The organism is Mucilaginibacter oryzae (genome assembly GCF_003148845.1).
Lineage (GTDB): Bacteria > Bacteroidota > Bacteroidia > Sphingobacteriales > Sphingobacteriaceae > Mucilaginibacter > Mucilaginibacter oryzae.
In genome coordinates, this window is record NZ_QGHA01000001.1 from 115,344 (window position 1) to 173,014 (window position 57,671).

The 57,671-nt window shown below is 43.4% G+C and carries 46 protein-coding genes (2 of these 46 cut by a window edge); 16 read left to right on the plus strand and 30 right to left on the minus strand.

The features are described 5' to 3' along the window. The 3 genes from LX99_RS00480 to LX99_RS00490 all read right to left on the minus strand — a co-directional run. Nucleotides 1-1,123: the start of an ABC transporter permease gene (locus tag LX99_RS00480; protein WP_109605427.1), read on the minus strand. It extends 1,298 nt beyond the left edge of the window; the window shows 1,123 of its 2,421 coding nt (coding positions 1-1,123); the start codon lies at nucleotides 1,121-1,123; the stop codon falls past the left edge of the window. A 72-nt stretch (nucleotides 1,124-1,195) separates the two neighbouring features. Then, on the minus strand, nucleotides 1,196-2,068 hold the full coding sequence (locus LX99_RS00485; RefSeq protein ID WP_109605429.1) for an AraC family transcriptional regulator: 873 nt from the start codon (nucleotides 2,066-2,068) through the stop codon (nucleotides 1,196-1,198). A 249-nt stretch (nucleotides 2,069-2,317) separates the two neighbouring features. Next, nucleotides 2,318-5,173: an outer membrane beta-barrel protein gene (locus LX99_RS00490; RefSeq protein ID WP_109605431.1), complete on the minus strand. Its 2,856-nt coding sequence runs from the start codon at nucleotides 5,171-5,173 to the stop codon at nucleotides 2,318-2,320. Nucleotides 5,174-5,441: 268 nt separating this feature from the next. On the opposite strand from LX99_RS00490, the gene LX99_RS00495 reads away from it, so the two are divergent. The 5 genes from LX99_RS00495 (at nucleotide 5,442) to LX99_RS00515 (ending at nucleotide 10,806) form a co-directional block, all read left to right on the plus strand. Beyond that, nucleotides 5,442-6,512: a sensor histidine kinase gene (locus tag LX99_RS00495; RefSeq protein ID WP_109605433.1), complete on the plus strand. Its 1,071-nt coding sequence runs from the start codon at nucleotides 5,442-5,444 to the stop codon at nucleotides 6,510-6,512. Beyond that, nucleotides 6,509-7,264: a LytR/AlgR family response regulator transcription factor gene (locus LX99_RS00500; RefSeq protein WP_109605435.1), complete on the plus strand. Its 756-nt coding sequence runs from the start codon at nucleotides 6,509-6,511 to the stop codon at nucleotides 7,262-7,264. Before LX99_RS00495 ends, LX99_RS00500 begins: the two co-directional genes overlap by 4 nt. A gap of 136 nt (nucleotides 7,265-7,400) precedes the next feature. Beyond that, a complete protein-coding gene (locus LX99_RS00505; RefSeq protein WP_022830583.1) occupies nucleotides 7,401-8,819 on the plus strand; it encodes an ATP-binding protein in 1,419 nt (472 codons plus the stop codon). Nucleotides 8,820-8,869: 50 nt separating this feature from the next. Continuing rightward, nucleotides 8,870-10,531, plus strand: coding sequence for a response regulator (locus tag LX99_RS00510; RefSeq protein WP_109605437.1), 1,662 nt, complete (start codon nucleotides 8,870-8,872; stop codon nucleotides 10,529-10,531). Between the two features lie 8 nt (nucleotides 10,532-10,539). Further along, nucleotides 10,540-10,806, plus strand: coding sequence for a UBP-type zinc finger domain-containing protein (locus LX99_RS00515; RefSeq protein WP_022833258.1), 267 nt, complete (start codon nucleotides 10,540-10,542; stop codon nucleotides 10,804-10,806). 88 nt (nucleotides 10,807-10,894) lie between these two features. On the opposite strand, the gene LX99_RS00520 is transcribed toward LX99_RS00515, so the two are convergent. The 3 genes from LX99_RS00520 to LX99_RS00530 all read right to left on the minus strand — a co-directional run bounded on the left by LX99_RS00520 (nucleotide 10,895) and on the right by LX99_RS00530 (nucleotide 13,082). After that, the gene (locus LX99_RS00520) at nucleotides 10,895-11,332 is read right to left on the minus strand and encodes a DoxX family protein (protein ID WP_109605439.1); all 438 of its coding nucleotides are present in this window, start codon (nucleotides 11,330-11,332) and stop codon (nucleotides 10,895-10,897) included. A gap of 194 nt (nucleotides 11,333-11,526) precedes the next feature. Then, nucleotides 11,527-12,507: a sugar phosphate isomerase/epimerase family protein gene (locus LX99_RS00525; RefSeq protein WP_022833256.1), complete on the minus strand. Its 981-nt coding sequence runs from the start codon at nucleotides 12,505-12,507 to the stop codon at nucleotides 11,527-11,529. Nucleotides 12,508-12,593: 86 nt separating this feature from the next. After that, entirely contained in the window at nucleotides 12,594-13,082 is a 489-nt protein-coding gene (locus LX99_RS00530) for a hypothetical protein (RefSeq protein WP_146203032.1), read from the minus strand. Nucleotides 13,083-13,189: 107 nt separating this feature from the next. Here LX99_RS00530 and LX99_RS25320 point away from each other — a divergent pair, with 107 nt between their 5' ends. Next, a complete protein-coding gene (locus LX99_RS25320; RefSeq protein WP_146203033.1) occupies nucleotides 13,190-13,369 on the plus strand; it encodes a hypothetical protein in 180 nt (59 codons plus the stop codon). A 688-nt stretch (nucleotides 13,370-14,057) separates the two neighbouring features. Here LX99_RS25320 and LX99_RS00535 read toward each other — a convergent pair. The 3 genes from LX99_RS00535 to LX99_RS00545 all read right to left on the minus strand — a co-directional run bounded on the left by LX99_RS00535 (nucleotide 14,058) and on the right by LX99_RS00545 (nucleotide 17,533). Beyond that, a complete protein-coding gene (locus LX99_RS00535) occupies nucleotides 14,058-15,164 on the minus strand; it encodes a DUF3810 domain-containing protein (RefSeq protein ID WP_109605443.1) in 1,107 nt (368 codons plus the stop codon). A 149-nt stretch (nucleotides 15,165-15,313) separates the two neighbouring features. Beyond that, on the minus strand, nucleotides 15,314-15,835 hold the full coding sequence (locus tag LX99_RS00540; RefSeq protein ID WP_109605445.1) for a DUF2911 domain-containing protein: 522 nt from the start codon (nucleotides 15,833-15,835) through the stop codon (nucleotides 15,314-15,316). Nucleotides 15,836-16,390: 555 nt separating this feature from the next. Next, nucleotides 16,391-17,533 carry a C1 family peptidase gene (locus LX99_RS00545; RefSeq protein WP_109605447.1) on the minus strand — a complete coding sequence of 381 codons (1,143 nt, stop codon included), beginning with the start codon at nucleotides 17,531-17,533 and terminating at the stop codon, nucleotides 16,391-16,393. A gap of 138 nt (nucleotides 17,534-17,671) precedes the next feature. Between LX99_RS00545 and LX99_RS00550 the strand changes: the two genes are divergently transcribed. After that, nucleotides 17,672-18,208 carry a hypothetical protein gene (locus tag LX99_RS00550; protein WP_146203034.1) on the plus strand — a complete coding sequence of 179 codons (537 nt, stop codon included), beginning with the start codon at nucleotides 17,672-17,674 and terminating at the stop codon, nucleotides 18,206-18,208. Here LX99_RS00550 and LX99_RS00555 read toward each other — a convergent pair. Continuing rightward, complete coding sequence (locus LX99_RS00555; protein WP_109605451.1) at nucleotides 18,195-18,728, minus strand: hypothetical protein; 534 nt, start codon at nucleotides 18,726-18,728, stop codon at nucleotides 18,195-18,197. The two genes, LX99_RS00550 and LX99_RS00555, sit on opposite strands and share 14 nt — an antisense overlap. Before the next feature lie 111 nt (nucleotides 18,729-18,839). Beyond that, on the minus strand, nucleotides 18,840-19,685 hold the full coding sequence (locus LX99_RS00560; protein ID WP_170122584.1) for an energy transducer TonB: 846 nt from the start codon (nucleotides 19,683-19,685) through the stop codon (nucleotides 18,840-18,842). A gap of 297 nt (nucleotides 19,686-19,982) precedes the next feature. On the opposite strand from LX99_RS00560, the gene LX99_RS00565 reads away from it, so the two are divergent. Together LX99_RS00565 and LX99_RS00570 are read left to right on the plus strand one after the other, a co-directional pair. Continuing rightward, nucleotides 19,983-20,339 (plus strand): hypothetical protein, encoded by a 357-nt coding sequence (locus LX99_RS00565; RefSeq protein WP_022829630.1) that lies wholly within the window; start codon nucleotides 19,983-19,985, stop codon nucleotides 20,337-20,339. 147 nt (nucleotides 20,340-20,486) lie between these two features. Then, the gene (locus LX99_RS00570; protein ID WP_022829629.1) at nucleotides 20,487-21,797 is read left to right on the plus strand and encodes an ammonium transporter; all 1,311 of its coding nucleotides are present in this window, start codon (nucleotides 20,487-20,489) and stop codon (nucleotides 21,795-21,797) included. Between the two features lie 333 nt (nucleotides 21,798-22,130). Here the strand turns inward: LX99_RS00570 and LX99_RS00575 are convergent, their stop codons facing one another. The 3 genes from LX99_RS00575 to LX99_RS00585 all read right to left on the minus strand — a co-directional run bounded on the left by LX99_RS00575 (nucleotide 22,131) and on the right by LX99_RS00585 (nucleotide 25,793). Beyond that, a complete protein-coding gene (locus tag LX99_RS00575) occupies nucleotides 22,131-22,730 on the minus strand; it encodes a DUF4468 domain-containing protein (RefSeq protein ID WP_109605455.1) in 600 nt (199 codons plus the stop codon). 78 nt (nucleotides 22,731-22,808) lie between these two features. Continuing rightward, complete coding sequence (locus LX99_RS00580) at nucleotides 22,809-23,900, minus strand: outer membrane beta-barrel protein (RefSeq protein ID WP_109605457.1); 1,092 nt, start codon at nucleotides 23,898-23,900, stop codon at nucleotides 22,809-22,811. 285 nt (nucleotides 23,901-24,185) lie between these two features. Next, the gene (locus LX99_RS00585; protein ID WP_109605459.1) at nucleotides 24,186-25,793 is read right to left on the minus strand and encodes an ammonium transporter; all 1,608 of its coding nucleotides are present in this window, start codon (nucleotides 25,791-25,793) and stop codon (nucleotides 24,186-24,188) included. 603 nt (nucleotides 25,794-26,396) lie between these two features. Between LX99_RS00585 and LX99_RS00590 the strand changes: the two genes are divergently transcribed. Next, complete coding sequence (locus LX99_RS00590; RefSeq protein WP_022829625.1) at nucleotides 26,397-28,571, plus strand: glutamine synthetase III family protein; 2,175 nt, start codon at nucleotides 26,397-26,399, stop codon at nucleotides 28,569-28,571. A gap of 114 nt (nucleotides 28,572-28,685) precedes the next feature. Here the strand turns inward: LX99_RS00590 and LX99_RS00595 are convergent, their stop codons facing one another. From LX99_RS00595 to LX99_RS00610, 4 genes are read right to left on the minus strand one after another with little or no spacing between them, the layout of a single operon-like run. Continuing rightward, a complete protein-coding gene (locus LX99_RS00595; protein WP_109605460.1) occupies nucleotides 28,686-30,233 on the minus strand; it encodes a S41 family peptidase in 1,548 nt (515 codons plus the stop codon). A gap of 57 nt (nucleotides 30,234-30,290) precedes the next feature. Then, complete coding sequence (locus LX99_RS00600) at nucleotides 30,291-30,899, minus strand: HAD family hydrolase (protein ID WP_109605462.1); 609 nt, start codon at nucleotides 30,897-30,899, stop codon at nucleotides 30,291-30,293. Then, nucleotides 30,899-31,198 (minus strand): hypothetical protein, encoded by a 300-nt coding sequence (locus LX99_RS00605; RefSeq protein ID WP_109605464.1) that lies wholly within the window; start codon nucleotides 31,196-31,198, stop codon nucleotides 30,899-30,901. Before LX99_RS00605 ends, LX99_RS00600 begins: the two co-directional genes overlap by 1 nt. Nucleotides 31,199-31,201: 3 nt before the next feature. Next, nucleotides 31,202-31,861 carry an ABC transporter ATP-binding protein gene (locus LX99_RS00610; protein WP_022829621.1) on the minus strand — a complete coding sequence of 220 codons (660 nt, stop codon included), beginning with the start codon at nucleotides 31,859-31,861 and terminating at the stop codon, nucleotides 31,202-31,204. Between the two features lie 257 nt (nucleotides 31,862-32,118). On the opposite strand from LX99_RS00610, the gene sucC reads away from it, so the two are divergent. After that, on the plus strand, nucleotides 32,119-33,312 hold the full coding sequence (gene sucC, locus LX99_RS00615; RefSeq protein ID WP_022829620.1) for an ADP-forming succinate--CoA ligase subunit beta: 1,194 nt from the start codon (nucleotides 32,119-32,121) through the stop codon (nucleotides 33,310-33,312). 187 nt (nucleotides 33,313-33,499) lie between these two features. On the opposite strand, the gene LX99_RS00620 is transcribed toward sucC, so the two are convergent. The 3 genes from LX99_RS00620 to lpdA form a co-directional block, all read right to left on the minus strand. Next, nucleotides 33,500-34,360: a sigma-70 family RNA polymerase sigma factor gene (locus LX99_RS00620; protein ID WP_090466905.1), complete on the minus strand. Its 861-nt coding sequence runs from the start codon at nucleotides 34,358-34,360 to the stop codon at nucleotides 33,500-33,502. A 232-nt stretch (nucleotides 34,361-34,592) separates the two neighbouring features. After that, nucleotides 34,593-35,432, minus strand: coding sequence for an MBL fold metallo-hydrolase (locus LX99_RS00625; RefSeq protein ID WP_109605466.1), 840 nt, complete (start codon nucleotides 35,430-35,432; stop codon nucleotides 34,593-34,595). A 245-nt stretch (nucleotides 35,433-35,677) separates the two neighbouring features. Then, nucleotides 35,678-37,069 (minus strand): dihydrolipoyl dehydrogenase, encoded by a 1,392-nt coding sequence (lpdA, locus tag LX99_RS00630; protein ID WP_022833449.1) that lies wholly within the window; start codon nucleotides 37,067-37,069, stop codon nucleotides 35,678-35,680. A 398-nt stretch (nucleotides 37,070-37,467) separates the two neighbouring features. Between lpdA and LX99_RS00640 the strand changes: the two genes are divergently transcribed. Together LX99_RS00640 and LX99_RS00645 are read left to right on the plus strand one after the other, a co-directional pair. Then, nucleotides 37,468-40,800 carry a TonB-dependent receptor gene (locus tag LX99_RS00640; protein ID WP_109605470.1) on the plus strand — a complete coding sequence of 1,111 codons (3,333 nt, stop codon included), beginning with the start codon at nucleotides 37,468-37,470 and terminating at the stop codon, nucleotides 40,798-40,800. 25 nt (nucleotides 40,801-40,825) lie between these two features. Further along, a complete protein-coding gene (locus LX99_RS00645) occupies nucleotides 40,826-41,923 on the plus strand; it encodes an NHL domain-containing protein (protein ID WP_109605472.1) in 1,098 nt (365 codons plus the stop codon). 139 nt (nucleotides 41,924-42,062) lie between these two features. Here the strand turns inward: LX99_RS00645 and LX99_RS00650 are convergent, their stop codons facing one another. Next, complete coding sequence (locus tag LX99_RS00650) at nucleotides 42,063-43,244, minus strand: AIR synthase related protein (protein WP_109605474.1); 1,182 nt, start codon at nucleotides 43,242-43,244, stop codon at nucleotides 42,063-42,065. A 468-nt stretch (nucleotides 43,245-43,712) separates the two neighbouring features. Here LX99_RS00650 and LX99_RS00655 point away from each other — a divergent pair, with 468 nt between their 5' ends. Further along, nucleotides 43,713-45,407, plus strand: a complete 1,695-nt coding sequence (locus LX99_RS00655; protein WP_170122585.1) for a chloride channel protein — start codon at nucleotides 43,713-43,715, stop codon at nucleotides 45,405-45,407. 109 nt (nucleotides 45,408-45,516) lie between these two features. Here the strand turns inward: LX99_RS00655 and smc are convergent, their stop codons facing one another. From smc to LX99_RS00695, 7 genes are all read right to left on the minus strand, one after another. After that, nucleotides 45,517-49,059 carry a chromosome segregation protein SMC gene (gene smc / locus LX99_RS00660; RefSeq protein WP_109605478.1) on the minus strand — a complete coding sequence of 1,181 codons (3,543 nt, stop codon included), beginning with the start codon at nucleotides 49,057-49,059 and terminating at the stop codon, nucleotides 45,517-45,519. 519 nt (nucleotides 49,060-49,578) lie between these two features. Beyond that, nucleotides 49,579-50,364, minus strand: a complete 786-nt coding sequence (locus LX99_RS00670) for a PhzF family phenazine biosynthesis protein (protein WP_109605482.1) — start codon at nucleotides 50,362-50,364, stop codon at nucleotides 49,579-49,581. 174 nt (nucleotides 50,365-50,538) lie between these two features. Continuing rightward, nucleotides 50,539-51,963, minus strand: a complete 1,425-nt coding sequence (locus tag LX99_RS00675) for a hypothetical protein (RefSeq protein WP_109605484.1) — start codon at nucleotides 51,961-51,963, stop codon at nucleotides 50,539-50,541. A 1-nt stretch (nucleotide 51,964) separates the two neighbouring features. Further along, the gene (locus LX99_RS00680) at nucleotides 51,965-52,942 is read right to left on the minus strand and encodes a pepsin/retropepsin-like aspartic protease family protein (protein ID WP_109605486.1); all 978 of its coding nucleotides are present in this window, start codon (nucleotides 52,940-52,942) and stop codon (nucleotides 51,965-51,967) included. Nucleotides 52,943-53,014: 72 nt separating this feature from the next. Beyond that, nucleotides 53,015-53,686 (minus strand): ATP-binding cassette domain-containing protein, encoded by a 672-nt coding sequence (locus LX99_RS00685; RefSeq protein WP_170122586.1) that lies wholly within the window; start codon nucleotides 53,684-53,686, stop codon nucleotides 53,015-53,017. Continuing rightward, on the minus strand, nucleotides 53,668-53,991 hold the full coding sequence (locus LX99_RS00690; protein ID WP_109605491.1) for a hypothetical protein: 324 nt from the start codon (nucleotides 53,989-53,991) through the stop codon (nucleotides 53,668-53,670). The genes LX99_RS00685 and LX99_RS00690 overlap by 19 nt, the downstream gene beginning before the upstream one ends. A 145-nt stretch (nucleotides 53,992-54,136) precedes the next feature. Further along, a complete protein-coding gene (locus LX99_RS00695) occupies nucleotides 54,137-55,771 on the minus strand; it encodes an FMN-binding glutamate synthase family protein (protein ID WP_109605493.1) in 1,635 nt (544 codons plus the stop codon). A 185-nt stretch (nucleotides 55,772-55,956) separates the two neighbouring features. On the opposite strand from LX99_RS00695, the gene LX99_RS00700 reads away from it, so the two are divergent. Then, nucleotides 55,957-56,499, plus strand: coding sequence for a YceI family protein (locus LX99_RS00700; protein ID WP_022832807.1), 543 nt, complete (start codon nucleotides 55,957-55,959; stop codon nucleotides 56,497-56,499). Nucleotides 56,500-56,667: 168 nt separating this feature from the next. On the opposite strand, the gene LX99_RS00705 is transcribed toward LX99_RS00700, so the two are convergent. Continuing rightward, complete coding sequence (locus LX99_RS00705; protein ID WP_109605495.1) at nucleotides 56,668-57,189, minus strand: AAA family ATPase; 522 nt, start codon at nucleotides 57,187-57,189, stop codon at nucleotides 56,668-56,670. A gap of 197 nt (nucleotides 57,190-57,386) precedes the next feature. Between LX99_RS00705 and LX99_RS00710 the strand changes: the two genes are divergently transcribed. After that, nucleotides 57,387-57,671 carry the beginning of an L-threonylcarbamoyladenylate synthase gene (locus LX99_RS00710; RefSeq protein WP_109605497.1) on the plus strand. It continues 336 nt past the right edge of the window, so the window shows 285 of its 621 coding nt (coding positions 1-285); its start codon is at nucleotides 57,387-57,389; the stop codon falls past the right edge of the window.

Here is a 57,671-nt window from a genome sequence, read left to right on the forward strand (position 1 = left end):
ACAAACTGTATGTGCCCTGCCCATATAAATAGTTCATGATGCCATACCTGCCTGTAAGTACCAGTACCAGCGCCACTATCAGCGCGGCCAGGTTGATGATCACCGACTCGGTAAGAAACTGCATAATTAATTGCGGGGCATGTGCGCCGCTAACCTTCCGGATACCAACTTCACGGGCACGATCAACTGATTTGGTGGTGGCCAGGTTAATGTAATTGATACAGGCAATGAGCAGGATGATATAGGCAATAATGTTCAGGAAGTTTACCGCAAAACGGTTGCCCTTTGTTTCTATTTCGTTGGCTTTGGCAGCGTTTAAATGAATATCGGTAAGCGGAACGAGCTTTATGGCCCATTTCAGGTCTTTTAACGAGGGACCGGTTTTATAGCGTTCTGCCAATTCCGGGAACCTCGCTTCAACCAAAGCCGGGCTGGCATGGGGTTTCAGTTTAACAAACGTGTAACTTTCATGCAGGTACCAAAAGTCCTTTTCAAACTTTGGTACGGTATTCCACGATACAAGGAAGTTGAACTGCATGGTTGAATTTGCAGGCACATCTTTAAACACACCGGTAACTACACAATGATAGCTGTTTTCCAGCGTAGCAATATCCAGGTACTTGCCCAAGGGTTCATCGCTGCCAAAATATTTTTTTGCGGCTGATTGCGAAATTACAATCGAGTTGACTTCATTAAGCGCGGTTAGCTTATCGCCCTTAAGCAACGGATAAGCGAAAAAGCTGAAGAAGTTGCTGTCTGCAAAGCAAACATGTTCTTCCCTGAATTTGATATTATTGTATTTTACTACCCGCTCGGAGTTATGCCAATCCATCCTGACAAATGATTCAATCTCGGGGAAGTTGGATTTCATGGCCGTAGCATAGCCGTTGGTACTGGTGGCCCAGCTATCGCTCAGGTTATTGCCGCGATAAAATTGGCTCTCAACCCGGTAAATATTCGCCGCGTCGGGGTGCATGCGGTCAAAGCTTTTTTCAAAATTTACATAAGCCGATATCAGGATAAAAGCGGCCATACCTAAAGCCAGCCCTGCTATATTGATAAGCGTATAAGTTTTGTTTCTGATTAGGGTGCGCCACGTTACAAGCAGAATATTACGGATCATATTACAAACACATTAAGGTTTACAATATAGCGATCAAAATTTCCAGAATTAAATGATTTCCATGATTTATTATCAGGTTTTTTTCGTGAACTCCTTTTGATACATCAGCGGGCTTTTACCGGTAACCTGCTTAAAGTGCTTATGAAAGGTAGAAAAATTATTAAACCCGCTATCGTAACATAACTGCTTGATATTGAGTTTATTTTCAATTAACAATTTACAGGCGTAACCCACCTTGATCTCAATTACAAACTGCGAGTAGGTTTTACGGGTTTTTGATTTAAAATAACGACAAAACGAGTTGGCGCTCACCCCTGCCACCTCGGCAATTTCTTCGAGGTAGATCTTTTTACGGAAGTTACGCATCGAGTACTCATAGATATTATTGAGCCGGTCGCTTTCCGAATCGTTATGATCATATTTAAAACCGATTGAAGTTAAAAAGCTCAGAGATGAACCTGCCAGGATATTGAGTGCGCTAAGCAACAGAATGATACGTTCTGCACCATCGGTTTTAAGCATAGTGCTCAGGATACCGGCAAGGGCTTCCTTGGTTTTGCCGGTAATCTGCAAACCGCGTTTAGATCGTTCAAGCAACACCTTAATGAGCTTATTTTCGGGTAACTGCAAAAACTGATCGCCCCAAAAATTTTCATTAAAATGCACAACAATTGTATCTGCCGACTGTGTTTCTACGCCATCACCAAAATAAACATCGTCAAAACGCCAGTAATGCGGCAGGTTTGACCCCACCAGCACCATATCGCCCGGCTGAAACTGCTTAATACTATCGCCGATAAATTGGGTGCCGCTACCTTTTATAAAATAAATAAGCTCCAGCTCCGGGTGGCAATGCCAGCGGTTATTGATATCGGGCTGCACGTCATGCCTTACGCTAAAAGAATGCGCTGGATCGGCAGATACTTTAAGTAAAAGCGGCTTCATTCAGTTTTATTTACAATTAAGTTGCTAAATATAAATATTAAGTGTAAAAAAAACTGAATCGTGATAATTAAAATACAATCAGTTTAAGCAGATACGCTATATGGTATAGACAAGCAAAGGCATTCCGGATCTCACCCCGGAACGCCTGTTGTTATCTGATGATAACTGCTCAACTAAATCTCAGATCGTCATGCTTCGAAGACCTGAACTCGCCATCTTTCTCAGGGACGGAAAGGTTTTAAATATTGTTTAGATACCGCCGCCGGGAGGAGGGCCGCCGGGGCCGCCACCCGGTGGAGGGCCACCCATGCCACCCGGCCCCATGGCCGGTCTTTTACCGGCAAACTTTTGGAGCTTTAATGTAAATGTTAACAGGTAATAGCGCCCTAAACGGTTGCTGTTGGTTTGCGTTACGTAGCTGCCGTTCTGGGTAGTGGTGTAACCCGTATTTTCATTAAATACATCCATTACCGAAAAACGGAGTGTGCCCGCGTTACCCTTTAAAAAGCGGCGCTCAACGTAGGTGTTTAAAATATTAGGATTAGTTGCTCCGGTGTAACCATAGTAAATCTGTTTAGAGTAATCGTAACTCAGTGTCCAGTCTTTAAAAAAGTAGCTTTTGCCGTTTATGCCCAGGTTAAGGGTTTGAAAATTGCTGTTAACATTGGCCTGTTTAATAGAGTTGCTGGAGGTATTTATGCTGTATGTAGTACTTGCCTCGGCGTCAATAACATCGGTAATACTCAGCCTGAAGCGTGCCCCCTGCGATAGCACCAGATTTTTGGCGATGTTTTTTTCGGTGGTCATCTTGTACGAAACGGAATCGACATTACTGATATACGACACGTTGTTATTGTACGCGATGTTACCGATCATGAACAAATTATATTTTCTTTTTTCCCAGGGTTTGGCAAACACATAAAAGCCCTGCGCCGAATAATAACCGTCGGCATTTAAATACTGCGTTAAAATGCTGCCCGCCAGCTTGCTGTTAGGGGTGTAATTGCGCGGGTAGGTAATGGTATTGGCTACAATTTTGTTATCGGTTTTGGTGAACGACAGGTTGCTGAAAAACACGTTGCCGCTTTCAAAATTAAACTTGTTGTATTTTAATGCCAACGTGTTGTTAAATTCAGGTTTCAGATCGGGGTTACCCTGTACCGGGTACGAGGCATTGCTGAAATCGGTAACGGGCTGCAGCTCGGTATAAGTTGGCTGCATGCTGCTGCCGTTATAGTTTACACTGAACGACTGGTTGCGCGAAAAGTTATAAATAAACCTTGCCGTAGGCGCCCAGTTAAACGTATTGTTATTGGTTTTAAATGGCTCACTATTAACAACTGATGAGCCGTTTAAAATAGTGGGCTGAGCAACCAGGCCTAATACATAGTTATATTTTTTATCGATGAAACGATAGTTCACCCCAAACCGATGGGTTATGAATGTTGAGGCGTAATTGTTGCTCAACAAATCATACCGGTTCCTTGCGCCGTCATAGGCCAGGGTATCAGTAGCTTTATCGGCAGTGGTATAAGCGTAATGATAAGCGTAGCTGGCTTCCAGATACCCTTTTTTGCTGATGGGCTCCATGTATGATATGGTGGTGCCCACACTATCGGTGCGGCTATCGGTATTGATAAATTGGCTGAGCGGAGCGTTCCTCGCACCCTCAATATAAGTATAAACCGGGTTTTGGTATTTGTTAATGCTGTAACTGCCGGCGCCTACATTTACACTAAAGTTACGGCCATGGGTGTTAAACTTATGATTAAACAGCACGTTTGCGCCGTAATTTGGCTCGGTTGATTTACTGAGCGTGGAGAAGGTATAGTTTGATAATGTTTGCTGTTTGCTGATTAACAGGCTACTGCCATCTGCTGTGGTATTGGTACTGGCATACGCAAATGTAGGAGTTACCTTTACGTAGTTTACCGTATCGGGCTTAATTTCTATATTAAAGTTAACGCGATGGTTTAACTTCTCATCCTGCTGGTTATTGGTTTGTGTATTGGTGCTGGGATTAAGGGCAGACAAGTTATTTTGTATAGTGCTGCTGATGGTATTTACAGAGTTATCGGCAAAGCTGTAACTACCATAAGCGGTAACTTTTTTACCCCAGCTATCGCGATAGTTGAAGCCGAACGATCGCGCCGTAGTAATACCGTTTGATGAATTGCTGTTAGCGCCCGGCGGAGGGCCGCCCGGACCGCCACCCCGCGGACCGCCGCCGCCAAAAGTAAACAGGTTGGTGTTGGTGTTGTTCAGGTTGCCCAAAAACGCCAGCTGCCTGTCTCCGCTGAAACTGAACACATTGGCCGAAGCCACATAACGGCTGCTCTCTTTGTCATTAGCGATGCCGGGTATAGCGTCACGACCGCCACCAACACTTGCCTGGCCAAAATAACCGTAGTTTTTACTTTGTTTAATGTTGATATTCAACACTTTTTCTGGTTCGCCGGTTTTGATGCCGGTTAAGTTGGCCTGGTCGCCGTAGTCATCAATAACCTGGATGCTCTGGATAATTTCGGCAGGCAGGTTTTTGGTAGCTGTTTTAACATCGCCGCCAAAAAAATCTTTCCCGTTTACACGTACTTTGGTAACGCTTTTGCCCTGCGCGGTAATGTTGCCGTCTTTATCAACATCCATACCGGGCAATTTTCTAATCACATCTTCAACCGGCGACCCATCACGCACTTTATAGGCATCGGCGTTAAATTCGATAGTGTCCTCTTTCATTTTAACCGGGTTTACATCGGCAATAACTACCGTGTTCAACATCCGGATTTCGGTTTTCAGGATCACCGCCGGCAGCAAGGCTGGCTTATTATCTGCCTGCAAAATAAAGCGGCGTTTCAGCGCCTGGTAACCTATTGATGTAAAAACAAGGCTAAACTGGTTCACTTTTACATTGTTAAAAGTAAAGGCTCCGTCGGCACCGGTAATTACGGTGGTACTATCGGTACCGGTAAGCATTTTTACGTTGGTACCGGCCAGCAGGTAGCCGGTGCTGTCTTTAACAATACCTTTAACCTGCCTGCCCGTCTGGGCGCCGCTTTTAAGCGGGGTTAAAAAAATAAGAGCAATAATGCTGTAATAAAGTTTCATGTCGCGGTTTGTTTATAGCGACAAATCAATAGCATTAATTTAAGTGTAAAAAACAGAATAGACCGGCATGGCTGATGTATCGACGGGATACCCGTTTTTACCTATCAATGCATATAAATTATAAAGCTAATCCGTGTTGCAGGCTTCAAAGGTAAACTTAGGCTGCCCGTCGGTAATTTCAGGCTGCCCGGCGATTAAGCTTGACCTTAAACAGGCAGCGTTTGTAATATTGCTGAATTATATGTGTAAATTTAAAAACCGGTTTTAAATGAGCCTCAAATCAAAAAGTAATACCATCACCGTGCTCATCCATATTTTAATATGGGTTGTTTTTGGTATGCTGTTGTTTTTTTACCAGCCGCTTAGCTGGAACGTGGAATTCCCTTACCAGTTCTGGATTAAACAAACGCTTACCTTCTTCATGTTGGTTGCCGCGTATTACTTTAATAATAAATTGCTGGTACCGCGTTTTTTATTGCATGACAGGACAGGCGTGTACTTAGCCACGGTAACCATGGTTATCATTGTGTTTTTGGCACTTAACTACTGGGCCGACAAAGCGCTGCACATGCATGAACACATGGAAGGCATGTTTCACAGGCAGCACAGGCCACCAAAACCTAAAGAGCGCGGCGGTTGGGATATATTCGGTACGGTTATAGTGGCGCTTGTTTTAGGCATCAGCACCAGTATTACGGCTATACAGAAATGGCAGGCCGATATCAGGCTCCGTGCCGACCTTCAACAGGAAAAAATAAGTTCCGAACTTTCGTTCCTGAAGGCACAAATCAATCCCCATTTCTTTTTCAATACACTGAATAACATTTATTCGCTTACCTACATCAATGCCGAAACATCGCGAAAGGCACTTCATCAACTGTCGCGCATGATGCGCTATGTGCTTTACGATACGCAGCACGGCACCGCTTTGCTAAGCCAGGAAATAGCCTTTATTAAAGATTATATCAGCCTGATGCAATTACGCTTAACCGAAAAAGTTACCGTAACCTTTAACTCGCCAACGCAGATCAGCGATGTGGCCATAGCCCCGATGCTGTTTTTACCTTTTGTTGAAAACGCGTTTAAACACGGCATCAGCGCTGTTTTGCCGAGCATTATCCTGATCGATATCCGCCAGCATGATGAGCAGCTGGAGCTTCATGTTCAAAATGGAATTTATAAGGACGACAACGCCATAAACGAAGAAAACAAAGGCATCGGCCTTACCAATACCATCCGGCGGTTAGATCTCCTTTATCCCGGCAAATACAAACTGGATATTGATGAAAACGCAGTTGCCAATACGTATACCGTTCATTTAACCCTTAACCTGCAATGATCCTGAACTGCATAGCCGTTGATGACGAACCCCTGGCGCTGGGCCTGGTTTGCGCCTTTATTGAACAAACCCCCTTTTTAAAGCTGGCGGGCAGGTACAGCAGCGCTGTTGAAGCCTTAGTTGGCTTGCAGGACCAGAAGATAGACCTCATTTTCCTGGATATCCAGATGCCGAACCTTAACGGCATGGAGCTGGCCCGGGTAATAGATAGCCGCGGAGTAAACAAGCCCCGTATTATTTTCACCACGGCTTATAACCAGTTTGCCATTGAAGGTTACCGGGTTGATGCTTTGGGCTACCTGCTGAAGCCCTTTAATTATGAGGAGTTTTTGCACGCGGCCAACAAAGCGCTGAGCTACGCCGGGCTGATCAATAAATCGCAAACTCCGGCCGGTACCCGTGCAGACCTTGTTGCTGATCAGAAAGAAGAGGAAGAATACCTGTTTTTAAAAATCGAATACCAACTGGTACGTATTGCCTTTAAAGATATATTATACATAGAAGGCCTTAAAGACTATGTAAAAATCTATTTGCAGGATAAGGAAAAACCCCTGCTTTCACTTAGCAGCCTGAAAGCGCTGGAAGAAAAGCTACCCGCCAAACGTTTTATGAGGGTACACCGGTCGTTCATCGTATCGCTTGATAAAATAAACTCCATTACCCGTAATGCCCTGCAAATTGGCAAAGTTAATATAACGGTTGGCGATCAGTACAAGGAAGCTTTCGGGGTATTTTTGAGTAAATGGGTCTGAAAGCCTGCCCAAACCGGTGTGGTAAAAAAGATAAAACCGGCTTCATCAGTCGTAAACTGACGTCGCGGTCTCACCAAATTGCAATTTTTCTTTTCATTTTTATCGGGTTAAATAATATTCACTACTTTTAAATATTATGCAAAAGGTAAGTGAAATAAAGGTTGAGGTAGCGGATCTTCAATCGTTCGAGGGCTTGGCGGGTGTACCCGATGATCAGCTACAATGGCTAATTGATAAAAGTGAGGTTTTGACATTTGAAGATGGCGAATACCTGTTGGAGCCAGGCCAGGAACTTACAGGCCCCCACTTTATATTAAACGGCAATATGCGTTTCTTTATGATGCAGCAGGGTTCGCGCCGCGATTATGTGTTTGTTGAAAAAGGAAACATTACCGGTTACATGCCTTATTCGCGCGGACTGATAGCCAAAGGCTACGCACAGGCCGTAGGCGAACTCACCATTTTAAGCTATCCTGTACAGGATATTATGGAAATGATTAAAAATCATTTCGAACTTACCCAGGCTTTGGTACACATCATGACTACCCGCGTGCGCGACTTTACAGCCATGCAGCAGCAAAACGATAAAATGATGGCGCTGGGCAAGCTTTCGGCCGGTTTAGCTCACGAGCTCAATAATCCTGCTTCGGCCATTGTACGCGATTCGCTGTCGTTACGTAAACACCTCCGCATAGTACCTGCACATCTTAAAGGCATGTTTGCCATCAGGGCCAGCGACGAGCAGGTTGACGGCCTAACCGACGAACTTTTCCGGATCCTGAACAAAAAAGAATGCTATACCCGCCTAACGCTTAAGCAGCGCACCCAGCTTGAAGATGAAATAACCGAATGGCTGGAAGAAAACGGCGCGGAAGACGCTTATGAAATAGCCGAAAGCTTTGTTGATTTCAGCTTTACTATCGAGAACCTGGAGGCGCTGAAACGACACATGCCGCCGCATGCCTTACCAATTATTATGGGTTGGCTAAGCGCAAAGCTTACCGGCGAAAAAATGATAGAAGATATCCAGGAATCGGCGCGCCGCATAGCCGAACTGGTTAGTTCGGTAAAAACGTTTACCCATATGGACAGGGCGCAGGATAAGCAATATGCTGATATCCACATCGGCATCCGCAATACGCTTACCATGCTGGGCTACAAGATCAGGAAGGAGAACATTACCGTGGTTGAGGATTTTGATGAAACCCTGCCCGAAGTTAAAGCGCTTATTGGCGAGTTGAACCAAGTATGGACAAATTTGGTTGATAACGCGCTTGATGCCATGGAAATTAATGAGAAAGGCACACTCACCATCCGCACCAAAAAAGATAACGAATTTGTTGAAGTTACCATTATTGATGACGGGCCGGGTATCCCGGAAGAAAACATCGGGCAGATTTTTGATCCGTTTTTCACCACTAAAGAAATGGGTAAGGGTACCGGTATGGGGTTGGAAGTGGTGCACCGCATTGTAAAACAACACCGCGGATCGATCAAGGTAAAATCAAGGCCCGGGCAAACCGAGTTTATAGTTTGTTTCCCGATAAACGGATAATGAGCCGTTATTACCAAAAATATTAGTTAATTTGCCTGCATATTTACCCTATGAGCCGCCCGATAATATTTTCAATAGATGATGACCCGCAGGTGCTGCGGTCCATAAGTCGCGATTTAAAAACACAGTATGGCAAAGAATACAAAATACTGAGTACCACGTCGGCAAATGAAGCATTTGAAACCCTTGCCGAGCTAAAAAACAGTTCGGAAGTGGTTGCCCTGTTTTTATGCGATCAGCGCATGCCCGAAATGGAGGGCGTTAAATTTTTAGAAAAGGCCAAAAAAGTATTTCCCGACGCAAAGCGCGTATTATTAACCGCCTATTCGGATACCGATGCAGCCATCAAGGCAATTAACGATGTACAGCTGGATTACTACCTGATGAAGCCCTGGAACCCTCCGGAGGAAAAACTTTACCCAGTAATAAACGATTTGCTGGACGATTGGCACAGTCATTATATCCCCGAATTTGTTGGCATGAAACTGATAGGTTACCAGTTTTCGCCGCAATCGCACCTGATCAAAGATTTTTTGGCTGGTAACCTCATACCTTACCGTTGGTTTGATATCGAAAAAAACATTGATTCGGCCAATTTACTCACCATTAACAACCGCACTACGGATGATTTGCCAATGGTGATATTTGAGGACGGCACCTGTTTAACCAAACCCACCATCCGCGATATTGCCGATAAAATAGGGAAAAACCCTACCGAACTGACCGATGTTTACGATGTAGTTATTATCGGCGCCGGCCCGGCAGGTTTGGCTGCCGCGGTGTATGGATCATCCGAAGGCCTAAAAACCTTATTGATTGAACGCAAAGCGCCCGGCGGGCAGGCTGGCACAAGCTCACGTATTGAAAACTACCTGGGCTTCCCGGCAGGCTTGAGCGGGGCCGATTTAACGCGCCGCGCCATAAGCCAGGCCATGCGTTTAGGCGCCGAATTTTTATCGCCGCAATCGGTTAGCGATATCAGGCAAAAAGACGGTTATAAAACCATTATCCTGGATGACGGACCGGAGATCATCAGCCGTACTGTTGTAATTACCACCGGCGTTGATTATCGCAAGCTTGAAGTAAAGGGCGTTGAAAATTATACCGGCGCGGGCATTTATTATGGCGCCGCCACAACCGAGGCTTCAGCATGCACAGGTAAAGAGGTATATGTGATAGGCGGCGGCAACTCGGCCGGGCAGGCAGCTATGTACCTTTCAAAATTTGCTAAAAACGTACATATTATTATCCGCAGGGATGATTTAACGTCTACCATGTCGGCATATCTGATTGCGCAAATTGCCGAAACACCCAACATTACGGTATTGCCCAATACCGAGGTTATTGAAGCAGATGGCTCGAATTGCCTCGAGAAAATAACCATCCAAAACTGCAAAACCGGAGAAACCGAGCTAAGGGTTGCAAGCGCCCTGTATATATTTATAGGTGCCAAGCCTTATACCGACTGGATAAAACTTGATATTATTAAGAACGCCAAGGATTTTATTGAAACTGGCCGCGAGCTGCGCAGCTACGAAAATTTCAACAAAGTATGGAAGCTTAAACGCGACCCGTTTTTATTGGAAACCAGCTGCCCCGGCATATTTGCAGCCGGCGATGTGCGCGCCGGAGCCATGAACCGTGTTGCATCGGCAGTAGGAGAAGGATCGATGGCGATAAGTTTTGTACATAAATACCTGGCAGAAATTTAAAAATTACCATGGAAGAAACCTGCGCTCACCTCGAAGCCATAGAAAATATTATTGAGCCAAAGGATTATGTTTGCGAAGAGTGTATAAAGCATCACAGTAGCTGGGTTCACCTGCGTACCTGCCAAACCTGTGGGGTTACACTTTGCTGCGACAGCTCTCCTAATACACACATGACCAGGCACTTTCACGCCACCGGCCACCCGGTAGTGATCTCGGCCGAACCCGGCGAGCGCTGGCTGTGGTGCTATGTGGATGAAGCGGTGAAAGGATATTAGTTTTTTGTTGTTAGTTCATAGTTGATGGTTCATAGCTGAAAGTAAGTTACCATAGGTCTCCACCATGAACCATCAACTATGAACTACCTTAATTCTTAAATGCCAGGTATCTATCCAGCGACCACGGCCCGGACCCTAAAACAGTAAACATCATCAATAACACAAGCGCGGCTACCGATGGCCAGGCCATGGCGTTGATGGGCTCCTGAAAAATACCGGTTAAGAATACGGCACCGGTTACAATCGGAATCTGGATGAGGCAGCCAAGGCGGGTTAAAATACCCATGGCTATCAGGATTCCTCCCACCATGTGCGCAAAGGCCACATAATAAACCAGCACCATCAGCATATCAGGTGATACATCAATTACATGCTGATCGGTAATGATACCGCGCAGGTAGGATGTGTTTTCCATAAAGGCTATCCCTTTCGCCAATAAAAAGATGCCCAAAGCAACTCGAACAATATCCAACGCTTTAGGGTGATGCGTGTCGCCCCAATTTTCAATTTTATGAACCAGATTCATAAAGCCCTCCTTTAGTTTAAAATTGGTTAAAAAGCACCCGCGGGGCTTGCTGAGATCAAGGCGGCCGGGCTGCTGATTACTAATTTAGTAACAAGTTTGTTATAAAACAAGTTTCAAGGCTGCAACATTAAAGTTCCTTTAGCTTACGCCGATTTATGCTTCAGCGTTAACGTACATCCTGCTGCTGATGATAATTACAGATCGTGCCCGGCAAGCCATCCCCTTAGTTTATTCAAATCGGTTTTTACAGCAGTTGCAAATGCTTCTCGGCTAATGCTTAGTTTACGCGCCCCATCCTCGGCCCCGCCTAAGGGATATTCGCAATGCAAGCTTAGCGGGCAGCTGATGTGATACTGTTTCAGCAGGGTAAAATATCTCTCAAAGTCAACCATACCTTCCCCCAACGGTACGCTTTTCACCTGCCATTTGCCGTCTTTTTTATCCCAGCAAAAATCCTTCAGGTTAATGGTTTTGATAAATGCTTTAAGCAGATCGAGCGTAACGGGCCATGTGTCGGCACCTTCGGTTGTGGCGTGGCGCACATCATACTGGCAACCGATAAAACCGGGATCGAGCCCATCCAGACCAAGCCATAAATCCCATTGCGAGGCGCCGAATAAATCGCCCGAATGGTTTTGGTAGCTGCCATGGATGCCGTATTTTTTATTAATGGTTGCCAGGTCCGAAAACTGTTTATTAATGGCTTTGATATTTGCCTGTACGCTTATCGTCTTATCGTAATTAAACCAGGCAGTGCGGTAATATTTGATACCCAGCGCCGATGCCGCTTTTAAAATCGGTTCCGTATCTTTTTCGTGGGCTGTTTTAATATTCGTTACTATGGAATATACTTTCAGGCCTGCCTTCTCAATTGCTTCAACAGCTTTAGGCAAATCATCGGTAACACGCGCAGGCGCAACATGCCCGTCGGGCCGTACGGTGAGATCAACACCGTCGAACCCCAATTCGGCAGCAAGCGCTGCCATATCATCATAGTTAAGCCAATGCAGGTGTTTGGAGAAAATACTCACTTTTATTTTCTCCAAAGATTGCGGACTAAACCCTACAAGCTCTTCTTTTGGTAAAGATTTAGCCAACGCGCCAAAACCAAAAGGCAGGCCGACGGCTGCCAGAGCGGTTGCTGTAATAAATTTTTTACGGCTGATGTTTTCCATAAGGCACTAACAATGTTAGTGCAATATCCCACTTTAGCTGCGATTATTTGTGGTTATACTCAATTAGAGCATCTTTTAATTGTTGATCAATCCAGTCCGAGGTATTCTTTCTGGTGTACCTCGACAGAGCCTGAAATATTATCGTGGTTGAGAAAGATAACAATGTGAAAGAAATCGTTATCGAAAAAGAAAATATCATTTTTGGCATCCGAGCCATGCAACTTCATAATAAGGCCCAGGTGTTTGGCTTGCGCTATCAGGTTCAGGATATGCTGCGATGTAACAGTGGTGTAAGTAACCGTACGTAAAATGCCCCCGTTGGGTAGCCTATCGCCCATGCCTATAACTATAGTCTCCTCCTTGTTGTCCTCCCCTATCTTATTAAGGTGCTCGATAGTATGGCCATCAACCTCCTGAAGATACTGTCGCTTAAATTTTTTGCCTGCTGTAAGATAGTTGTGCGCTTCGGCGTTCGACAGGTTAGCTACATTGGCCAGATCATTAATGGTTACACTTTGAGCAAATATCCTGGTGCCGCAAAAAATCAATAAGGTAATTAAGAAGGATCTTTTCATTTTGTAGTAACCAAAGATAATTTTTTGTTCATCATTTAATAGTCGCTGCGGCAATGGTCCGTTATGCGCGTTTAAAAACGTAAAAGTGTGTACCAAGTTCCACAATAATGAAAAACTATTGCCCGAATATACTCACCCTCCCGTCGTCTATCATGCAGTTTCCACTAACCACGCCTATCAAAAGCATCATCCTGTTAAACCAGGCTGTATCACGCAGCTTATTTTCATCAAAGGTAATGCCATCAGATCTTCGCCAACTATTGATTTTGCGGCTAACTCCGCTTTAAAAGTGCGGAAACGTTTGGCAGATCAGTAAGGATAAAGCAAAGTCTATACTTTTTTTGATGTGCGAAAAGCACCGGTTAGTCCGCTGTTACAGCAACCGATATTGCGAGCGGCAAGGACACAAAAATTTCCTTTCGGTTAATTTCAAGGTTAAAATAAAAAACAGAAAGAAATATTAAACTAATAAACAAAACAAGAATGCGGTAACAGTAATTTTACCAAATAAATTTTCTATCAAGTGGACACAAAAACGGTCTTTTTTAAAGATTTTGAAGTAAATTCGCCAAATAATTCACAATAATTACAGGTTACCTCCGTTTTCATTTCAATATTTATAATCGGGGATTTTCAAGGTAATTATTTATACTATTCCGCTAAAAAGGTATAGTAAACACAACAATGAAGTTCGGGCACGGCGCACGTCGGCTTATGAATAAAGAACTTGGGTATACATTTAATATGATATCTGAGATTTAGTTGATTCAATATCATTTGAGACGTGATATTGTGTGCGTTCCGGGGTGAGATACGGAACGCATTTTTTTAAACCGGTATTTCTCGCACTTTATTTACCACCCATCATTTTTTCACGCTATTGAGCCGCTTTGCCTGTATGCATGATTTTGAGTTGATAAAAAGGCGATAACGCCATGACCAGTATCAGATGAATGAGGCCCGACAACTAACCTCCTAATGGGTAACAACAGATGGCCATTGGCTCCGGTAGGTTGCCATCACCAGCAAAACCATCCGGTTGTAGGTTTCAAGGCCCCGGGGTTGATTATTGGCCTTTAAAAAATTATCGTAAAAAATACTGCTTATAGCGCCGAGTTTGTTTTGGTAGTTACGCCAATAATCGCGCTCAGTTTTATAATCGGCGCGAACCTCTTTACTCAGTGTTGCTTTAAGTTCTTTATAGGCCATGGTGTCCCGGCCGGCCAGTGAGTACATAAATTCCTGTACAGCGAGGTGATAAGCCGAATAACGCAACAACCTGTCATGCGAGTGGGTGGCGATAACGAAGCCTGCAAAATCGGCCTCGTCTTCAGTACCATACCCCATCTGGTGTGACATTTCATGGCAAACCACAAAGGGGCGGTTAAAAACCGGCATCTGGTAGTTTACCTGCGCTTCGGATGTAAACGGGTTGTAATAGCCGGATGTGCCTATGTAATTAAGCAGGCATGTTAGCATAGACGGCTTGATATCCGGATCATAAGCCCTGAAACTTGCAGAATCTTTACTGAGCGAACGAACGGCATGCCGGGCTGTATTGTATATAGAAGTGTTATTCTGTGCAAGATCGGCGGGAGTTAAACGGCGGCGGGTAAGGTTAACGCTGTCTACCAGGATGCGGGTTACGGCTTTCAGGTCGGCAGCGGTAAACGAAGTATCGCGCAGGTTAAGCCGTACCGAAGCCGGCTCCCTGAAATAATTCATCCCCCAAAACAAATAAAAAGCCAATACCGTACACTGCAGGCCTATGATTAAGCCCAAAACAAACCTGCCGGCGGCTGTAAACTGTTTTTTAAAAAGCAAGGTGATCAACCTTATAAAAGCGTAAATAAGGTAAAAAATAATTGCTATGTACAATATATCACCCACGCTAAACGGGAAAATATTTAGCACAGGGTGAAAAACCCTGCAAACTATCATATAAAAACCATTGGCGTAATAACGTTCAACAGCAGCCGGATGCCCGGCCAGCAACATCAGCAAAAAAATAGCCAGGGCTAAAAGCGCTATCGCTATTATATATTTTATTACAGGCTTATTGTTGTTTTTATGGCGGCGCATAGGTTGCAGCAAATATAATGCTTATACACCTTGGTTTGTATAATTACAGATGGGGCGCAATACGCATGCTTATGTTGTTCAGTCCCAAAAATCAGGTTATAAAAAAGGCCCCGTTACCGGAGCCCCATTATTTTAATTGTAAGATGCTGTTATTTCACCGAAACAGGCACCACTATTTTATCCCAAAACATGCAGAAACTTTTTGAATCTACAGTGTAAACCAAACGCTCGTGCATAGGTGCGGCTTTGGTTTTTACCGTTACACGCAGGGCATCTTCTTTATCATCATATTTATAAGCGCCCCATTGCCTGGCAACTTTATTAAAAATCACGGTCCATTTACCGTCTTCGGCCGGGATCAGGAAAAAGCCGTAAGTACCGGCGGCAAGTGGCTTCCCTTCAACTTTGATATCTTTAGTGGTAGTGAATGTGGTAGCTTCATTAGCGCCTGCACGCCAAACTTTTCCATAGGCTTCCAATCCGCCCCAAATTTTACGGCCCTTTACCGATGGGCTGCCATAATTAATGGTGATAGTTGAACCCGCGATGGTACCGCTCACGCTATCGCGCGGACTTGCGACAGGTTTTTTGTCCTGGCCAAAAGCGAAGCTCGATACTAATAAGGCAAACGCAAACAGGAATGCCGCCTTAAGCTGGAATGATTTTTTCATAAGATTTCTCATAATTTAATTACGATAAAGATAAGCCGAATTTTGTTTTAATAGCAACAATTACATCAAATCCCGCTTCCAGGTGATTTTGACATATAAAACACTTAAAATAAACAGTATAAACTAAAACCAACCCTATGGTAAATTGTTAAAATATATAGAAAATTCACATTGCAGTTAGGAATACACCGGCGGGATTCATAGCCCAAAGGTTAAACAATTGTTGTGGTTTTTTTAACCCTGCCCATCGTGGCAGGGTTTTTTATTCCCTTATATCCTCTTAAAAAATTCTGGTAACTATGCTAAACAAACATAATTAAGGTAACAACATCCCGGTCTTCTGAAATTACTTTATTATCTATTGCGTTCGCCGCTCGGTCTGGTTCATCTCTTCCCAATACAATGTTTCAAGATAGATGCCGTTCTGAATGGCTACGCGGGCGCGTATTTTTTCCACACATCTGGTGCGAGGTACTAATAACGTCAACAGCATTCCTCCAAAAACTAAAAAGCGCCATTAAATGACGCTTTCCCAATATCTAAATTCTAAAACCTTCAACTCCCCACCTTAGCCGCCAGCCCAACCGGTAAAGCCTTCTTATTAATCACCACCGAAATGGTATTAATAGCAAAATAAGGCACACTCACATACAAATACCCACCCAGCGGACTGGCATCTGTACCCCATGAGTTTTTAACTATAAAGTATTCGTTGCCTTTGGCATCTTTAACCATGCCGGTAATCTGCATCAGGTGGTCGTCTTGCGTTACCTGCCTGTCAAACAGGTCCTGGCGGATGTCAGCGGTTGGTGTTTTTTCGGTGAAGGTTTCAAAGTCTTTGGTTTCATCGTCTTTGGTTACCCATTTGGCCAGGCCTTTTTGCATCCTGAAGCCTTTGTTGCTTACGTCGGCATCCCAGGCTACGGTATAGCCCTGCATAACGGCAGTTTTAACACTGGCTATAAACTGATCGAGCGGCAGGTTGTAAAACATATTGCTGTTATAGTTATCCGGGATCTCGATGGCGAAGGTGGTGCCGTAAGGATGATGTTTAAAAGAGGTTAGCCCGATATAGCCCGAAAGTTTAAGCGGTACGTACTGCGCCGCGTAGCTTTTGGCCGTATAGGTTTTGCCGTTGTAGCTAAAAGTTTCGGGCGGCGCGCCAAGGTAGCTGTTTAACATGGCTTTATAATCCGTTTTCCAGTTGGCAGGGATGGTATCCGGGTTGCTTTTTAATAAGTTATCCAGGTAAGTTTTTAGTTTCACTTCCATCTCCGGGTCGTGGTTTAATACCGTATCGCGACCAACGCCGGGATAAACCGCCTGCGGCATGGCGCCGAAATTATCGGTCGAGAACATAACGTCCTGCTGAATGCCGCCTTCGGTAAAGCGGGTATTGCCGCGGCGGCGGATGTATTTTTCGGCTTTATCAATGTATAAATTATACACCGTATAAACTTCCGACAGATCGGGGGATGCTTCCTTTTTGGCAAGCATTTCGCTTTCAACCAGCGATGTGGTTGCAAAGCACCAGCAGGTGCCCGAATTGCCCTGGTTTTTAACCGGGGTTGCCTGGTTGTTTTTAATCACCGTAAACCCGGGTTTGGCAGTTTCCAGGTTAACTTTAATGGTAGGCTCCTGCGCAAACGCGCCAAACGCAATTGCCGAAAACGCCAGTAAGGAAGTTATATGTTTCATGTATTTTTGGGGACTGAAAATTAAATGTATTAAACAAACGGGAAAGTAAGGTTAAAATGTTTAATATTAAAAATTATTGCCCGTCAAAAATCTGACGCTTTATCACAACTTACATCAGTTACATCATTAAACTATCATATGGCTTTAGTAATCACGGGGAAATCAACCTGCAAAATTTGCAATAAAGTGATGACCGAAGATGATACTTTAATCATGTTTCCGCCATTTGTAGCAAACCTTAAAGACCCGGTTTATTTTTTTAACGACGAAGCTTTTCATGATGCCTGCTTTCAAACTCATCCATTGGCAAACAGGGCTTTGGCTTTGAGGGAGTTGTTTGAAGCGGCGACTGCAAACAGGCTTTGCCATATCAGCCAAAAGCCTGTTTCGGCGCCGGAAGGTGGTATTTTTATACCCTTAATCACTTCTGATGAAAACGAAGAATTATATAAATTTGATTTTATGTGTTTTGACAGAAACAACATCAGTAACTGGAACGAGCGGGAATATTTTATAGAAACAATGAACCGCTTTAAAGCCGAAGATAAATGGCGGGACAGGCCGGGCTATGAATTTTTTGATCGGTTTTTAAAGAATTTGAATGAACCTGTTATACGCTTCGGATCACATTTAACTCAGGCGAAGGAAATACAGCCCGGTTTTAGTTCAGGCTGATATGTGGCATGCCAAGCCCATCTGATAAATGATCGATAAACAGCTTGTCAAGGTAAGTTCTTAGCTTATCTACATCTTTTTGGCTAAGCGGAAACACCATCGTATAAATCTCGAAGGGAATGTCGGTTGTTTCACTATAGGATATAAACCGGCAGTTTACACAACCAGGTTCCTTTTTATTATCAAAGTATTCAATCACCAGGCGCCCAAACAAGTTTTTTGTGGTATAATTTGTTTTGAAAACTCCGTATTCGTGCTGGTAGCTTACTGATTTTGTATTAACAATTATATTTTCGCGGCCCCAAAAATTCCAGAGCGTATACTTTAGCAGTATCAGAAAAAACGCTCCAAAGGCCAGGGTCATGGCCAATATCCCTTCGGTTATGCCTAATATAACCGGAAACAATACCATCAGGTTAGCAAGTACCAATACAACTTTACCAACTAACGGGTTGGTTACCTTTACAGAAATATAAATGCAAATACCATCGGTGTAAATTAATGATGCAGGTTGTTTCATGATTAAGGATATCGGTAAGCAGAGCACTAATATATAAAAAAGCCCCGCTTACGCGGGGCACCTACACACAATCAGCAATCTAAAACACACATCAATTAAAAACCCCCATTATTATTCTTCTGTAGATAACTGAAAGCTGATCGGGATACTGTACCTAACCCTTACGTTCTGACCGTTTTGTACGCCGGGTTTCCAGGCTTTGGCCAGTTTTAATACACGGGTTGCTTCCTCATCAAAACCATAACCGGCACCGCGGTCTACCTTGATATTAGAAAGTGTGCCGTCTTTCTCTATAATAAAACTCATAAATACCCTGCCCGATACCCCGGCATCCTGCGCCGCAGGCGGGAAACGCAGGTTTTTTTGCAGAAACTTAGCCCAGGCTGCCGCACCGCCTACCGGCTCCGGCATCACTTCGAGGGTTTCGCCAAGGGTATGAACACCAACGTCTTCCACAACTCCTGTACCGTTCCCTCCGCCATGATTGGTTTCTTCAGGTACATTTATGGCTGTACCCTCTCCTTTAACAGTTTCGGAACCCACGGCGCTTTTATTCAGATCAGTTATTGTAGGCGGATCGGTAGTTACCTCCGTCGTAACTATCCTCGGCGTTGTATATTTTATCGTACTCGCAGGCGTTGGCGCTGCTGCTTTTACAGGTTCGGCCTGTTGTTTCTGCGGCTCCACAACCCTATCCTCATTTTTGGGCGGCGGGGGCATAACTTTAGTCAAATCTACAGTAATCATCTTTACTAACGTTTCCTCTTTTGGTTTCGCCTTAAAAATAATGGAAGCCGTTGATAGCAAAGCCACTGCCGCAAAGGCGATCCCCATAGCCTTGGCCATGGTGCTGCCATAGGTTTTTCTTAACTCGTAAGCGCCGTAATTTTTGTTACGATGGTCAAATACAAGGTCGAGCCACTCGGTCTTGTACAAATCAAATTTGGTGATAAGCATATTTTCGGAATTAAATTTTAATAATAACGGTTTTAATTTTATTATATTTTGTAAAATGTAATAATTATTAAGAATAATTCCGCAAGTGAGTTTCATCATTTTTTCATCTTCGTTTTAAAATCAGCAGTAAATTAAATTTTTGATAAAAAACCGGTCAAATTCCTATTTATATCTGCTAAAACTACAAACACATTAAAAAAAACCTATTTTTCAGATACTTTTAACAATCAAATCATCAAAAATTTAAATTATTTTAAAAAATATTAGATTTATTTAAGGTTTTTGTTACTTTTAGATATGGTAAACAGGCTTTATAAACTTATTGCCTTATTTTTAATGATCTTTTTCGGGCGTTCGGCATCCGGAAGAGATATATTTCAACCTTACCATCAAAAAAACTCCAAAAACACCACAGTTTCTGCCGATAGCCCACACCAAAAGCCATTCAGGTTAGCTTTTACGCTCAATAATACGGCCGCGCCGGTTATCAATGTGCGGCAACATCGCGGCGCGCACTCCTTTCAGCATTTTGCCGCCTTTGTTTATAACTACACCCTAAGGGTCAAGTATCTTGATTTTATTTGCGGCGAGGGCTCGGGGCAACTGTCGCGCTTCCGCAAACTCATCCTTTTTCCGTTTCACGATTTTTGGTAGGATTAAAAACAACCCAACCCAATGCCTTGATTAAGCATTTGGGATTTATTGTTTTTTTAAAAATTTAGTTTTAATACTACCCGGTATTTTGATTGGTGCCGGGTGGTATTATTCAAACCTTAATTTATCCTCCCTTAAACCCGAAACATGAAAAAATTCATACCCTTTGGCATACTTTTAATTGTAATAGTATTAGCCCTTATCTATCCTTCTGTTACCCTCACCACCGTTAAAGACAGCAAAATTGACACCGGCGATACTGCCTGGCTATTAGTAAGTACCGCCCTTGTATTGATCATGACCCCCGGTCTGGCGTTTTTTTACGGCGGTATGGTTAGCAAGAAAAACGTATTATCAACCATGCTGCAAAGCTTTGTATGTATGGGCGTAATTACCGTTATATGGGTAATATTCGGTTTCAGCCTTGCCTTTGGCGAAGATAAACTGGGCGGTTTTATAGGCGATCCGTCTACCTTCTTCATGATGAAAGGCACCTTAGGCAATGCCACCTGGGAGCTTGCGCCAACTATCCCCCTGATACTGTTTGCCATGTTCCAGTTAAAATTCGCGGTAATTACCCCGGCCCTGATCACCGGCGCATTTGCCGAGCGCATTCGCTTCAATTCATATGTTATTTTCCTTTGCCTGTTTATGGTATTCATTTACGCTCCGCTGGCCCACGCTACCTGGCACCCCAAAGGTTTCCTTTTTGGTAAAGGCGTACTGGATTTTGCGGGCGGCACCGTAGTACACATGAGCGCAGGCTGGGCAGCCCTTGCATCAGCCATATACCTTAAAGGCCGTAACGAAGCTTCACACAATCCGGCCCGTATCAGCTACGTACTGTTAGGTACAGGCCTGCTATGGTTCGGCTGGTTTGGCTTCAACGCAGGCTCGGCATTAGGTTCCGGCGCGCTGGCAGCTACCGCCCTGGCTACTACCACTACAGCTTCTGCCGCGGCGGCTATGGCCTGGATGTTTTTCGATATTCTTCGCGGTAAAAAACCGGGCGTAATGGGTGCATGTATCGGCGCAGTTGTAGGCCTTGTTGCTATTACCCCTGCAGCTGGTTTCGTAACCATCCCTCACTCATTAATTATCGGTATCGTAGCCGCAGTAGTAAGTAACCTCGTAGTGATCTGGAGAACAAAAACCAGTATTGACGATACATTGGACGTATTCCCCTGCCACGGCGTGGGCGGCATGGTTGGTATGTTATTAACCGGTGTATTTGCTCACCAGAATGTAAATGGGGCCAATACAACCGGCAATGGTTTATATTATGGCGAAACCCATTTATTCATTATCCATTTAATTACATTGATAGGCGTATCAGCGTTCGCTTTCTTCGGTTCATTTATTTTATTAAAAGTTACCGACATGATCAGCAAACTGCGTGTTACCCCTGAAGAAGAACTTGCAGGTCTGGATATCAGCCAACACGACGAAGAGTTATAAACAGATCAGGATTTACCCATCAAACCAAACCACATTAACAAACAAAATACCAGGAGGCTGCATCGCAATGGTCAGCCTCTTTTTATTTTTGGGGATTACACCGATTAATTTTTGATTTCACGGATTTTTCTTTGGGTGATTTATTGTTCTTTTGATTTCACAGATTTTTTAGTTAGGATCTTTTTTCGAACTATAATCTGGAAGAATTAAGAAATCAACAGAATGCCAAACAAATTCGATAAATTCTTTAATTTTTTAAATCAGGTTCAGAAAAATTGCCATTCGGAAAAAATCCGAAATTGAAAGTAAAATTTCCGAAATAAAGTTACACAACTACCACTCTTTAGTAGATACCCTTTTTACCTTCTTCACATCATGATGCTCCACAGTCGAGGCCTTCAGCATATAGGCTTTCAACTTATCCCCTACTTGCTTGCTGCTAACAAGCACCTGGTTTATACAGGCATTAAAATCTGCTTTTGATAGTTTTTCAGAAGCTTTTTCAAGCGCTACATCCTTACCGTGCATAATCTCGGAGTTGCCGTAACGGTTACGCTGGTAGGGCTGGTATACAAAATCAGTAAGCCAGTAACGGTATTTATTATCCTTTACCTCTATTTTGATACTATAAGCCAGCTCGCCGCCTTCGCTGCTTCCGCCAAAAAAATTCTTTTTATTGATCACGATAACACCGGAACCGTTAAGCGCGTTGCCACCCTTATCGGCCTTTACCAGCTTAAGTTCCTTTTTGGTATAGGCTTTAGTTAAAAAAGACAAAGCCCTGTAGTAAAGCGTATCAGCTACAGCGCCGGGCTGCTCGGCAGTTTTATAATAGATGTATTTATTATACTCATCAAGCGCCAGCGAATCTTTCTGTGCGAATGCGCTCACCGAAAAAAGCAATACAAAAAAGGCAGACAATAATGTTTTCATTCGCCAAATATATAAAAAAGCCGCTCCGGTTTTAAGCGGAACGGCCAGTGATAAAATAAGATTGAAAGTTATTTCTTATTAGAAAGCGTAAACAGCTGCTACCAACACCTGCGCCGCCGATTTAGACGGATTGCCATCATGGTTATAAAAACCAACCTGGTAAGCCGATGTCCCGGTAGTAGCAGGAACTATATAACCGGCTTTTGATCCATGATCAAACCTTACTTCCGGGATGAAAGTAAGCGGTCCCGCCTTAATGTTAGCAGTAAAAGTAACAGCGGTAACAGAAGCACCCGGAGCAGGCGCATAAGTAACCTCGCTGCTGTTGGCTTTGGTTTTAAAATACTCGCCCCTTAAGCCCAAAGTAACCGTTTTTGCCACAGCAATTTGCGGATACAAGGCAACACCACTAAAACCGCCTGTGTTATCGCCAGGCGCCGAATAAGTAGCGGCATTTAAACCTAATTTAAAGGCATCAGTTAACTGATAAGCTGTAGTCAAATCAAACTCGGTACCTGACTGCTTGCCGGTAGCAACGTTTAAGTAAGCAGTCCAACCTTTTGCAGGCGATACAAATAACTGTGAACCAAAAGTGTTAACTTTTTTAACCGACGAATAGTAATTCCATACATCGTTAAATACGCCGGCCATTAAGCTTACTTTATCGCTGAAAGCATAAGTTAACTTAACACCCGGGTTTTGGAATGGACCATTGGTAAACAGGTACGAAGTTGAATAGTTAAAGTTACCTGTTGGAGCGATAACTTCATAACCAACAAATGTAGCCATGTAACCACCGGTGAGGTTTAACTTATCTGTCAGATCATATGAAACATATAAATTTTGAATGTGAAATGAATCACCGCCGGGACCGTTAGGGATAGATTGCGCCTGCCCGCGCGGACCAAACGACAGCTCCCCTACAAACGCGGCCTTGCCTACTTTTTTCTTCAAGCCGAGGTCAATCATACCGATTGATACCGAGTTATGATCGCTTGCAAAACTGGTGGGGATTTGCGAACCCTTGTCAGAAAAATCGTATTTATAATAGGTATCTACCGAACCGTAAATAACCAAAGGGGCATCCGGCGTGGTTTTCACCGTGTCCTGGGCCTTTACGGTAAAGGCCGCAATTGAGAGAAATGAGAATAGTAAAAATACTTTTTTCATGATAACGATTTAATTGTGAATTGATAAACTATTTTGTTAATTGTTGTTTTTTTGGGGATATAGTACTTTAAACACTGATTATCAATACCTTGAAAACACCGGGATCATTTATGTGTCGGCATAAAAAATCCCTGTACGGTTGGCACGTTTATCAAGTCTTAAGCCATCGGTCTTTAGTTCAAAGTCAAAAAACACTTTCAGACTTTGAACTAAAAACTATCGGCTTAGCACCGCACTCACCAACCGCACAAGGCATCAAATATTTTTAAGCAATATGCTTGGGTATTAAGCTTCGGAGGCTACTTTGGCGCCCTTATCAAAAAGGCCGCTTAAGCTGATCTCGTCGTCCTGAACAGGGTAAACCTCAATACCGTGATCAAATAAATCGATACCGCCGGTACCTGTTTCACCATGCTCTTCGATACGCAATTTCCATGGATGACCTAATTTGTTAATCACAAACATCATCACATAAGTAATTACAAAGGTTGCAAGGGTAATGGTTAAGCTACCAATCAGCTGAGCTTTCAATACATCAAAGCCGCCGCCGTAAAATAAACCGGTTACCGGGGCAGAGTTATCGGCGCCGGTTGGGCCTGTAGCACCGTACTGACCAGAAGCGAATAAACCTAATGAGATAGTACCCCAGATACCATTAAAGCCGTGTACCGATACTGCGCCAACCGGATCGTCGATACGGAACCACTCGATCAAATAAACACCGCCGAAGATAATGAAGCCGGATACCGCGCCTAACATGATAGCACCAAACGGGCTAACCCAGTAACAAGGGCAGGTAATAGCAACCAAACCTGCAAGGAAACCATTAATAGTAAAGGCTAAATCAAATTTGCCTTTTGTTGGGCCAAACCACAAAGCCGCAAGCATAGCGGTGAAACCACCGGCGCAGGCAGCCAGGGTAGTGTTGGCAGCAACACGGCCGATACCCTGCATATCCATTGCAGATAATGTTGACCCCGGGTTAAAACCATACCAACCAAACCAAAGTAAAAAACCACCTACAGCAGCTACCAATAAGTTATGACCTGGAGGTAAACCGCCTTTTTCTTTATCATCGCGGGCAAAGATCCGGCCCAAACGCGGACCTAATACCATTGCACCCGCCAACGAAGCAACACCACCAATAGTGTGTACTACTGTTGAACCTGCAAAATCGCGGAAAGGCTGAGCGCTGATTGATTTGAAGAAACCTGATGTTCCCATAGTAGCAAGGAAACCATCCGGACCCCAGGCCCAGTGACCAACGATAGGATAGATAAAGCCGGTAATACCGATACTGTAAAGAATATCGCCACGGAAGCTGGTACGACCGATCATAGCACCCGATACGATGGTTGAGCAGGTATCAGCAAAAGCGTACTGGAAAATCCAGTGTGCCAATACCGGGATACCGGTTGAACCGTAAGTTTCGGGAGTATTTTGAAGGAAGAACCAGGTTTTGCCATCAGCGCCGCCCCAGCCAATAAAGCCGTTTCCATTGCCAAACATAAAGGCATAACCTATGGCGTAAAAAAGCAAGCCGCACAAGCAAGTATCAAAAATACACTCCATAAGCACGTTTACCGTTTCGCGCTTGCGTGCAAAACCAGCCTCGAGCATCACGAACCCTGCCTGCATACCAAATACTAAAAACGCGGCAACCAGTGTCCAAACAGTATTAACTGTATTAATTAAAGCTGTTTCGTGGGCGGTATAGGTTTCAGCAGCATTAGCTTTTGTACCGAACATGCCAGGTAAAACCATCATCGCCGCGAATACCAGCAAAAGGCCAATCATTTTTCCTGTAAAAATGGTTGCACCCAGCGCCCATTTTTCTCGTGTCAGCTGTCGGACTGAACTTAGGAAGTTGTGTTTTGTAGAACCTACTTTCATCGTTTAATTTAGTTTGATTGTTTTTTTAAAATTAATTAGTTTGATTGTTGTATTTAAATTTAGTTTGATTGCAATTCAGGCTTTACAAAAACATCTTTTCTTTACATTCCCATACTCCGGGAGCTGATTTTTAGATTTATTTTATAAAAAACTCAATAATTGGAGTGTTTTTGTAAATTATTTTCTGAAATTATAGATCATTTTTAACAATAACAAATTATTAATGATAAATTAATGGTAAAAAATAAAAAAATTATGAAAATCGTAAAAACAAACAATTTAAAACACCATTTTTTGAGTATTTGAAAATGATATTTTCAGTAAAATTTCAATTCACTTAATAAAAAATTTAAAAAAGTCGGTTTTTAACCAATAAATCATTCGTTTTCATTTTTTTTACGTTAAAAAACAGCAAAAACATCTAAAAAATTAAACTTTCAACCACTTCAAACAAAACACCACCAATAATTAACCAGTTTAGCGCAACAAACCTTCCATTTTGCGGGTATTAGGCGGTATGTTATATTTAACTTAATTTTGCCCCTGCATTTTAAAGGATAGTTATAATTTTGACCACTAACCTTTATTTAACCTCAATAAAATATGTCCAACATCAGATTTAAAGCATTACAGGATGTACTTTCGCGAACTATTCCTGAAGTAAAACCGCCTTCACCCAAAATTTCTGACTATTTCGGCTCAAATGTTTTCGATAAAAAGAAAATGAAGGAATATTTATCTTCAGAAGCTTACCAGGGAATAGTAAACTCGATTGAAAAGGGCGAACCAATCCCCCGCGACCTGGCAGAGCAAATTGCCTCAGCCATGAAAGCATGGGCTTTAGGTAAAGGAGCAACACATTATACACACTGGTTTCAACCATTAACCGGTACAACTGCCGAAAAGCACGACGCTTTTTTTGAGCCAACTGCAGATGGCGGCGCTATCGAGCGTTTTTCGGGCGATGCGCTTGCACAGCAGGAACCGGATGCCTCAAGCTTCCCGAGCGGCGGCATCCGCAATACTTTCGAGGCCCGTGGATATACCGCCTGGGATCCCTCATCGCCTGCCTTTTTAATGGCGCGCACTTTGTGCATCCCAACCGTATTTGTATCATACACCGGCGAAGCTTTAGATTATAAGGTACCTTTATTAAAGGCGTTAAACGTTTTGGATAAAGCGGCGGTTGATGTTTGCCACTACTTTGATAAAGGCGTTGAAAAAGTAAACGCCTCGTTAGGCATCGAGCAGGAATACTTCCTGGTTGATCTGGCCTTATTTAACGCCCGCCCCGATCTTTATTTAACCGGGCGTACATTGTTCGGCCATATGTCGGCCAAAAACCAACAGTTAGAAGACCATTATTTCGGCTCGATACCAGAGCGTGTATATGCTTACATGCAGGATATGGAAGCCGAGGCGCTGCAATTAGGCATCCCGCTTAAAACCCGCCATAACGAGGTTGCGCCATCGCAATTTGAGTGCGCGCCTATCTATGAAGAGATTAACCTCGCCATCGACCACAACCAACTGTTAATGGATTTGATGGACCGTGTTGCCAAACGGCACAACTTTAAGGTATTACTGCACGAAAAGCCCTACGCGGGCTTAAATGGTTCGGGCAAGCACAATAACTGGTCGCTTATTACCAATACCGGCAAAAATCTGCTCTCGCCGGGCAAAACGCCCAAAAACAACCTCATGTTCTTAACATTTTTTGTGAATACCATAAAAGCGGTTTATGAACATGCCGATTTGTTAAGGGCCTCTATCGCCTCGGTTAATAATGATCACCGCTTGGGCGCCAACGAGGCTCCTCCGGCTATTATATCTATCTTTCTGGGCAGCCAGTTAAGTGATGTTTTAGATGAGATCGAAACCTCGCGCATCAGCAAAAAAATCAAAGAAGATAATATGCTATGGCAGGGCATCCCGAAAATCCCGCAGATTTTACCTGATAATACCGACCGTAACCGCACCTCTCCTTTTGCCTTTACCGGTAACAAGTTCGAGTTGCGCGCGGTAGGTTCGTCGGCAAATTCGGCCAGCCCGATGACGATCCTTAACCTCATCGTTGCCGATCAGCTAAAAAAATTCAAATACGATGTAGACAAACTCATGAAAAAAGGTGAGAAAAAAGACCTCGCCTTATTGATGGTGATTAAAAAATACATCAAAGAATCAAAAAGTATCCGGTTTGAGGGCAATGGCTACAGCGAAGAATGGGAGAAAGAAGCGGCTATGCGTGGCTTATCAAACATTAAAACCACTCCTAAAGCCCTCGACGCGCTGCTTAGCGACAAATCAGAACATTTGTTTGCCGAAAGCGGCGTATTCACAGTTCGCGAAGCTCATGCCCGTCACGAAATTTTATTAGATGCCTTTTATAAAAAATTACAGATAGAGGCCCGTGTTATCGGCGAGCTGGTAATGAACGTGATCATACCGGCAGCCATCGCTTACCAAAGCAAACTGATTGAAAACGTTAAAGGTTTGAAAGATCTCGGCCTCGATAAATCAACCTACGAATCGCAACTTGACCTGATCAACCGGATTTCAGAGCACGTTAACTTCATTAAAACCAATACCGAACAAATGGTTAATGAACGTAAAAAAGCCAATGTGATTGAAGATATCCGCCAACGCGCCATCAACTATGATGAAAAGGTTAAATCATTTTTCCAGCCGATACGCTACCATGTTGACAAACTGGAGCAACTGATTGATGACAGGTTATGGCCGCTGCCTAAATTTAGGGAACTGCTGTTTATCAAATAGCAAATGCAAACCGGCACAAATTGCCTTAAGTTTATAAATTACTACTAAAGCAAAGGGCGAAAAGATTTAACAACTTTTCGCCCTTTGCTTTATACGTTTAAGCGTTCTGCAACATTATTTTCGCTTTTTAAATTCGGCAGGCGTTTTTAACATCAGTCCTTTAATCTTACTTTGATCAAATTTTTGTGCCATCGTGCGCTTCTGCTCGGTAGTCATCAGGCTGGTTGATGAGCTTGCAAGGCTTTGTATTTGTGTTGAAGTGGTTTTGTATTTGCCGTTGGCGATATAATAGAGCGCCTGGGATACTAAATTTTCTGTGGGGTCGCCGAAATCTTTAGTCAGATCATCATCGGCTATTTTACCTTTGTACACGCCTGTACCTGGGGTCATACCGTCATAATAATCACCGTTATTCGAAGCATTCCTGGTGGCGAACATAGGCATATACAACTGGTATTTATTGATATCGATACCATAAAAACCAACCGGCTTACCGTAAGTCTGATCGCCTATCAATTCCACATCTAAATTGGAAAGCGCCAAAAGGTTATTAATAGTTAGTTCGCTGGCCGATGCGGTGCCGCTGCCTACCAGGAAAATAATTCTGCTGAAATTAAATGAACCTTCTTTCTGAAAATTGACCGTCTGGTTATTAACCGAAAAAAATCCGTCAGGGATGTTATACCGCTTTTTAAATAGCGTGTAATTATCGTTGGTAAGCTTATCATTAAAATAAGCTGTATACATCCTGGTACCGTTTTTGGCCGACGGAACCAGCAGGTTATCAAAGTATTCTGCTGTTTCTACAGAGCCGCCCCCGTTATACCTCAAATCGATAATAAGATCGCTCAGGCCGCTGAAACTGTTTAAAGCCTCAAGTATTTTAGGGCCCGCGTTGCTTTTATCGGTAAAGGAGTTAAACACCATATAACCTGCTTTTTTTCCCTGACCGGCGTCCAGCGTTTTGTAGGTGATTACCGGGTTAATGGTATAATTGGCCGTGTTTAGCGTTACATCCATCGAGGTGCCATCGTACTTTGTTAAAGTCATGCTGATGGTTTTGCTGTAAGCGTAGGCCTTGATTACAAATTGCGTGGTTGAGCCGCCATCATCATAGGCCAGATTGGTACGACCATTAATTTTGGTGATCTGGTAACCGCGTTTCACGCCCATAACATCGGCAGGAGAGCCGGGATAAACATACTTTATACGCAGGTCTGACCGGCTTGGATAAAACACCGAAAAACCAAAGTCGCCCCCGTTTCCGCCTAATTCGCTGGATACCTCGCCATTATCAATAAATGAATACTTTGCGGTGCCGCTGGCGTCATAATATTCATAAGCCCTGTTGGTAGCAGGGTTAATTGCATATTGCGAAAGTTTATCAACTTCGGTACTGAGCCCGGTAATGGTATCGGCGCTTACATAATTACGCGGCTGGAAATCTTTATAAGTTGGCAGCTGATTGTACCACAGATAAGTTTCTTTAGGATATAAATAAACAGAATCCCTTATCTTATCAAGCAGGGTACCGGTTGCCGGCGGCGCTGAACCATCATCGGTGTTGTTGTTATTGTTAGTACCGCCCCCGGGCTTGTCTTTTTTACAGGCGGCTAATGAAAATAAAGAAAAAACGGCTAAAAAGTAAAATATTTTCCTCATAAAAAAACGGGCTTTAAGTATTAAAACGCCTTATTGTTAGGGATGTTATAGCAGTTGTTATAAAAATTCGTCAACATCAAAATAATCAATCCCACAGGCTTCGGCACACAACAGATCTGCTTGCGAATGACCTATCATTACCATTTCCCTCCGTTGTAAATGATCAGTTTTCATTATCAACTCCATTACATCGGGCTCGGGTTTCGGCCTGGTTTCTTCAGCAAAATAACACCTTAAATATTTTTCCAGGCCGTGCCATTCGGTTTGCTTTATTTTGTTGATCTGTTCCTGGATGTTGCCGTTGGTAACAATGAATAACTTTTTACGGTCCACTACTATTTCCTGCATCAAGGTAAGCATATTTTGGTATAAAAGCAGCTTTAATGGTAGTTTGGCTGTTAAAAGCTGATTTTCAAACTTATCCCGGTACTGCCCCGCCTCCGGAAACTGTTCGGCTAAACGGTTAAACGCGGCATCCTTACCCTCTGCCATATATGTATCGGTAAGTAATTTGGTTGCCGCTTTGGCATCTGTAAGTTCAACGTACTCCAGCATGTTGGCAAACAGGTAATAAACCTGAAAATAGTAATCCTTTTCGGGATACAGTACGTTATCCAGCTCAAAAATAAACGCCGTTTTACGTTTGTCTATGTCCTTATATTCCATTAAGCAATAACCTGTAGCGTGATATTATACTCGTTAAAAAGTGTTTCGGCCTTTAGTAACAATTCAATTTCTTCCGGTCTTAATAAATAAACCTGCGTTATATTTTTGTCAAGGCATAGCGTAAGCATCTCGTGCGTATAGCTGGCTGACGCGGGTTTGGGTAAAACAATCATTTTGCCGGTTTTTACCATAAATTCCGGTAAATCAAGATGGTCGCCTAAAATAATATCCTGCCCTTGCAGTTTACTTTTAAGCTGGTATGCCTGTGCTGATGTTGCTGCCGTAATTAAAATGCTCATAAATTAATGCGCCTGTACAATTAATCCATCCTTCATGGTCACCATTCTGTCGGCCATGTTGGCAAGGTCTTCATTATGCGTAACAATCACAAAGGTTTGTTTAAACTCATTTTTAAGCCTGATAAACAGTTGATGCAGTTCAAGCGCGTTTACCGAATCGAGGTTGCCGGAGGGTTCATCGGCAAAAATAAGGGCGGGATTGTTAATGAGGGCCCGCGCTACGGCCACGCGTTGTTGTTCGCCGCCCGATAGCTGGTTGGGTTTATGATGCAAACGATCGGCCAGGCCAAGCAAATCAAGCAACTCGCCGGCCCGCTTTTCCGCTTCGGTTTTTGATTTGCCGGCAATAAAAGCCGGAATGCATACGTTTTCTATCGCTGTAAATTCGGCTAATAAATGGTGAAACTGGAAAATGAAGCCAATTTGCCGGTTACGGAAATCGCTCAATTGTTTATTGTTGAGTTTGCTAAGTTCGAGGCCATTGATCGTTAAGGTTCCCGAGTCTGGTCGGTCGAGCGTGCCCAAAATATTGAGCAATGAACTTTTACCCGCGCCCGATGCGCCAACAATGGTTACAATTTCGCCTTTTTTTACCTCAAGGTCAACACCTTTAAGTATTTGCAATTGCCCGTACGATTTTTGGATGGATGTTGCTATCAGCATTTGGCAAAGGTAACGGATTAGCTGATTTATTTTTGTAGGGATTACACCAATTGATTTTGATTTCACCGATGATTGTCTGAACCTTGATTTGGGGGCATTTATGGGATAAGAGGATTTTGATTATTCGGTTTTGATCATTATTCTGTTAATTTTAAAATTCTGTAAATGCTGATTCCAACTAAATGGATCAAATAAACTGAAACAAGCCCTTTACCGTTTCAAACAAAATTGTAGCTTTACCGCAAATTCTTCAAAACATGAATATTCACGAATATCAGGGTAAAGCTATATTAAAAAGCTATGGTGTTAGAGTTCAGGAAGGCATTGTAGCCGATACTGTTGAGCAGGCTGTTGAGGCTGCCCAAAAAATGAAAGAAGACTTCGGTTCGGACTGGGTGGTGATTAAAGCACAGATCCATGCGGGCGGCCGTGGTAAAGGTGGTGGCGTTAAATTAGCGAAAAATATTGACCAGGTAAAAGAGCACGCCGGTAACATCATCGGTATGCAGTTGGTTACCCCGCAAACCGGTCCCGAGGGTAAAAAAGTTAAGAAGGTTTTAGTTGCACAGGATGTTTACTATCCGGGCGAGAGCGCTACAAAAGAGTTTTACATGAGTGTACTGCTTGACCGTGCCCGTGGCCGTAACATCATCATGTACAGCACCGAAGGTGGTATGGATATCGAAGAAGTTGCACACTCAACTCCCGAATTGATATTTAAAGAAGAGATTGATCCTAAAGTTGGTTTACAGGGCTTTCAAACCCGTAAAATTGCCTTTAACCTTGGCCTTGAGGGCGAAGCTTTTAAAGACATGACCAAGTTCATCGCTGCTTTATACAAAGCTTATGAAGGTACCGATTCGTCGCAATTTGAAATTAACCCGGTTTTAAAAACCTCCGACAATAAAATTTTAGCTGTTGACGCTAAAGTGAACCTTGACGATAACGCGCTTTACCGTCACCCGGATTATGCCGCGCTGCGTGATACCGACGAGGAAGACCCGACCGAGGTTGAAGCAAGCAAATCAAACCTTAACTATGTAAAACTTGACGGTAACGTAGGTTGTATGGTTAACGGTGCAGGTTTGGCTATGGCAACCATGGATATCATTAAAATTGCAGGCGGCGAGCCGGCCAACTTTTTGGACGTAGGTGGTACTGCCAACGCGCAAACCGTAAAAGCAGGTTTCAATATCATCCTATCTGATCCGAACGTTAAAGCGATCCTGATCAATATTTTTGGTGGTATTGTACGTTGCGACCGCGTTGCGCAAGGCGTAATTGATGCTTACAACGAAATTGGCAACATCCCTGTACCAATCATTGTTCGTTTACAAGGCACTAACGCTGCCGAAGCTAAAGAACTGATTGATAACTCGGGCCTGAAAGTTTACTCGGCTATTTTGCTGAAAGAAGCTGCTGATCGTGTTAAGGAAGTTTTAGCGCTGTAAGTTTAGAGATCAGAGGTTGGTGATTAGAGATTAGTCGCCTGGCCTTTTTAAATATTGAAGCGGTGGGTTTTACTCACCGCTTTTTTTATTTTCTAAACTCGAAAGTTCAGCAGGGCAAACGAGGGAACTGGCAACATAAAAAAAGCCACCGGTATAACCGATGGCTCTCAATATTATTAATTATTATTTAACCTAAATATGATTTCAGGATTTTGCTTCTTGAGGTATGGCGCAGGCGTTGTAAGGCCTTATCCTTAATCTGGCGAACACGCTCGCGGGTAAGGTTAAACTTTTCACCTATCTCTTCTAATGATAATGGGTGATTGGTTCCCAACCCGAAAAATAATACAATGATTTCACGCTCACGCTCGGTGAGTGTTGAGAGCGAACGTTTGATCTCTTCAGAAAGCGACTCGTTGATGAGGATCGAATCGGTGTTAGGCTCCTGGTTTTCCAGTACATCCAGGAGCGTATTCTCCTCGCCCTGTACAAAAGGCGCATCCATGGATACATGACGACCCGAGTTACTCAACGTATCTGAAATCTTATCAACGGTGGTTTCCAGGATATCGGCAAGCTCTTCTGGTGATGGTTCGCGCTCGTATTCCTGCTCCAGTTTGGAGAAAGCCTTACTTATTTTACTTAATGAACCCACCTGGTTAAGCGGCAAACGCACAATACGCGATTGCTCGGCAATAGCCTGCAATATCGACTGACGAATCCACCATACGGCGTATGAAATAAATTTGAAACCCTTGGTTTCGTCAAAACGTTTGGCAGCCTTGATCAAACCAAGGTTACCCTCGTTTATCAAATCGCCCAGCGTTAAGCCTTGGTTTTGGTATTGCTTGGCAACAGAAACGACAAAGCGGAGGTTAGTTTTGGTCAAACGTTCTAAAGCCGCCTGGTCGCCCTCGCGGATTTTTTGGGCTAAAATTACTTCTTCTTCGGCAGTTATCAGGTCTACCTTACCAATCTCGTGCAGGTATTTATCAAGCGACTGCGATTCGCGATTGGTAATGGATTGCGTTATTTTGAGTTGTCTCATTTAGTTATTAAGCCTCGCTATTCGTGTTTAGGGATTACAACGTGTAAAGCTACAAATTTGTTCTAAAAAATTACAATTGCATAACGTATTTTGAAAAAAAATATGTAGTTGAGATAAATTTTAATAGATTGATAATTAGATATTTATAAAATACAAACTGTAAATAAGTGTAATCTTTACGTTATTGTTGAGTAAAGCTGCGAGCGGTATGATTTTTGCGGATACGCAAGTTTTACAGTTCACTTAGCTTAAAAGTTTCCTTTACCCTGATGCCTTTTTCGGTTTGCTGTAAGGTGCAGCACTCGTTTATGGGGTCGTGTTCAAAGTATAAAACATAGTCTTTTTCCAGCGCTTCGTTCAAAAACAGCTTCTTTTCGGCCAGGGTTGTTAGCGGGAACATATCATAAGCCATTACGTACGGAATAGGCAGGTGCCCGGTTGACGGCAACAAATCGGCCATATATAATATTTTCCTTTGTTTATATTTAATAAGTGGCAGCATCATTGATTCGGTATGGCCGGATACGAAGCGAACGTCGAAATCCGTGCTAAAATTAATGCCGTCTACCGCATCTATCAATTTCAATTGTCCGCTTTCCTGTATCGGTATGATATTCTCTTTAAAAAACGAAGCTTTTTCCCGTTCATTGGGGTTTACGGCCCAATCCCAGTGCTTAGCATTGCTCCAATATGTTGCGTTTTTAAAGGCCGGAAGCAACGCCTCTCCCTCCCGTACAACAGCACCGCCTACATGATCGAAATGGAGATGTGTTAAAAACACATCAGTGATATCGTCGCGGTGGAAACCTAAAGACTGAAGTGAGGCGTCGAGGCTCGTGTTGCCATGTAAATAATAATGACTGAAAAATTTTTCACTTTGTTTATTGCCTATGCCGGTATCCACTAAAATCAGCCTGTCGTTATCCTCAACCAAAAGGCAGCGCATGGCCCAGGTACAAAGATTATTCGCATCGGCAGGGTTAGTTTTGTTCCAGATGGTTTTAGGCACCACGCCAAACATTGCGCCGCCATCCAATTTAAAAAAGCCGGTATTGATGGTGTGTAGTTTCATTTTTTAATTCATAGTTGATGGTTCATAGATCATGGACTACAGTAGAGTTATTAGCGCTCCCGTCTCCGGCTAAATTAAAATATTATTTTAAAGATGATAGCCATAGGAAATATTATAAACCAAAAAAAGCCGCAAACTAAACGCCATACGTCTAATTTGCGGCTTTGTATATTAGTTTGGCTATGAACCATCAACTAATCTGGGTTTGGCTATGAACCATCAACCATTATCCATGAACCAAAGAATTACAAGTGGATACATTCGCCGTAGGCTTCGGCTGCGGCTTCCATCAAGGCCTCGCTCATGGTTGGGTGAGGGTGTACCGATTTGATGATCTCGTGTCCGGTAGCTTCCAGCTTGCGGGCTGTAACTACTTCGGCAATCATTTCGGTAACGTTGTAACCTAACATGTGCGCTCCTAAAAACTCGCCGTATTTGGCATCAAATATTACTTTCACAAAACCATCTTTAGCGCCGGCAGCACTTGCCTTGCCTGATGCCGAGAATGGGAATTTGCCAACTTTAATTTCATACCCCGCTTCTTTAGCGGCTTTTTCAGTATAACCAACCGAGGCAACCTCTGGCGAACAGTAAGTACAGCCGGGGATGTTATTGTAATCAAGCGGGTGAGGGTTTTGGCCAGCGATTTTTTCAACACAGATAATGCCTTCGGCAGATGCTACGTGAGCCAATGCCTGGCCTTTAACAATATCGCCAATAGCGTAAACGCCTTCAACATTGGTGCGATAGTAATCGTCAACCAATACCTTGCCGCGCTCGGTTTTAACGCCGTTTTCTTCCAGACCGATACCCTCAAGGTTGGTAGCGATACCAACTGCCGATAACACGATCTCGGCCTCCAATACCTCGGTGCCGGTAGCGGTTTTAACGGTAACCTTGCACAGGTCGCCGCTGGTATCAACCGATTCAACGTTTGAGCTGGTCATGATATTGATACCTTGTTTTTTCAAAATACGGTTTAAGCCGCGCGATACGTCTTCATCCTCTAACGGAACAATGTTATCTAAAAACTCAACCACGGTAACTTTGGTACCAATGGAGTTGTAGAAATAAGCGAACTCGATACCGATAGCGCCTGAACCAACCACAACCATTGATTTTGGCTGCTGCGGCAATACCATGGCCTGGCGGTAACCAATCACTTTTTTACCATCCTGTTTAAGGTTAGGTAACTCGCGCGAACGGCCGCCGGTAGCTAATATAATGTGCTTGCCGTTGTAGCTTTTAGTAGTGCCGTCGGCAGCCTTAACCTCAACTACGCCTTTGCTTTTTAATTTGCCAAAGCCGGTAAGTACGTCAATTTTGTTTTTTTTCATCAAAAACTGAACACCTTTGCTCATGCCATCGGCAACGTTACGGCTCCTTTTAACAACGGCTGCGAAGTCAACCTCGCCGGCGCCATTAATTTTAATACCGTAATCGGCACTATGGTTAAGGTATTCAAAAACCTGGGCGCTTTTTAATAAAGCCTTGGTTGGGATACAACCCCAGTTTAAGCAGATGCCGCCTAATGATTCTTTTTCGACAATGGCGGTTTTTAAACCAAGCTGGGATGCGCGGATAGCTGCTACGTAACCACCCGGACCAGACCCAATAACAATTACATCATAATCCATATTATTGATATACTTTTTAATTTCTTCAAAAAGGTGAACAGGCCAGATATTTTATCACCATAAAAAGGCCTTATTTTTTTTGACTGCCAAAGCTAAACAAAAGGGCTGAAACAATGAAATGCAATAAAATGCGTAATGCCGCGCAGGTGGTGCTTTGTATCTTCCTAATGTCATAATAAAGCGTCATGTTAATTTGAAACCGCGTTAACAATAATGATCCAATTGTTAAAATCTGCGATATTTTAAGCAATAACAACCATTATTTTGCCTGTTTTGTGTTTATGATGTAAAATGTTGATAAGTATATAATAATTGTTAACATAGGCTTAACATTAGCAATTAGAACATTAATTATCTTTGCGCCAATTAATTAAACGTATAATTAAAAAAAGCAATTTATGAGGAAGCATTACCTTCTTTTATTACTACTCATTGGCTTTTCGTTCTTCACCGGCAAGAGCGTATTAGCCCAGGGTGTAACCACCGCCAGCATCAACGGTACCGTTACCGATGCAAAAGGTGCTATCCCCGGTGCAACCGTAACAATTACACACAACCCCACAGGTACTGTGTATTCAACTGTAACCCGTGCTGATGGCCGTTACAACATTCCTAACTTAAGGGTTGGTGGCCCGTACACCTTTAAAGTAAGCTTTATTGGTTATGCTACTTACGTTCAGGATGGTATTACCCTTTCAATTGGACAAGATCAACGGATACCTGCAGTATTGAAAGATAATACTACCGCTTTAGGTGAGGTTAAAATTGTAGGTACACAGGGTAAAGTAATTAACTCTTCACGTACCGGTGCGCGCGAAACCATTAGCCGCCAGCAAATTGAAAACCTGCCTACTATTGCACGTTCATTATCTGATTTCACTAAATTAACTCCATCTGCCAATGGCTTAAGCTTTGGCGGCCGTTCAAGCACTTTCAATAACATTACTGTTGACGGTGCCTTGTTCAACAACTCATTTGGTTTATCAGGTACTTTGGGTGGTCAGACAAGTTCTCAGCCTATTTCGTTAGACGCGATCGACCAGATCCAGGTTGATATCGCTCCTTACGACGTACGTCAGGGTAACTTTACCGGCGCAGGTGTAAACACTGTAGTAAAATCAGGTACTAACGAAGTAAAGGGTACTGCTTATTATTTTGCACGTGGGTCAAAATTACAGGGTTACCATGTTGGCCCAACCAACCTTAACGTAACTGACGTAAACTACCACACTGATGGTGTTGCTGTAGGTGGCCCAATCATCAAAAACAAATTATTCTTATTCGTATCAGGCGAGCAGGAAAGAATCACTACTCCTCCTTCTGCAGTTTATGTTGCGAGCAGGCCCGGCTTAAGCGGTGCCAACGTATCAAACGTTCAGGCTTCAACACTTGAGCTGATCAAACAAAAACTTGCCGGTTTAGGTTACGATCCGGGTGCCTATGAAGGTTACAATTATCGTACTTCAAGCAATAAGTTAACTGCTAAATTGGATTGGAATATCGACAAGAATAACACTTTAAGTGCTAAATATTTTTACCTGAAATCGTTTAAAGATCAGCCTGCAAGTAACTCTGGTATCACCAATGGTGGTGTGGGTTACGGTACAACCCGTGCGCCAGGTATAAATACTTTGCCTTTCTATGGCTCGGGTTATACTATCAACAACAACTTTAATATTGGTATTGTTGAGTTAGATACCCGTTTCAGCAACAAAGTTTCAAATAAATTTACTGTTGGTTATTCTGCACTACGAGATTTTCGTAATTTCTTAGGCAGTTCAACTATTCCGATGGTTGATATCGGTAATGGTGTAAGCGATGCCGATGGCAACGTTACAACTGCCGCGTCGGCAACTGCAACAAGTTTTGGTTCTGAACTGTATACCGCTGGTAACTTGTTAAACACAAATATCTTCCAGTTCTCTGATGATTTGACTATATTCTCTGGTAAGCATGAGTTTACTATTGGTACCAGCAACCAGATACAAAGCTATACCAATGGTTTTGCTCCTGATTACAACGGTTTATATACATACAACTCAGCATCTGATTTTTTAAACGATAAACCAGCTGCTGCTTACACATTACGTTACTCTGCAGTTGGCAACGATTTCCCTTTTGCTAAAATTAAAGCATCTATTTACAGTGCTTATGTTCAGGACAGATTCCATGTAACCGATAATTTCAGGTTAACATATGGTTTAAGAGCTGATTATGACGTGTTCCCTACTACTTTGGCTTCAAACCCAAATGCTGCCGCTTTAACTTTTCAGGGCGGTACACGTGTTGATGTTTCTAAATTGCCCAAAAACAGGGTTCAATTATCACCTCGTGTAGGCTTTAACTGGGATGTTAATGGAGATGGATCTACTCAGTTACGTGGTGGTTCTGGTTTATTTACCGGTTCTGTACCATTTGTTTGGATCTCTAACCAGGCATCAAACAACGGTTTGCTATTTGGTTCATATACAATCACCAAAGCAAATGCTACTGACGCCAATAAAGGTCAGTTGATATTTGATAAAGATGTGAACAAAAACAGACCTGCAAACGCTACTGCAAATACATCTTATGAGTTAGATGTAGCCGATCCGAACCTTAAATATCCAAAAATCTGGAGAACTAACGTGGCTATCGATCAGAAATTACCATTCGGTATCGTAGGTACTATTGAAGGTGCTTATACCAAAGATATCCGCGCTATCTATCACCAAAACCTGGTTTTATCTGATGGTTATACAACCCTTCCGGGTGTTGAAGGTCAGATTCAGTACGATTCAAAAAACACTACTCCATCATCTGCATCGGCTCAATCTGCATCAAACCCGTCTATTACAGGTTTATATTATATGAGAAATACACATAAAGGTTTTTCATATTTCATCACCGGTCAATTACAAAAAAGCTTCAACAATGGTTTTGCTGCAAGTGTAGCGTACACTTACACCAAATCTAAAGATGTCAATGATGGCGGTTCAACAGCAAGCACCATCTGGAGTACAAGGTATGTTGCCGGTAATCCAAATGGCGATAACCTATCAAACAGCTCATACGTGCAACCAAACCGTATTATTGCTACAGTATCATACCGCAAGCAATATGCTAAAAACGCAGCCAGCACAATTGGCTTGATTTTCGAAGCGGCTAACAGTGGTGCTATATCTTACATTACTTCTGGCGATCCTAACAATGACGGTGCTACCAACGATTTAATGTATATTCCGAAAAATCAGGGTGATATTCAGTTAGTTAGAGCAGCGAATGCTCCAAACGGTACTGTAGATACACGTACACCTGCTCAAATCTGGACGCAATTGAACAATTTCATTAACCAGGATTCGTACTTAAGTGCACACAGAGGTCAGTACGCTGAAAGAAACGGTACCATATTACCTACTTACAAAAGGGTAGACTTGCATTTTGCCCAGGATTTCTTTATCAAAACCGGAAAGGTTAAAAACACGCTGGAGTTTACTTTCGATGTAATCAACTTTACCAACTTATTAAATCGTAACTGGGGTTTATATCAAACTTCATATAGCGGTTTTAACAACGGCGCAACTACCGTGTTAACCTATATGGGTAAAGATGCAGGTACTGGCAGGGCTACTTATTCGTTCCCTTATCTTGACCCTAATACAGCAACGCCTGTTACCAATTCATTTAAACAGGATATCAGCCAGTTTTCACGTTTCCAGGCTCAAATTGGTGTAAGGTATATATTTAACTAAGGTATCATCGAATAAAAGAAACAATATGAAATTTAATAAAAATATAATTATTGCATCTCTTTCGCTTTTCACGGCCACTTTTTTACAGGCCTGTAAAGATGATAAGATAGCGCCGCTACCTAACCCGGTGGCCACTACCGGTACGGTAACTACAGTAGCCGGAAGCGGTTCATTCGGTTCGTCAAACGGTACTGGTTCTGCGGCGTCATTTAACTATCCAAATGGTTTGGCAATTGATGCCTCCGGCAATATACTGGTAGCCGATAAAGGAAATAATCAGATCCGTAAAGTTACCCCGGCGGGTGTTGTAACTACGGTATCAGGAACATTGCTTTCAGGTAGCTCAAATGCTACAAAAATTGGTGACGCGGCTTCATTTAACGGCCCTACGGGTGTTGTTGCCAATGCAACCGGCGATATCTTTGTTGCTGATTTCGGTAACCACACTATCCGCAAAATTGCTACTACCACTGGTGTAGTTAACGTTTATGCGGGTGTTAGCGGAAACTCCGGTAATAATGACGCAGTTATTCCGGCAAAAGGATCAACTCCGGCAATCAATCCACGTTTTAATAACCCGGCAGGTCTGGCTCTTGATGCGGTTGGAAATTTATACGTTGCTGATTATGGCAATAACCTGATCCGTAAGGTTGCTATAGATGGCACAATTTCTACTATAGCAGGTAAATCTGCGGGAAATGTTGATGGCAAGGGTGCTGCTGCATCGTTGAATGGCCCACGTGCTATAGCCATTGATGCTGCCGGTAACTTGTTTGTAGCCGACGCTAACAATCACACTATCCGTAAAATTGATGCGTCTGGAAATGTAACAACGTTTGCAGGCTCAGGCAAAGCAGGTAATGCTGATGGTTCTGGTAATGCGGCTTCATTCAGCCACCCAAGCGGTATCACTATTGATGCTAACGGAAACTTATATGTAGCCGACGCCGGTAACAACCTTGTGCGTAAAATTACCCCGGCTGGTGTTGTAACATCATTAGCTGGTAGTGGTTATTACAATCTGACTGCTCCGTTTAACGGCCCATCGGCTGTAGTTGCAGACAACGCAGGCAATGTTTACGTTGCAAATACACTTGGTAACCTAATCCAGGTAATTAAGTAATTTGCTTACAACATTATAACGAAGCCCCGGTCAATTTGGCCGGGGCTTTTTTGTTTTTAAACATTCGGTAATAAAACTTCAAAACAAAAGGCACTTAATGACTTAAGCGCCTCTTCTTACTTGATAACAAATAGAAGATTTATTCATACTCAAAAACCCCAAACTCCGAAGTTACAGTAACCTTCTTGCTCTCTGCCTTTTCAACCCTGCCGATCACCTGCGCATCCACCCCAAAGCTTTTTGAAATGTTGATCAGATCGGCGGCAATGGCTTCAGGTAAATAAAGCTCCATACGATGGCCCATGTTAAATACCTTGTACATTTCCTGCCAGCTGGTTTTTGATTCCTGGTGGATGAGTTTAAACAGCGGAGGTACCGGGAACAGGTTATCCTTAATAATATGTAAACCCTCTACAAAATGAAGGACTTTGGTTTGCGCGCCACCGCTGCAATGTACCATACCATGCACCTGGCTCCGGTAGCTATCCAGTATTTGTTTAATGATAGGTGCATAAGTTCGGGTAGCGCTTAACACCAGCTTACCGGCGGTTACGGTTTGGCCGTCGCCAATCTCGATTGGGTCGGTAAGGTTTTTACTGCCCGAAAAGATGAGCTCGTTTGGAATGGCTGCATCGTAAGCCTCCGGATATTTACCCGCGATGGTTTTATTAAACACATCGTGACGGGCGGAGGTAAGGCCGTTTGAGCCCATGCCGCCGTTATATTCTTTTTCGTAAGTGGCTTGTCCGTATGATGCCAGGCCCACAATTACATCGCCGGGTTGGATGCGGTGGTTCGAGATCACATCTTCGCGTTTCATGCGGCAGGTAACCGTCGAATCTACAATAATGGTGCGCACCAGGTCGCCCACATCGGCGGTTTCGCCGCCGGTTGAGTAAATGCCGATGCCGGCTTCACGCAGTTCGGCTAAAATTTCTTCGGTACCATTAATGATCGCCGCGATCACTTCGCCGGGGATCAGGTTTTTATTCCTGCCAATGGTTGATGATAGCAGGATGTTATCTGTGGCGCCAACACAAAGCAAATCGTCAAGGTTCATAATAATGGCATCCTGTGCAATGCCGCGCCACACGGATAGGTCGCCGGTTTCTTTCCAGTAGGTATAAGCTAAGGATGATTTGGTGCCTGCGCCATCGGCATGCATAATGTTGCAATAATCCGGGTCGTTAGTTAATATATCCGGTACTATTTTGCAGAAAGCTTTCGGAAAAATGCCTTTATCTATGTTTTTAATGGCATTGTGAACATCGTCTTTGGAGGCTGATACGCCACGCTGATCATATCTTTGCGAAGAAATCATGGGCAAATATAAGGCTATCAGGGTTGATTTACGATTTAGTATTCCAAAATTCCGGAAAAATGTAGTTTGCCGGGATGATTGAAGATTATTTTAAGTCTTAATATTCTTCGCTGTCCGATTTCTGTGACTTCGGACAGCGGGGTAAACAAATGTTCTATTTGCTGATTTTGTAACGCCATGTTCTTACTAAAGAGGCTCTGAATTTAATTACTATTTCATAACAATGGAAATCAATATCTGATCTATCCAACAAAAACTCACCAAAAAAGCGTTACTTTGCAAACGCAGGATGATTTATATTATCTCTGCTGCATTTTTTTACCCGATCTGTAAAACAATTCGCGTTGATAACCCTTCATCAACCGTGTTTAGTAATTACTTCTGATGATGTTAAAAACACTTTCCTACAAAATAAGCCGCTGGCGGTTAAAACGTAATAGTCAACGTAATTTTTTAATTTATTGCAGTGTGTTTATTGGCTTTGTTGGAGGATTGGCGGCTATCGCGCTTAAATTTCTGGTTCATTTAATGGAAGAGCTGAGCCGCAATATTTCGTCGCACCTGTATTTTCATATCGCTTATGTTTTTTTGCCGGCAATAGGCATACTGGCTACCGCGGCCTACCAGCATCTGATCAATCGCGATAAAATAGAAAAAGGGATTGGCAATATCCTGGTCAACATTAAACGCAACCGATCAAACATTAAAGCTAATAACCTTTATTCACATCTCATCACCAGTTCGTTAACGGTAGGTTTTGGTGGTTCATCTGGGTTGGAAGCGCCTATTGTTTGTACAGGGGCGGCTATAGGTTCAAACCTGGGCAAATTTTTTAAACTTACCCCTTACGAAAAAACGGTGTTACTGGCGGCCGGTGCATCGGCAGGCATAGCGGCGGTGTTTAACAGCCCTATTGCAGGGGTACTTTTTTCGTTAGAGATTTTGATTGGCGAAATTACTATCCCCACTTTCATCCCTTTATTAATAGCATCGGCCACCGGGGTTGTGGTATCCAAAGCTTTGTACTCGGGCCAGTTATTTCACCTGGTAACCGAAGGTTGGGTAATGGCGGCTTTACCTTTTTATGTTGTACTTGGGCTTTGCAGCGGCTGGATGGCTATTTATATATCAAAGGTTGGCGGCAGGCTGGAGGGCGGCATTTTTAAAAAGCAAAACCGTTACGTGAGGGCGATAAGCGGCGGTGTGTTATTGGGGCTGATCATCGTTGTATTTCCGCAATTATTTGGCGAGGGGTACCATTATCTCACCGCTATATTAAACGGCAATATCCACGTGTTAAAAGAGGAGGTTTTGTTTAGCGATCTGCTTGACCAGCCCTTAATTATGCTGCTATTTATAGCCGCGCTGGTTTTCATGAAAATTATTGCAGCCGGCATTACCATAGGGGCCGGTGGTAACGGCGGTACCTTCGCTCCTACCATGTTTACCGGTGCCTTTTTAGGTTTGCTGGTGGCGTATGGAGTTAACCAAACCGGGCTGATCCATTTAAATACCAGTAATTTTATAGCTGTAGGCATGGCCGGCGCTTTGGCCGGTGTACTGCATGCCCCGCTAACGGCTATATTTTTGATTGCCGAAATTACCGGTGGCTATGTACTGTTTATCCCGCTCATGATTGTGTCGGCTATATCATATATCATATCCCGTTACTCATCGCCGCACAACATGTACTGGAGCCACCTTATTCACCACAATAATATACATCCGGGGCAGGATTATGGCATGTTGAACGCCATAACGCTTGATAATGTCATCAATCGTAAATATACGGCAGTTGATAAACGAATGACGGTCAGCGACTTTTATAAGGTATTGGCCAAAACTGATGCCAATATATTCCCGGTATTAAAGGATGATGGCGGGCTTGAGGGCGTTGTGCTGATAGACGATATCAGGCGCCGGTTGTTTAATAAGGAAATAGCCGATAACCTGATTACCGATATCATGATTGAACCACCTACCGTAATTGATTACGAACAATCAGTAAGCAGCGTTATGGATACCTTCGACGCTATTGACGTTTGGCAGTTGCCGGTGGTAAAAGATGATGTGTTTATTGGCTTTATCTCTAAATCGGCCCTGTTGAGTAAATACCGCTCGGTGTTGATTGAGCAGCATAAGGCGAGTGATTTGTTCGCGTAAACGTAGGTTTCCAATTTAATGCTTGCGAAAACTAAACTATCACGAATCGATTATGAGGAATGCTCTGGTTCAGAAAAATTGGAGAAGAGGTTTGTGATACTTAGCTAAATCAATCTGCCAACTCTCTTAAATCCACCGGTACCACCCGCGAAATCCCCTGCTCAACCATGGTAACGCCGTAAATAACATCGGTGCTGGCGATGGTGCGTTTGTTGTGCGATACGATGATAAACTGCGAATCCTTACTAAAGGTGCGGATGATGTTATTGAACTTATCAATATTGGTATCATCCAGGGGGGCGTCAACCTCATCAAAAATACAGAACGGGGCCGGCTTTAGCAGGTAAAGCGAAAACAGGATTGCTGTAGCTGTAAGCGTTTTTTCGCCACCCGATAACTGGTTGATGGAGAGCGGGCGTTTGCCTTTTGGCTTGGCTATGATATCGATATCTGATTCCAGAGGATGTTCCGGATCAGTCAGTACCAGATCGCACGAATCCTCTTCGTTAAACAGCGAACGAAATACTTTTATAAAATTTTCACGCACCATGATGAAAGCCGTCATGAACTTTTCTTTGGCCGTATCATCAATTTCCTGTATGGTAGCTAATAATGAAGCTTTGGCCTCGCTCAAATCCTTCTTTTGAGACTGGATAAAGGTATAACGCTCGTTCATTTCGTTATAAGCCTCAACCGCCATTGGGTTTATGGCGCCAAAATCATCCAGTTGTTTTTTTAACTTATCGGCCTTTTCGCGCAGGTCCTGTTCGTTCTCGCCTTCGGGCACTTCGGCCTCCGGCAAATCTTCAATATTGATATTAAACTCTACCGATAAGCGCTCCTTCAACGCGTTCAAATCAATTTTAAGATTATTACGCTCATCGCGAAGCTCATTTTCAATAACCTCGCTGTTCTCTTTTTTGCGCCGCAGCGCGCTTATTTCGTTCTCGTTCTCCGTGATCAGGCCGCGCCATTGGTAGTACTCCTGTTCGGCCTGTTGCGTAGCTTTTTCCAGGTTTTCCTTTTGCTCATACATCTCCAGCAGGTTATCGTCGGAGTTGTCGGTCTGTTTCAGGTTTTCCTGTATGGCTATCTTTACCTTTTCCAGCTCAGCGCTGTTTTGTTTGATACGGCCCTCTAAGCTTTCCTGTTGCGTATCGCGGTAATCAAGGTCTTTCAACAGGCTTGATACCTTATTCTGCTGCTGGTGGAAGCGGATATTTTCCTGGTTATAAGCGTTTGATTGTACCGATACATATTCGTTAAGCTCGTTAAAAGCCATTTGTTTATCGGCCAGTAAATCACTTTGTATCTGCCGTTGGGTTTTCAGTTCGGCCAGCTGCGGTTGCAGGGCAGCCATTTCATCGTTAATACCGGCAATTTTGCGGGCAATATCTTCCTTGCGGTTAAGGCTGTTTTCAATAAAAGTTTGATATTGCTCCTGGCGGGTTTTAACGGTGATAAGCTCATTGTTTAGCCGGTTCAGCATTTGTTGCTGCTCGTTGATCTCCGCCGCTTTGGTGGATGCTTTTAAAGCGCCCAGTTTGGTTTGCAATTCATCAGCTTTCGAACGCAAACCGCCAACCAGATTTTCAATGCCCCGGATCTCCTTAGCCAGGTTTTCCAGGTTCTTGGCACGACCGATCCGCTTACCCTCAAACAAACCCACCGAACCACCGGCCATAGTATGCTTTGATTTATTGAACTTGCCGCTTTTACCAATCAGCACTATTCCTTGCGGCAAAGCTTCACTGTTGATCTGGCCTTCCTTATCATCATCTACCAGGTAAACCCCTTTAAGCAGTTGGTTACAAAGCGGTAAATAACGTTTTTCAACCTCAATAACCCCTAAAGCAGGAATGGCACCGGGGGAATCAAAGTTTACCTGTACAGCGGTTTCATCGGCGTAATTATTAAGTACGAAAAAGTTAGCGCGCCCCCTTGCCGAATTACTGAGCAAATTGATTGCCTTTACCGCTTCATCATAAGTTTCAACCACGTAATAGTTCATCAGCGGCTCGAGGTAATTTTCGATAGCCACACGGTACTCTTCCTTACAAAAAAGCACATCGCTAAATAACGGGGCGTTTTTGGCCCAGTCGGTATTTTTTTTCAGAAAGCGGATCGACTCGGGGAAGCCCTCTAAACTATCAACCATACTTTTGGTAAGGTTGTATTCGTTTTGCTTGGCATCCAGCTTGCGGCTTTCCTTTATAATAGTATCCTTAACCGAGTTCAGTTCGATATCGGTCTCGGCAATCTGTTCTTTTAGTTTATTTTCAAACTCAACGGCCTGCTCAAACTCACTATCCAACGATTCTTTGCGGTATTGCAATTCGGCAACCACCTGGTTAAAGTGCGAAAGTTCTACCTCTTTATTGGTAGCATCTTCCATGTTGCGCTGGCTTTCCTGCTCCAGGGCCTGCTGCTGGATCTGCAATATATCCAGGTCCTTTTCGGCCTTATAAGCCTGGTTTTGCAGGCGGGTGTTGATATTGTTGAGTTCGTTAAGCTCGTTACGGGCGTCGGTTTGCTGAGCCCGGAGTTCATCAACCGCCTCTTTCAAATCGGCAAGGCGGCTTTGAACGGCTTGCAGTGTTTCTTCTTCGGTAGCCTTCTCCTCGCTTAAGCGCTTAATGTTATATAGTACGTGGTTTAGCTGTTGCTTGTCACGCTCCAATTCTTCGGTTAATCGCGACTCTTTATCCTGCTGAAATTTGAGCTGCTCGTTTTTGATCTTCTTCTCACTCTCATAAGCGCGGATCTTCGAAACAAACTCATTGGTTGTTTTTTGCTGAACAGAGAGGTTTTTTTCTTTGGTGATGCTGTCCAGCTTTTGCTGCTGAAGGGTAGCTTCCAAAGTATCCATTTGCGCTATTATAGCACTTTTTTCAACCTTTTGCTTTTGCTCCTGCTCCTCTATCTTTTTTAACGATTCGCTGAAGGCCACAATCCTGAACGAGGCCAGCATAATGCTCAGCGTTTTGTATTGCTCTTTAAGCCGATAATAACGCTCCGTTTTTTTGGCCTGGTTCTCGAGGGTCTTGAGATTTTTTTCAATCTCGAAAAGCAAATCTTCCACACGTTCCAGATCGGCTTCGGTATCTTTAAGCTTGCTAAAGGTTTGCTTTTTACGCAACTTGTATTTAGAGATGCCCGATGCTTCTTCAAACAGGTTACGGCGCGAACCTTCCTTATTGGTGATGATCTCGTCGATCATCCTCAGCTCGATGATCGAGTATGAATCAGAACCGATGCCCGTATCCAGAAACAGATCGGTAATATCCTTTAAGCGGCATTGCACATCGTTTAGCCTGTACTCGCTTTCGCCGGTACGGTAAAGCTTGCGCGTAAGGGTAACCTGCGAATAATCGGTAGGCAGGATATTTTTGGTGTTATCAAAAGTGAGGGAAACCTCGGCAAGGTTAGCCGATTTACGACTTTTGGTACCGTTAAAAATAACGTTATCCATCTTCTCCGACCGGAGCATCCGGGTACTTTGCTCGCCCAGAACCCAGCGGATAGAGTCAACTACGTTTGACTTACCACAACCATTTGGCCCCACAATGGCGGTAACACCCTCATTAAAATTGATGGTTATTTTATCGCCAAAACTCTTGAAGCCCTTGATTTCTAAACGGGTAAGCTGCATTTAATTTATTAAGTACCGTGCAAAGTTCAAACCTTCAAAGTAATCATAAATTATTGAGTTTTGAAAGAATATTTTAGGGGGATTTTGGGTGAAAGGGAAAAGGGAAAAGGGAAAAGGTGAAAGGCGAAAGGTGGAAGGTGAAAGGTGAAAGGTGAAAGGTAAAGGATAACCATTTTTTAACGCGAAGGTGTTGCCGTCAGCGGGAAAGCTTCGGTTGAAAGCGGGTAGAACCATGGTGGCCTTGCGCGCAGGGAGGGGCATAGCTACTTTTTGCAGAAGCGTGAGGCCATGAGCAAACGCAGTAGGGCAAAATTTAGCAGTCCGTATAAGCCCCACCCAACCCTCCCCGGAAGGGAGGGCTTCAAAAGTCTCCACTTGCGGGACAGATTTAGAGGGGGCTGCAAGCTTCAGCCCGCGAGGCCATACGCCCCGGCCCGCTTTTCTGTCAGGCCATCGCTTATTTGGTTGAAGGATATAATCAATCTCTTGCTTCCTGAATCCTGATTTCTTGAATCTCCCCTAAAATCTTATCTCCCCTTTCAAATATGTAACCGCCTTACCGCTCATCAGCACCCTCTCCCCTTTTAACTCGCACCAAAGCTCGCCTTTTCGGGCAGATAGTTGATAGGCATGTAAGGTATCTTTACCCAGACGTTTAGCCCAGTAGGGTATCAAATTACAATGTGCCGAACCGGTAACCGGATCTTCGGGGATGCCTGCGCCGGGGGCAAAAAAGCGGGAAACAAAATCCGAATTATCGCCGGGTGCAGTCGCGATTACACCAACCGTGTCCATTTTTGATAAGGCGAAGAAATCGGGTGTAAGATCGCGGATATCCTGCTCGGTTTCGTAAACGATAAAGTAATCGCGCGAGCGCAAAAAGGCCACTGGCTGCTTATCACCAAGGGCCTCGGCCAGGCCGTTAGGCGCCTCTATCGGGATCGGTGGCCTTGATGGAAAGTCCATTGTATACTTATCTCCGTCCCGTTTTACGATAAGCGTACCGGCTTTAACCGTTTCAAAACTGATGGTATCGCCAGCAAAACCCAATTCAGAAAAAAGAATATGTGCCGATGCCAGCGTGGCATGGCCGCACAAATCTATCTCGTACTCGGGCGTAAACCAGCGAAGCTTATAACCCTTTTCCGTTTTCACAAAAAAGGCAGTTTCGGCAAGGTTATTTTCTATGGCGATTTTTTGCATGGTTGTATCAGGTAACCACTCGTTAAGCGGACAAACCGCTGCCGGGTTACCGCCGAAAAGTGTATCAGTAAAGGCATCGGCCTGATATATAGGGATAGTCATATCAATTATTGCTTTTTAGCTAATATAGCGAGGCGAGAGTCAAGATGCAAGATTATAAGAATCAAGATTTTTGAAATAAAAAATATGTGGTTAGTGTTTCATAGTTGAGCGTTTTAATTGCGATGTTCCCCATTTCTTTATTGTCTCATGGTTCTTGCCCCACCTGCTTCTAAATCACTCAATCCATAAAACAGAATTACCCGAATTGTATTGATTTTGCTCATAAAGTTTGTTACCCGGATCAATTATCCATTTGCCATCCACAATAAATTTATAGAGTTGTTTTCCCGGCTTCAGGTTTACATCTACCGTCCACTCCTTACCGTTAAAAGCAAGCGTGTAACCAAACTGGTTGAAATTGTTAAAACTACCTGCCAGGCGTACGCTTTTTGCATTGGCAAAACCGGTTAGCTTAAAGGTATAATTGGCTTTAACCGCAATAAAGGAATTAACTATACCGCCATCTTGCATGTATCGCATGTTTTTAGGGTCGGTGATCCAATTGCCATCTACAATAAATTTATAACCATAGTTGCCTGCTGGGATGATGAGCGGTAAAGTCCAGCCCTTTTTTGTTTTTGTTAACAAAATTTCGCCCGGTTTCCAGTTGTTAAAGCCACCTGCTACATAAACTTTTTTGGCGTTTTGGTAGCCATCCAGCGTAAATACAACCGTTTCGCCCAGGTTAAGTACCGAATTGATATTACCATCGGCATCTTTTATGGTATTAGGATTAGCCGGATCGGTTATCCATTTCCCGTCGACCAAAAAACGGTAGGCCTGTGTGCCTTCATGCAGGTAAAGTTGCTTTTGCCAGATCCCCCCTTTTTTTTCGAGTACTATCGCATTGGCATCCCAGTTATTGAAACTACCGGCCAGCGTTATTTTACGGGCATTGGCGTAGCCGCTTAACTTAAACGTATAGTTATAACGGTAGTATATGGCATTGTCATCATGATCGCTCACCAGGTTATTATTCCTGTCGCCCATCCAGCGGCCATCGGCAATAAACTTATATTCATGCTTGCCGGGTTTCAGTTTCACATCGGCAATCCAGCCGCTATCTGTTTTTGTCATGATCCCTTTAAGGGTACTCCAATTGTTGAAATCGCCCGAGAGCAGCATCCTCTTGCTTTGCTGATAACCCGGCACAAAAAAGCGTGTTACGCCCGTCGGCAGATCATGCACGGTAACCTTATTAAAATTATTGATACCGAAATTCACCTCAGCCGGATAGCCAGGAGATCCATCGTTATTACCTACATCCGACGTAATTAAATAAGGGTGGAGTTGCGGGTTTTGACCGAGTTCATTTAAGGGCCGGTTAAACTCAATGATATTCCCCTGCTTTTCGGCCAGTGTCCAGCCATCGTTTTTTAGCGCCGTAAAATCGCCTTTTAAAATACCCGCGGCATCCGGGCTTTTTAAACCGGCCTTTTTTAACAGTTGTTCTATTTCTGTTTTTGATGAGCGGGTATCGATAAGCAAAACCAGCTTATCGTTGCCAATAAGCAGGCTGTTACGCTTTTGCGCCATTACATGCAAGGTCATGCAGCAAATCGCGACAAAAACAATAACTATATGCCCGCTCCTTTTCATATCACTGGTTATTGTAAATGTACATTTCAAATTGTTTTTTAACAAAATTGATGCTGAATATGCCGCGTACAAAAAAATCGTACCCTAAAACGCCGTCAATCTTATAACCATAAGCGTTGCTCATTTTTTCAAGGCTGGTGATTAAAATGCGGTTCTTCATATACTTCCGGTCGCCTACAACCAGGTCGTCAAAACGGGTGTAAATCACTTCGATAGACGAGCCGCCGATACCCATAATTTTTGAACGGCTGATTACCTCCATTTGCGGCAGCAGTTTTTTTGCGCGGCTATAATCAAGCAGACTGGTTTCGGCAGCGCTATCAAAGGCAAACCATAACGACCTGTCGTTCACGGTACCTTTCAATAAAATAACATTATTCAACAAACTGAACTGGCTTACCATAAACCTGTCATGAAACACTTTTTCGGCTTCGGGGATATCGCCCTTTTCATCAAGCTTCTGGATATAAAGCGTATTACGGAAAAGATCAACCGTGATCGCGAAATCTTCAAACAGTTTAGTGCCCAGCAGTCCCAGTATTTTAATCCCTTTCCCGTTTTCAATAGAAGAGAGATCAGTAACATCTGCTTTCAATTTTGGATAATGAAGCTCAAGGATGTTAAAATTACGCACATAGGTACTGAACGAACTACCGGCCAAACCGTTAATGCCCCCGGATTCCTGTTCGGCTACATGGGGCAGATCCCTGAAATAAGTTTCATTTAAAACAAGATATGGCGCGCCGGTATCCAGCACAAAATTACCTTCAAGCGTATCTATCTGCGCTTCAATAACAATGAGGTTACCGGCCCTTTTTATAGGGATAACCAGGGTTTTAAAGTCGCCCGTGGGTGCCGGGTCGGGATCTGCTTTGGCGTTTTTAAAGGTGATGCCGTTTACAACCACGCCATCACCGGCTACCGCGTTCAGGCAGCAGCAAATGAAAATTGTGATTAATATATAAATCTTAGGCATCATTGTAATACTATACCTGATAGACAACGCCAGGCATAATTACGTTACACTTTCCGCCAATTAAAACCTTGGCTATTATACCTCGCGTAAATGGCTCACATAGCCATGAGCAATTAAATCATCAGGTGTTTTGATAGCTTTTGTAGCCCCATCGGTAATCAGGACCATCCTGTCGGCCAGGTCTAATATGTTATAGTATTGATGATCGGTAACGATAATGCCTTTTACCCGGCTGCATTTACGGATGATCTCCTTAAACATTTCGGTTTCTACCGGCGATACGTGGGTAAAAGGTTCATCCAGTAAAATAAAATCGGCGCGGCTGTAAATGCACATCAGGGTTTCAAGCTGCCTTAATTCGCCGCCCGAAAGTTGGGCCGCCTTTTGGTTGTGATATTGCCGGTAAATGGGATGATTGCTGAACTCATCCCAGAATTGCGGGTCGATCATGGGTACGGCAAGGTTGCTGATCTTGAGGTTTAGCGGCAGGTAATTGTGCTGGGGTAAATAAGCTACGCGGCCATTATGGTATCCCTTTGATATAGGAACATCGTTTATGCTGATATGCTTGTAAGAAGCTTTGAGCGAACCGAATATGATGCGCAACAACGATGATTTGCCGCAGCCATTGCGGCCAAGCAGGCCAACGACTTCGCCCTGCCTGCAATCGATATAAATATCCTGCAGGATCTTCCGCCCATCAAACTCGAGCAGAACGCTATCCGTTTTTAAAATATGTGTACCCAATGCAGCAGAAGTTTTGAGATGGAAATGATTATACCATAGGCCACGGCATCGGCAGCGAAACTGTATGTGTACAGGCTATCAATCGGGTACCCTGCGTTGCGGTAGTAAAAAAACGTTTTATTGGCGTTGTGATAAATATATTGAAAGCCGACTATAACGCCGTAGCTTATCAGCTTTAAAAGATATGATTCGGCTACGTTGATATACCCTGGAAGTGTATAATAGGCGCAGGCCAGGCTGGTGACTACGCACCACCATAACATCGGTTTATAAAAATACCAGGTAATTTTTAAGGTATTGCGCATTGAGCTAACTATGAAAGGTTAGCTCAATAACGCAGGATTAAAAGATTAATTTTCAGGATGGATGATTTATTAAGCCGATACTTTATCTGCAACCGGTTTCTTCAAAAACCAACTACTCACCTGATCAACCAATCCGCCGCGCACCTCAATACGAACTTACGTTGCTGTAATCGATGTTAGTAACGCCGCTGTAATCAGGCACAAAGGTATTTTCGCTGCTGATGGCCATATCAAACTCGAACGAGGCCGGGTAAGGCGTATTAAGCAAACTGCCTTTGGGGATATAAGGAAACAGTTCGCCGTAAGTGAGGATCTGACTGTGGTTTATGCGGCGGTAAATATACATGCGGTGCAGATCGCAGGGTTTGGTTAAACCTGCCGCGCCTATCATTTGGATGGCGCTGCTTACGGTAAGCCTGTGAAAGTTGGCTACACGCACTTTTTTATCTTCAACTACCAGGCCCTTCATCAGGCTTTTATCCTGTGTGGCCACACCGGTTGGGCAGGTATTGTTATTACACTCCAGCGCCTGGATACAACCCAGGGCAAACATCATACCGCGGGCGCTATTGCACATATCGGCACCGAGTGCGAAGTTTTTTACCAGGTCAAAACCGGTAGCTACCTTGCCCGAAGCGATCAGTTTAATATTCTTTTTCAAATCGAACCCGGTTAGCGCGTCATAAACAAAAGCCAACGCTTCGCGCAACGGCATCCCTACCGAGTTGCTGAACTCGAGCGGAGCCGCGCCTGTACCGCCCTCTCCCCCATCCACCGTAATAAAATCCGGACTGATCCCGGTTTTAACCATCGCCTTGCAAATAGCCAGGAACTCACTTTTGTGCCCCACACAAAGCTTAAAGCCGATGGGCTTACCGCCCGACAGATGGCGCAGCTTCTGGATAAAAGTCATCAGCTCAAGCGGATTGGTGAAGGCGGTATGGTAAGGAGGCGATATTACATCCTCTCCCATTTCAACCAGTCTGATCCGTGCTATCTCGGGCGTTACCTTGGCGGCAGGCAAGATACCGCCATGCCCGGGTTTAGCTCCCTGCGATAGCTTGATCTCGATCATTTTTACCTGCGGCAAAACGGCCCGCTCGGCAAAAGCATCATAATTAATAGTGCCGTCTTTATGGCGACAGCTGAAATAGCCTGTACCTATCTGCCAGATAATATCCCCACCCGGTTGCAGGTGGTAATCGCTCAGGCCGCCTTCGCCTGTATTGTGTGCGAAATTATCCAGTTTAGCCCCGCCATTAAGCGCGAGGATGGCATTCATGCTCAACGACCCGAAACTCATGGCCGAAATATTGAATACGCTGGCCATATAAGGTTGCGTACAAGCCGGGCCTCCTACTTTAACACGCGGATCCATGTTTAACTGATGATGATCGATAGCGGCTATGCTGTGGTTAAGCCATTCGTAACCGTTATCATACACATCCAGCTCGGTGCCGAAGGGGCGGGTATCATCAACCTTTTTGGCGCGCTGGTAAACCACGCTCCTGTTTTGGCGATTAAAGGGCGTACCGTTGGTATCACTTTCTATAAAGTACTGGTAAATTTTGGGCCGCAGCTCTTCCATCAAATACCTCAGATGGCCAAACACCGGGTAATTGCGCACAATGCTGTGTTTAGGCTGCACCATATCGTAAAAACCGATTAAATAAAAAGGCCCGACAAAAAGGAACGACCATGCCGCCGGGGGCCAGATCACTGTCCAGGTGGCCAGCATACTAAAAATGATAAAGAACGAAATGATGAAGAGCTTTCTCATGTGCGGTTAATTTTATATGAAGCGCCTATTAAGTTTGATAAAATTAAAGCTGTAATTTAAACAAAGGCCCAAATTTGTGGTTAAGAAATTTACTCAATGTCGTTTTAAAGTCACAAAGTACAAATACGTGTTTAAACATCTAATTTTGTACTTATCTTTGTATCAACAAAAAAAACAAAAATATCATGGCAACAGAAACAGCAACAAAATGGGTTATAGACCCAATGCACTCAGAAGTGCAATTTAAAGTTAAACACCTGGTTATATCTACCGTAAGTGGTTTTTTCAAAAGCTTCAGCGGTGAGTTATTAACTGACAATGATGATTTTGAAAATGCTGAAATTGATTTCAAATTAGATATCGACAGCATTGACACCAACCAGACCCAACGCGACGAGCATTTAAAATCACCCGAGTTTTTCGACGCTGCTCAATACCCACATATCTCTTTCAAATCAACTTCATTCACCAAAACTGATGATGAAGAATATGAACTGAAAGGCGACCTGACCATTAAAGATCAAACCAAACCGGTAACGCTTGCTGTAGAGTTTGGCGGTTCGGCAACTGATTTTTATGGCAACACCAAAGCCGGTTTCGAGATCAGCGGTAAAATTAACCGTAAAGATTTCGGTTTAACCTGGGATGGCGTTACCGAAGCAGGTTCTATCGTGGTTGGCGAAGACATTAAATTGCTCATCAACATCCAGTTTACCAAACAAGCTTAATTGTTTTAATACTGTTGCTGTGTTTTAACTTTTAACATGCCGCTGTTGTTTAATGGATCCAAACAACACGGCATTAATAAAGCGGCAACGGTTTAAAATTCAGATAAGAAAGCCATTTCGATTTTATCGGGATGGCTTTGTTGTTTAGTTGAAAACGAGTTTTAAACTCTAAACCTTTGTGAAGTTTAAAAAATCTAACACCGCCTTGATATTTTGATCTTGCGGCCCAATTGTGTCAATCAAAAGTTCATCTTCATCAGGTTGGAGCTGCATTATTTTGTATCGTTTTTTAAATACTTCGAAATCGGTGATAAGCTGATTAGGTGCCGGATTTTTTGCACGCTCTTTGAACCGTTCGGACCATATGTGCTCATCACTACAAGTTACAAGAATTGTTTTCAAGCGCACTTGACGATCTCTGCACCATACTCTAAATGATGTTATATCCTCCTCGAATTGAAAAGGACAATCTACTATTAGTGTAGATGAAGAATGAATATTACTGGCAATAATGCTATAAATGATATCAAAAGTTGCTTTATTCCGTAAATCGTGATTGCTTGACAACGAAACAAGTTGGTCGTAAATATCATCCTTCCTAATGATCGGCACTTCCATTTTTGAAGAGAGTAGGTTTGACATCGTTGTCTTCCCTGTTCCTGGTCGGCCTCTAAAGAGTATTAATAACATGTGTTTTTTGACAAAACTACTCACACCAAATAGATAATAAGTTAAGCATAGAACATTTTTATAAGTTCTTCTAAAAATCTTCTATGCTCCTGTTCAATTTACGCCAGCTTGTTTACATCATATTGCTAAAACAATTGATATAAGCCTGTTTCTGCCGCAAAATTAAACCAAGTAGCCGTATCTTTGTTCTTATACTTATGCTGCTAAAAATATATCCCGAAAACCCCAACCCCAAAGCTATCGAACAGGTGGTGGAGGTATTAAAAAAAGGTGGTTTAATTATATACCCTACCGATACCATTTATGGTTTGGGCTGCGATATCACCAATCACAGGGCCATCGAGGCTATTTGCAAACTCAGGAACATCAAACCCGAAAAGGCTAACTTCTCATTTATTTGCTACGACCTGAGCCATATTTCAGATTATATCAAACCGATAGATAACACTACTTTCCGTGTGCTGAAAAAGGCGTTGCCCGGT

Coding starts and splice junctions, on each gene's coding strand:
- LX99_RS00510 (WP_109605437.1), top strand. CDS start 8,870: ATGAGCCGCCCGATAATATTTTCAATAGATGATGACCCGCAGGTGCTG.
- LX99_RS00520 (WP_109605439.1), bottom strand. CDS start 11,332: ATGAATCTGGTTCATAAAATTGAAAATTGGGGCGACACGCATCACCCT.
- lpdA (WP_022833449.1), bottom strand. CDS start 37,069: ATGGATTATGATGTAATTGTTATTGGGTCTGGTCCGGGTGGTTACGTA.
- LX99_RS00550 (WP_146203034.1), top strand. CDS start 17,672: ATGGCTTTAGTAATCACGGGGAAATCAACCTGCAAAATTTGCAATAAA.
- LX99_RS00565 (WP_022829630.1), top strand. CDS start 19,983: ATGGTAAACAGGCTTTATAAACTTATTGCCTTATTTTTAATGATCTTT.
- LX99_RS00650 (WP_109605474.1), bottom strand. CDS start 43,244: ATGATTTCTTCGCAAAGATATGATCAGCGTGGCGTATCAGCCTCCAAA.
- LX99_RS00595 (WP_109605460.1), bottom strand. CDS start 30,233: ATGAGGAAAATATTTTACTTTTTAGCCGTTTTTTCTTTATTTTCATTA.
- LX99_RS00625 (WP_109605466.1), bottom strand. CDS start 35,432: ATGAAACTACACACCATCAATACCGGCTTTTTTAAATTGGATGGCGGC.
- LX99_RS00570 (WP_022829629.1), top strand. CDS start 20,487: ATGAAAAAATTCATACCCTTTGGCATACTTTTAATTGTAATAGTATTA.
- LX99_RS25320 (WP_146203033.1), top strand. CDS start 13,190: ATGAAAAACTATTGCCCGAATATACTCACCCTCCCGTCGTCTATCATG.
- LX99_RS00590 (WP_022829625.1), top strand. CDS start 26,397: ATGTCCAACATCAGATTTAAAGCATTACAGGATGTACTTTCGCGAACT.
- LX99_RS00545 (WP_109605447.1), bottom strand. CDS start 17,533: ATGAAACATATAACTTCCTTACTGGCGTTTTCGGCAATTGCGTTTGGC.
- LX99_RS00600 (WP_109605462.1), bottom strand. CDS start 30,899: ATGGAATATAAGGACATAGACAAACGTAAAACGGCGTTTATTTTTGAG.
- LX99_RS00675 (WP_109605484.1), bottom strand. CDS start 51,963: ATGAAAAGGAGCGGGCATATAGTTATTGTTTTTGTCGCGATTTGCTGC.
- LX99_RS00680 (WP_109605486.1), bottom strand. CDS start 52,942: ATGATGCCTAAGATTTATATATTAATCACAATTTTCATTTGCTGCTGC.
- LX99_RS00500 (WP_109605435.1), top strand. CDS start 6,509: ATGATCCTGAACTGCATAGCCGTTGATGACGAACCCCTGGCGCTGGGC.
- LX99_RS00515 (WP_022833258.1), top strand. CDS start 10,540: ATGGAAGAAACCTGCGCTCACCTCGAAGCCATAGAAAATATTATTGAG.
- LX99_RS00690 (WP_109605491.1), bottom strand. CDS start 53,991: ATGCGCAATACCTTAAAAATTACCTGGTATTTTTATAAACCGATGTTA.
- LX99_RS00705 (WP_109605495.1), bottom strand. CDS start 57,189: ATGTTATTAATACTCTTTAGAGGCCGACCAGGAACAGGGAAGACAACG.
- LX99_RS00490 (WP_109605431.1), bottom strand. CDS start 5,173: ATGAAACTTTATTACAGCATTATTGCTCTTATTTTTTTAACCCCGCTT.
- LX99_RS00485 (WP_109605429.1), bottom strand. CDS start 2,068: ATGAAGCCGCTTTTACTTAAAGTATCTGCCGATCCAGCGCATTCTTTT.
- LX99_RS00560 (WP_170122584.1), bottom strand. CDS start 19,685: ATGCTTATCACCAAATTTGATTTGTACAAGACCGAGTGGCTCGACCTT.
- sucC (WP_022829620.1), top strand. CDS start 32,119: ATGAATATTCACGAATATCAGGGTAAAGCTATATTAAAAAGCTATGGT.
- LX99_RS00540 (WP_109605445.1), bottom strand. CDS start 15,835: ATGAAAAAATCATTCCAGCTTAAGGCGGCATTCCTGTTTGCGTTTGCC.
- LX99_RS00645 (WP_109605472.1), top strand. CDS start 40,826: ATGAAATTTAATAAAAATATAATTATTGCATCTCTTTCGCTTTTCACG.
- LX99_RS00555 (WP_109605451.1), bottom strand. CDS start 18,728: ATGAAACAACCTGCATCATTAATTTACACCGATGGTATTTGCATTTAT.
- LX99_RS00535 (WP_109605443.1), bottom strand. CDS start 15,164: ATGCGCCGCCATAAAAACAACAATAAGCCTGTAATAAAATATATAATA.
- LX99_RS00575 (WP_109605455.1), bottom strand. CDS start 22,730: ATGAAAACATTATTGTCTGCCTTTTTTGTATTGCTTTTTTCGGTGAGC.
- LX99_RS00620 (WP_090466905.1), bottom strand. CDS start 34,360: ATGAGACAACTCAAAATAACGCAATCCATTACCAATCGCGAATCGCAG.
- LX99_RS00605 (WP_109605464.1), bottom strand. CDS start 31,198: ATGAGCATTTTAATTACGGCAGCAACATCAGCACAGGCATACCAGCTT.
- LX99_RS00530 (WP_146203032.1), bottom strand. CDS start 13,082: ATGAAAAGATCCTTCTTAATTACCTTATTGATTTTTTGCGGCACCAGG.
- LX99_RS00695 (WP_109605493.1), bottom strand. CDS start 55,771: ATGAGAAAGCTCTTCATCATTTCGTTCTTTATCATTTTTAGTATGCTG.
- LX99_RS00585 (WP_109605459.1), bottom strand. CDS start 25,793: ATGAAAGTAGGTTCTACAAAACACAACTTCCTAAGTTCAGTCCGACAG.
- LX99_RS00610 (WP_022829621.1), bottom strand. CDS start 31,861: ATGCTGATAGCAACATCCATCCAAAAATCGTACGGGCAATTGCAAATA.
- LX99_RS00505 (WP_022830583.1), top strand. CDS start 7,401: ATGCAAAAGGTAAGTGAAATAAAGGTTGAGGTAGCGGATCTTCAATCG.
- LX99_RS00495 (WP_109605433.1), top strand. CDS start 5,442: ATGAGCCTCAAATCAAAAAGTAATACCATCACCGTGCTCATCCATATT.
- LX99_RS00640 (WP_109605470.1), top strand. CDS start 37,468: ATGAGGAAGCATTACCTTCTTTTATTACTACTCATTGGCTTTTCGTTC.
- LX99_RS00525 (WP_022833256.1), bottom strand. CDS start 12,507: ATGGAAAACATCAGCCGTAAAAAATTTATTACAGCAACCGCTCTGGCA.
- LX99_RS00670 (WP_109605482.1), bottom strand. CDS start 50,364: ATGACTATCCCTATATATCAGGCCGATGCCTTTACTGATACACTTTTC.
- LX99_RS00580 (WP_109605457.1), bottom strand. CDS start 23,900: ATGAAAAAAGTATTTTTACTATTCTCATTTCTCTCAATTGCGGCCTTT.
- smc (WP_109605478.1), bottom strand. CDS start 49,059: ATGCAGCTTACCCGTTTAGAAATCAAGGGCTTCAAGAGTTTTGGCGAT.
- LX99_RS00700 (WP_022832807.1), top strand. CDS start 55,957: ATGGCAACAGAAACAGCAACAAAATGGGTTATAGACCCAATGCACTCA.